Raw genomic sequence first — 57,671 nt, 5'->3', positions numbered from 1 at the left:
CGCGTTTCGGACATGCTTGCCGTTCATCCGGACGACGAACAGCTGCTGCGGCAGCAGCTGCTTTTGGGACGCGCGCAGATTGGGACGGTCCATTCCTTCTGTATCAGCCTCATCCGCGAAAACTTCCAGCTGCTCGGTATCTCGCCCAATTTGCGGGTAGCGGACGAAAAGGAGCTTGAAATCCTGCGGCGCGATTGCGCAAGCGGCACGGTCGAACGGTTCCACAGCGAACGCGGAGCGGCGTTTGCCGAGCTGGTCGAGCTGTTGAGCAGCGGACGCGACGACAGCAGGCTCTTCTCGACTTTATTTTCACTCTACGACTTTGTGCGGGCGCATCCGTTTTACCGCAACTGGCTTGACGAGAAGCTCGGCTATTACAGCCCGTCGGTTCGGGTGGCTGATTCAATCTGGGGTCAGGCGATCCTTTCCTACACGGCGGAGGCGTTCGATTACGCGATACAGCTGACCCGGCAGGCGCTTGGCATCATCACCACAGACGAAGCGATGGCCGCTGCCTATCTGGATGCATTTTCCCACGATCTGCTTCAGCTGGAACAGGCCGCCGCCATCGCGGCAAGGCGCGACTGGGACGGCGTCTGCGAAAAACTCGCCGCCTTTACCTTTGATAAGCTGCGGCCACTCAAAGGGGACAGCCCGCAGAAGGGAAGCGTCCAGGGCCTGCGCAGGGCGGTGAAGGGAATCGTCGACGGGCTTTCGAAGGGGCAGTTCTGCGCAACCGCCGCTGAGTTCGCGGAGGACATCGCATTTCTAAAGCCGATGGTGGAAATGCTGTTCGATCTCGTGAAGGAGTTTGACGACGATTTCACACGGCAAAAGCTCCAGCGCAACCTGATGGACTTTTCAGATATGGAACAGTACGCGATCGCTTTGCTCGTGCGCACGGTCGGAGCGGGATACGCCAAAACACCGCTCGCTGAGAACATTTCGGCGCTTTATGACGAGGTGCTGGTCGATGAGTTTCAGGATACCAACGAGGCGCAGGAAATCATTTTCCGTGCCGTCTCACGTGATGAAACAAACCTTTTCATGGTGGGCGACGTCAAGCAGAGCATTTACCGTTTCCGGCAGGCGATGCCGGAGCTGTTTCTTGAAAAGAAAAAGCGCTATGCGCCTTTTGACGGTGCGCATTTTCCGGCACGGATCACCCTTGGAAAGAATTTCCGCAGCGCGCCGGAGGTCATTGGCGGGATCAACTTCTTTTTCCGGCTGCTGATGAGCGAAAAAATCGGTGAACTTGATTATACTGATGAAGAAGCGCTTGTCCCGGGTGCGGTATTTCCGCCGGGCGTCCAGGAAGGCGTGTCACTCGAGCTGCTCGATGTCGGCGAATATGCTGGGGAGCGCGATAAATCGGCGGTAGAGGCGGGCTACGTGGCCGAACGGATCGCAGGGCTTTTGGAGGCCGGGACGCTTGTCTCGGACGGCAGCGGGCTGCGGAAAGTCCGGCCCGGAGACATCTGTATCCTGATGCGGTCGCCGTCCGGCAAGGCGCAGACCTATTTTGACGCGCTTACGAAGCTTGGTGTTCCGGTCTGGTCGGAACCAAAGAGCGGTTACCTGACCACAAAGGAAATCGCACCGGTGATTTCGCTTTTGCGGGTGATTGACAATCCGCTTTTGGATATTGACCTGGCCGCTGTAATGATGTCGGCGCTGTTCGGTTTTACAGCGGACGAAATGGCCGCTCTGCGCCTTGCGAAAAGGCGCGGGCCGCTCTATCTGGCGCTTGCCGCGCGCGCCGGCGAAGGAGACCTGCACTGCGTGGCGTTTCTTGAAACGCTTGCCCGCCTGCGGCAATTTGCCGCTGGCGCGACCGCCGACCAGGTGATCCGCAAGATTTATGAGCTGACCGATTACCTTGGCAAGGTACAGGTGATGCGTTTGGGCGAAACCCGCCGCGCGAACCTGCTGCTGCTTGTGCAGTACGCCTGCGATTACCACGCGAGCGGCTATAAGGGCCTTCCGGGCTTTGTGCGGTTCCTTGACCAGCTGCTCGAGCGGAAAAGTGACCTTGCTCCGGCCGCGAGCCTTTCCGAGCAGGCGGATGTGGTGCGGATTATGAGCATCCATCGTTCGAAAGGGCTGGAATTTCCGGTGGTATTCCTCTGCGACAGTGCAAAACGTTTTAATAAGGAGGATCTCTATGGGAATACCCTGCTGCATTCGCGGCTGGGTTTTGCCTGTGTACGCCGTGACTTCGAGCTGATGAAGCAGTTTACCACGGTACCGATGCAGGCGCTGCGGCTTGAGATTGAACGTTCATCCCTTTCGGAGGAGCTTCGGGTGCTCTATGTGGCGCTCACCCGGGCGAAGGAACGGCTGTACATCACCGGGACGGTTACGAAGGCAGAGGAAAAGCTTGCGGGGTACTGCGCGCCGCTCGAAGCGGACGGCAGGCTTTCGCCTTATCAGGTGCGGGCCGCGTCGAGCTATCTCGACTGGCTCCTGATGGCGGCGATACACCATCAGGACCTTTTGCCCGCGCTTGCTGAAATCGGCGTGGACGTGCAGACAGCGCCGGATGAAAGCCAGCTGAACCTGCGGATCGTGCCGGTGCTGGACGACCCGGATCAGGAAGCAAAAGCGGATGAGGCGGGGCAGGCCGCCCCTGACCCGCGGCTGCTTACCCTGCTGAAGGAGCGGATTGCGTACCGGTATCCGTTTGAGGCGCAGACGAGAATCCCGACCAAGATGGCGGTTTCACAGATTTCCAAAGGCGAAATGGCCAAAGCTTACCGCTTCGCCCGGCGCCCGGCCTTTTTGTCGGCGTCGGGACTTACCGGCGCGCAGATGGGAAATGCGCTGCATAAGTTTATGCAGTTCGCCGATTACGCCGCAGCTGCGAAGGACGCGCCTGCGGAGATTGAACGGATGGTGGAGAATGGATATCTCACCCGGCAGGAAGCCGATGCGGTCGATGCGGGCAAGCTGAACCGGTTCTTTTCCGGGACGCTGGCCGGGCGGATTTTCACGGCGGAGAAGGTCTACCGTGAGCTGCGCTTTCTGGCGGAAGTCGGCGAGGAGACACTTGGGGACTACACCGGCCTTTTCGACGGTGACAGCAGGACCGCCATCCAGGGCGTGGCCGACTGTGTTTTTATTGAGGGCGGGCAGGCGGTGATCGTCGACTATAAGAGCGATTATGTGAAGGAGCCACAGGAACTCATCGACCGGTATTATGGGCAGCTGGACCTTTACCGCAGGGTGCTCGGGGAAAGCCTGGGCGTGCCGGTGAAGGAATGCGTGCTCTATTCGTTCGCGCTCGGGCGGGAGATCCGGCTCGATTTCAAAAAACAGGGTGTTGACAGCGAAGAAATTCTATGATACAATCCTTTAGTAAACAAAGCAGAGCAGATTCTGTTCTCACCTCGCCGGTGATGTGCCGGCTGGTCAATACGGTTTTCCCGATGAGGGTAATTGTGTGACAATGAGCGTGGGTGGATTTTGCCTGCGCTCAGTTTTATTTTGTAAGAAAGGCTTTGGAGGTGTTTCGCATTAGCACTAAGGATTTGCTCATCAATGAGGAGATTAGGGACAAAGAAGTTCGTCTGGTCGGCACGGAGGGCGAGCAGCTGGGAATCGTTTCCCTGGCGGTGGCGCAGAACATGGCGATTGAAAAGAACCTTGACCTGGTGAAAATTGCTCCTCAGGCGGCCCCGCCGGTCTGCAAGATCATGGACTACGGCAAGTATAAATTCGAGCAGGCCAAACGCGAAAAAGAAGCAAGAAAAAATCAGAAGGTCATTGAAATCAAGGAGATCAGGCTCTCGTTGAACATCGATACCAACGATTTTAACACAAAAGTCAACCGTGCCATCAAGTTCCTTGAGGGCGGGGACAAGGTGAAAGCTGCTTTGCGTTTCAGAGGCCGTGAGATGGCGCATCCCGAGCTGGGCACGAACATTATGCAGCGGTTTACCGACGCCGTGGCTGCCGTGGGCAACGTGGAAAAACAGCCCAAGATGGAAGGCCGCAGCATGGTTATGTTTATTTCGCCAAAGCCGGCCACCAATATTAAGGGAGGAAACAAAAATGCCTAAGCTGAAGACTCATACCGGCGCAAAAAAGCGCTTCGGACTCACCAAAAATGGTAAAGTAAAGCGCGCCCGTGCTTACAAGTCCCATATCCTGACCAAGAAGGACACCAAGAGAGGCCGCCGTCTGCGCCAGGGCACCTACGCGGACAAGACCAATGCTCCGACCATTAAACTGCTCATTCCTTACAAATAATCGGAAAAATAACGGAGGTAAATAGATATGGCTCGTGTTAAGGGCGCAATGATGACGCGCAAAAGAAGAAAAAAGACTCTGAAGCTTGCCAAAGGTTATTTTGGCGCTAAGAGCAAGCTCTTTAAAATGGCCAAACAGCAGGTCATGAAATCCGGAAACTACGCTTTCATCGGCAGAAAACAGAAAAAGCGTGATTTCCGCCGCCTGTGGATCACCCGCATTTCCGCCGCCGCTCGCATCAACGGCATGAACTACAGCACGCTGATGAACGGCCTTAACAAGGCCGGTGTCGATCTCAACAGAAAGATGCTCTCCGAGATCGCCATCAACGATGCGGCCGCGTTCACTGCCCTGTGCGAAAAGGCGAAAGCAGCCCTTTAATAATCTTGCAGTATACGCCCGCGTCATTGACTGCGGGCGTATTTGTAATTTTATCCCTTTCTGATAAAAGGAGGATTTTGCCACATGGTGCTGCGGGAAATCACTTCGCGGGAGAATCCCGCGGTCAAGGAATATGTGCGGCTGGCCGGTTCGCGCAAGGCGCGCCGGGAAACCGGGCGTTTCGTCACCGAAGGGGTCAAGCTCACAGCGGAGGCGTTCAATGCGGGCTGTACGCCGCGGGCGGCGTATGTCACCGAAGAGGCGTTCAAGCGATATGATGTGTTGACGAAGCTTGCGGAAAAAGGCCTGGAGCTGGTTGGAATTTCATCTTCGGTGGCTGCGAAGCTGGCTCAGTCACCGAGCCCGCAGGGGGTATTCGGCGTATTTTCGATGCTTGACAACCAAACGCAACCTGTTAAAATAGGCAGTAACGGTAAATTTCTCCTGCTTTCATCCCTGCAGGATCCCGGAAACCTCGGCACGATCCTGCGTACCGCCGCCGCCTTTGGGGTGGACGGGGTATTTCTTTCGGACGACTGCCCGGATCTGTACAGCCTCAAGGTGCTGCGCGCGTCGATGGGCGGCGTGTTCAAGGTACCGTCTGCGGTGTGCGGCGATCTTGACGGTATTATCGCGGCGCTGCGGCAGGAGAAGGTGCCGGTTTGGGCCGCCGCGCTGTGTGAAGGGGCGGCGCCGGTTTCAAAGGCAAAGCTAGCCGGCGGCTGTGCCGTCGTCATCGGAAATGAGGGCAATGGACTGGCCAAAGAGATGATCGATCAGTGCGACGGGGCGGTGATCATTCCGATGCGGCCGGACAGCGAATCGCTCAATGCGGCAATGGCCGCGGGAATTCTGGTCTGGGAGATGACCCGGGACCGGCTTTGATCTAGCGATCAGGACAACAGGGAAAAGATATGACAGGAGGGGCCGAGCATGGCTGACCGCATTTACTGGATCTGGCTGCAGGAAGCGCTGGGGATCGGCAATGTCAAAGCGGATCGTGTGATCCGCGAAATCGGTTCGCCCGAAGCCCTATACCGCATGAGCGCGCGCGAGCTTTCCGCGACTGGAATTTTCGCGCCAAAGGAGATCGAAAAGATCAAAGCGACTACGCTGGAGCATGCGAAAGAGAACCTGCTGCGGGCGAAAAAGCACCAGTGTGCCGTCATTACACCGGATCATCCGGACTATCCCTCCAATCTGACAAATATCGACTGCATGCCGTGTGTATTATATGTACGCGGCGACCTTTCGGGAATCGACGGGGAACTTGTCATTACGATGGTCGGTACACGGGAAAGCGACCAATACGGCGAAACCTGTGCCGCAAAGCTTTCCTACGACCTTGCGGTCGCCGGATGCACGATCGCAAGCGGTCTGGCGGTCGGAATCGACTGTGCATGCCATGAAGGGGCGCTTCGCGCACAGGGCAGGACGATCGGGCTGCTTGCCTGCGGGATGGATATCGATTATCCGCAGGCGAGCCACGGACTGAAACGAAGCATCCTAGAGAATGGCGGTGTATTGATCTCCGAATTCCCGTTTGGGGAAGCGCCGCGCAGATATAATTTCCACATCCGCAACCGCCTGCTCTCCGGGATCGCATCCGGTGTGGTGGTTGTGCAGGCACCCGAACAGAGCGGAGCGCTCATCACCGCGAATCATGCGCTGCGGCAGAACCGGGACGTGTTCGCCGTGCCGGGCGGGATCTTCGATGCGAAGATGACCGGCTGTAACCGGCTGATCAAGGATGGCGCGAAGATTGTCGTGAATGTTTACAGCATTTTAGAGGAATATATAAACAAATTCCCTGAGAAGATGGACCCCAAATCGATTGTGCGGCGGCTGCGCGCTGTTTCAGCGCCGATGCAGACCCAGCAGGTAAATTTTCCACGCAAAATTGCGCGTCCGGCCGGGAGCGGCCGGGAGGAATTCCTGATGGTGGCGCAGGAAGCTGCCGCGCCGGTAAAACGGATTGTAAAAGCGGAGCTCGACGCGCGTGCGGTGTCCATGCCGGCGCAGCGGATCTATGAGCTGCTTGGGCGGGAGCCGGCGGATGGCGACTGGATCGTCGGCCGGACGGGATTTTCCGCGATGGAGTGCATGGTGGCGCTCACCGAGCTTGAACTGCAGGATCTTGTAAAAGTCCTGCCCGGCAAACGGTATGTGATCCGGGAGCCGGAATCAGATTGAAAGCAACTGCGAATTAACGCATGCGGATAAAGAGAATGATTCTCCAGAAAGGAATGGTTTTGTTTGTCAAACCTCGTAATTGTCGAGTCGCCTGCAAAGGCCAAGACAATCAAAAAATATCTGGGCAAGGATTTCGATGTCGTTGCCTCAATGGGACATGTGCGCGACCTGCCCAAAAGCAAGCTCGGCGTGGATGTCGAGCATGAGTTCTCGCCGATCTATGTCGATATCAAAGGCAAGGAGGACCTCATCAAGGATCTCAAAAAGAAAGCTAAAAAGAGCGAAACCATCTACCTCGCGACCGACCCTGACCGCGAAGGGGAGGCGATTTCCTGGCACCTGGCGCAGATGCTCGGCGTGGATCTGCACGAGCCGAACCGCGTGACCTTTAACGAGATCACCAAAACCGGCGTGAGATACGGCATGGATCATCCGCGCGAGATCGATGAAAAACTGGTCGATGCGCAGCAGGCCCGCCGTATCCTGGACCGGATCGTTGGCTATAAGCTCAGCCCGTTCCTTTGGCGCAAAGTGCGAAAGGGGCTTTCGGCTGGACGCGTTCAGTCGGTGGCGGTACGCATTATCGTCGACCGAGAAGAGGAGATCCGCGCTTTCAAACAGCAGGAATACTGGAGTATCGACGCGAAGCTTGCCGCGAAGGGTTATGCAAAGAAGCCGTTTCCATCGAAGCTCTACTCAATCGGGGGCAAAAAACTCGATCTGACCGCCATCCCTGATGAAGAAGCCGCGAGGAAAATCGTAGCGGCGCTCGAAGGCGCGGAATATACTGTCGCCGGCGTCAAAAAAGGTGTGCGCAAGAAATCCCCGTCGCCGCCGTTTATCACTTCGACCCTTCAGCAGGAGGCTTCCCGCCGCCTTGGTTACCAGTCCCGCCGCACGATGAAGATCGCGCAGGAACTTTACGAAGGCGTTGAAATTGAAGATCTCGGCCCGGTTGGCCTCATTACCTACATGCGTACCGACAGCCTGCGCATCTCGAACGAGGCCGCCGAGGCCGCTGAAAACTATATCGTCGGCAAATACGGCAAGGAATACCTGCCGGGTACCCGCCGCGTATTCAAGACCAAGAAGAACGCGCAGGACGCGCATGAGGCGATCCGCCCGTCCGATCCCGCGATCACCCCGGACAGCATCAAAAAGAGCCTGACCGCCGAGCAGTATAAACTCTACAAGCTCATCTGGGAGCGCTTCATCGCAAGTCAGATGGCAAATTCCCTGCTTGACACGGTAGCGGTCGACATTAGCGCGGGCGAATACCTCTTCAAGGCTTCCGGCTTCACTGTGAAATTCGACGGCTTTACCGTCCTTTACGAGGACAGCAAGGACGACGATGAGGAAGGTTCCGCGGCGCTCCCGCCGCTCGCGGTTGGGGATATTCTGAATCTCAAGGAGCTCTCCCCGAATCAGCACTTCACCCAGCCTCCCGCCCGCTACACCGAGGCGTCGCTTATCAAGGCGCTTGAGGAAAATGGGATCGGCCGTCCGAGTACCTATGCCCCGACCATCACAACCATCCTGGCGCGCAACTATGTTGAACGGGAAGGAAAAGCGCTTAAGCCGACCGCACTGGGCGAGGTGACGACCAAGTTGATGGAGGAGCAGTTTTCCAATATCGTCGACGTGACCTTCACCGCAAATATGGAGAAGGAGCTTGACGAGGTGGAGGAAGGCAAGGCCGACTATGTCGGGATGCTTTCCAAGTTTTACGGGCCTTTTATTGAAACGCTGGAAACGGCTGAAAAGAATATGGATGGAACCCGCGTCAAGGTGCCGGACGAGGAAACCGACGTGGTTTGTGAGCTTTGCGGCCGCAAAATGGTCATTAAGATCGGCCGCTTTGGAAAATTTTTGGCATGTCCGGGCTTCCCGGAATGCCGCAACACCAAGAAAATTGTCAAGGAAACCGGGGGGCTCTGCCCGGTCTGTGGAGGAAAGGTGCTTGCGAAGAAATCCAAAAACGGCAAGGGCTATTACGGCTGTGAACACAATCCCCAATGTCAGTTCATGACCTGGGATAAGCCGCTCGAGGAGAAATGCCCGAAATGCGGCGCGACCCTGTTCCAAAAAACCGGACGCGGCGCAATGATCCACTGCCTGAAGGAAGACTGCGATTATGCGCGGCCTGTCAAGGGCAAAGGTGAAGGTGAAGAAAAAACCGCAAAGGACGCGGAAGAATGACCGTCCGGGTGGTCGGCGCGGGGCTCGCGGGATGTGAAGCGGCGTGGGCGCTCGCAAATGAAGGCATCGAGGTGCGGCTTTATGAGATGAAGCCGCAGAAATATTCCCCGGCGCACCATAATCCCAGCTTCGCTGAACTGGTCTGCTCGAACTCACTCAAGGCGCAGCGGATCGGTTCTGCCGCCGGGATGCTGAAAGAGGAAATGCGTTTATTAGGCTCGCTGGTCGTCGACTGCGCTCTGAAAACAAGCGTGGCGGCGGGCGGCGCGCTTGCCGTTGACAGGGATGCGTTTTCGGCCTTGGTGACCGAAAAAATCCTGGCGCACGAAAAGATTGAGGTCGTGCATGGGGAAGTGACCGAAATCCCGGACGACGGTTATACAATTGTCGCGACCGGCCCGCTTACCTCCGACACGCTCGCAAAACAGATTGAGGCACTCTGCGGCGGTTCGCTCAGCTTCTTCGATGCCGCCGCTCCGATTGTGACCTTTCAGTCGGTCGATATGGAGAAGGCGTTTTTTGCCGCGCGCTATGAGCGCGGGGACGACGACTATATCAATTGTCCGTTCAGCAAAGAGGAATATGAAACTTTTTATGAGGCGCTGCGTACGGCTGAAAGCGCCGAGCTGCATGCCTTTGACCGGCCGGAAAAACATGTCTATGAAGGCTGCATGCCGATCGAAATCATGGCGAAGCGCGGCGCGGACACCATCCGTTACGGCCCGCTCAAGCCGGTGGGGCTGCGCGACCCGCGCACCGGCCACCGTCCATGGGCGGTGGTGCAGCTGCGGCGGGAAAACCGTGACGGGACGCTCTACAATCTGGTAGGCTTCCAGACAAATCTCAAATTTGGGGAGCAGAAGCGGGTCTTTTCGATGATCCCGGGGCTTGAGAACGCTGAATTTGTGCGGTATGGGGTGATGCACCGCAACACCTTCATCGATTCGCCGCGTCTGCTCGACAGGACGTTCCGGCTGCGGAGAAATGGGAAAATCTATTTTGCCGGGCAGATAACCGGCGTGGAAGGGTATATTGAGTCCGCAATGTCGGGCATACTTGCAGGGAAGCACCTTGCCAGGATACTTCTGGGGAAACCAGAGCTTATTTTGCCGCGCGACTGCATGTGCGGTGCGCTTTCGCACTACATCAGCGACGAAAGCGTCGTGGATTTCCAGCCGATGGGCTGCAATATGGGAATCCTGCCGCCCGCGGAAACACGCATCAAGGACAAGCAGCAGCGGTACCTGACCGTGGCTGAACGGGGGCTTTTACATCTGAAAACGGTATTGGAATCGGAATAAGGGAGGAAAATGACATGCGGATTATTGTGGATGTGTTTGGAGGCGACCATGCGCCGATCGAAATTCTCAAAGGCTGCGCCATGGCGGTGCAGGAATACGGCGTGGATATCCTTGCTGTCGGCAATGAGCGGGTGATCCGGGACGAAGCGGCTAAGAACGGCATTTCGCTTGACCGGATTTCGATCACGAACGTCGAGAAGGTCATCCCGGTCGAGGTGGACCCGGCCGAGGTGGTCAAGTCTTACGACGACTGCACGATGGCGGTCGGGCTCAAGATGCTTGCGAGCGGAGAAGGAGACGCATTTGTGAGTGCCGGAAGCACCGGTGCGGTTGTCGTGGGCGCCTCGGTGCTTGTCAAGCGGATCAAAGGGATCAAACGCGCGGCGCTCGCGACAGTCATCCCAAACGCAAACGGCTGTTACATGCTGATCGACATTGGCGCAAACAAAGAATGCCGCCCGGAAATGCTCACCCAGTTCGGCATCATGGGCAGCATCTACATGGAAAACATCATCGGGGTGAAACACCCAAGGGTCGGCACCGTGAACATCGGTTCGGAGGATTCCAAAGGCCTTGACCTGCAGAAGGAGGCGAATGAGCAGCTCCAGCATGCGCCGATTAACTTCATCGGCAACGTTGAACCGCGCTACCTGCCGCAGGGCTGCTGCGACGTGGCAATCTGCGACGGCTTCACCGGAAATGTCATCCTGAAACTGACAGAAGGGCTTGCGAAGTGGTTCTCGAACGAACTCAAGGGGATCTTCATGGCCAGCGGAAAGACCAAGATGGGATATCTGCTTGTGAAGGACGGTGTAAACGGCTTCAAAAACAAAATGGATTACAAAGAATACGGCGGCGCGCCGCTCATGGGTATCACAAAGCCGGTGATCAAGGCGCACGGCAGTTCGGATGCGCGCGCGTTCAAAAACGCGATCCACCAGGCGATGAACTACACCGAACGCGGCGTGGTTACGCAGATCGAGCATTCACTGGCCGAGCTGAAAAACCGGATGCCGCGGGATGGGCAGTGAGAGGGGATACAGATGGAAAACAACTTGAAGATTGCCGCGCTCGAGGAGCGGATCGGCTACACCTTCCAGGCGAAAAAATATTTGGACATCGCGCTGACCCATTCCTCCTACGCGAACGAGGTCAAGAAGAATCTTTCGAGCAATGAGCGGCAGGAGTTTTTGGGGGATGCGGTGCTTTCAATCATCGTGTCAGAATACCTTTTCAATACCTTCCATCTTGCGGAAGGCGATCTCACCAAACTGCGCGCGGCGATGGTCTGCGAAAAATCCCTCTGCGAATTCGCGGAGGAGATCCAGCTTGGAGATTACCTCAAACTCGGCCGCGGCGAGGAGATGATGGGCGGACGCACCCGGCCATCGATTCTGGCCGACGCGTTTGAGGCGCTGCTTGCCGCGGTTTACCTCGATGGAGGAATCGAGCCCGCCCGCAAGTTCGTGCTTGGGTTTGTGGTCGATTTGCTTGAGAACAAAAATCAGTTCGCCTTCAACGACTACAAGACGATGCTGCAGGAGATCATCCAGAAGAATCCGGAAGAAAAGCTTTCCTATATGCTGGTGGAGGAGTCCGGCCCGGATCACAACAAGAAGTTTGTGGTCGAAGTGCACCTCAACAGCAACGTGATCGGCAAAGGCTCCGGCGGCAGTAAAAAGAGCGCTGAACAGGCGGCTGCGAAGGAAGCGCTCAAACTGATGGGCCAATGAAGCATGCGAACCTTTCAATTTTTGTGCCGCATGCGGGCTGTCCGCACCGGTGCAGCTTCTGCAACCAGAAAAGCATCTCCGGCGCTGCGGATTGTCCATCCGGCGGCGATGTAATCGCGCTTTGTGAAGCCCAGGCGGCGCGGATGCAGAACCGCGAAGGCGAGATCGCTTTTTTCGGCGGGAGCTTCACTGCGATCGATCGGGAATACAGGACGGAGCTGCTTGAAGCGGCGGCTCCGTTTGTACATAACGGGATGTTCCGGGGAATCCGTATTTCGACCCGGCCGGACTGCATCGATCCGGAAACCCTCGCAGTTTTGAAGTCCTATGGCGTGACCGCCATTGAGCTTGGCGCGCAGAGTATGGACGACAAGGTACTGCGTGAAAACGGGCGCGGGCACACCGCGTGGGATGTGGAACATGCCGCGCGGCTTATTTTGGAAGGCGGATTTGCGCTTGGGCTGCAGATGATGACCGGCCTTTGGGGCGCGGACGATGAGAGCGATCTCACGACGGCGCAGCGGCTCGCGGCGCTTGGTCCGCAGACGGTGCGGGTATATCCGACGCTTGTGATGGAGGGGACGCGGCTCGCGCGTCTTTACCGGAACGGATATTATCGCCCGCAGACGTTTGAAGGAGCGGTTGTGCTCGGAGCGCGTCTGCTGGAATATTTTACGGAACGGGGAATCCGTGTGATCCGCATGGGCCTGCATGCGGAAGGTACGCTTGAAGCGGGGCTGCTCGCCGGGCCGTATCATCCGGCCTTCCGCGAACTTTGCGAGGGAAGGCTTCTCCAGAATCGGATCAGAGGTCTGCTTGAGGGAAAAGCGCCGGGAAATTTCATTTTGCGCACCGCGCCGCGGAACGTTTCAAAAATTATGGGACATGGCGCGTGCGGCATTGTGCAACTGCGGGAATTGGGGTATAATATAAGACTAAGACAAGACGCGGCAATGACAGGTTTAACGTTAGAGATAGAGGATGTGTGAATTTGCGTTTTCGCTCATTGGAAATTCAGGGCTTCAAGTCCTTTCCCGATAAAACAAAGCTTACCTTCAACGATGGGATCACCGCTGTTGTTGGGCCGAATGGAAGCGGAAAAAGCAATATTGCCGACGCGGTCCGCTGGGTTCTGGGCGAACAGTCCTCAAAGACGCTGCGCGGCGGCAAAATGGAGGATGTGATCTTCGGGGGTACCCAGGCACGCAAGCCACAGGGCTACGCGCATGTGCAGATCACCATCGACAACTCCGACCGGGCGCTTCCCTATGAAAACGATCTGGTTACGATTTCACGGAAACTCTACCGTTCGGGCGAGAGCGAATACCGCATCAACCAGAACAGCGTTCGTCTCAAGGACATTTACGAACTTTTTATGGATACCGGCCTTGGCCGGGACGGCTATTCGATCATCGGGCAGGGCAAGATTGCCGAAATCGTCTCTGCCAAAAGCACCCAGCGCCGGGAAATTTTTGAGGAGGCCGCGGGCATCTCAAAATACCGTTATCGCAAGGCGGAGGCGCAGCGCAGACTCGAAGGTGCGGAAGAAAATCTTTTGCGCCTTCGGGATATTCTTTTGGAACTCGAAAGCCGGGTCGAACCGCTGCGCGTCCAGTCGGAGAAGGCTGCGCAGTTTCTTGAATATGCTGCTGAGAAAAAGACGCTTGAAATTTCGCTGTGGGTGCTCACGCTGGAGCGCTCGAAGCAGGTTCTGCGCGAGCAGGAGGACAAAATTCTGCTCTGCAAAACTGAACACGATGAAATCCAGGCGGAGATCGATGGGATTGAGAAATCGATCAACCACCTTTTTGCGCAGATGCAGGAGCTCGCCGTACAGATTGATGAACGCCGCCAGAAAACCCGCGAAATCGAAGATCTGTCCGCGAAAAACGGCGCCGATATCGCGGTCATGCGTAATGACATCGCCCATAACGAGTCCTCGATCCAGCGCATTGAAGCGGAGCTCACGCAGTCGGGTGCGTCGGACAGTGACCTCGATGAAAAAATTCGTACATATGAGGACGGGATCGCGCAGAAAGAGGACGCGTTGAACGACCTTCACGCCGGGCAGCAAAAGACACAGGAGGAGATCGACGCGTTTAGCGCCCGCCGCACCGAATGCGCGGGGCGGATCGATGCGCTCAAAGAGCGGCGATACGCGCTTTCCCAGAGCATCAACGAGGTGAAGCTCTCTTCCGCGTCGAGCGGTTCGCTTATCGACGAAACGATTGAGCGGCTTGCCTCAATTAAAGATAATGCGCTGGTGCGCGACGAAAATCTCATCCGCGTTCAGAAAGAACAGGCGGACTGTACCGAGCTGCTCGCGGAGATAGCGGACAATATCCAGTCGCTGCAAAACGCCCAGAAAGGTTACCAGCTCAAGCTGGAAAGTCGGCAGAAAAAGATGGATTCTCTTGCGGCCAACCGCCGTGAGTACGAGGACAAAGCGCGGGAGCGCCTGCAAAAAGCACAGCTGCTGTTCAACATGGAAAACAGTATGGAAGGTTTTTCGCAGAGCGTCAAATACATCATGGCGCAGGCCGGAAAAGGGGCGCTGCACGACATCTACGGACCGGTTTCCCGGCTCATCACGGTGGCGGACGAGCATGCGCTCGCCATTGAGATCGCGCTCGGCGCCGCGATGCAGAATATTGCCGTTAAGGACGAAGCGGTTGCCAAACGTGCAATCGGCATGTTGAAGGAATCCCGTTCCGGACGGGCCACTTTCCTGCCCGTTTCCACTGTAAAGGGAAACAGACTTACAGAGGGCTGGCTTGACACGGCGGACGGTTTTGTCGGTGTGGCCGCCGGACTGGTCCGGTATGAAGAACGTTTCGCAGGCATTATCAACCAGCTTTTGGGAAGAATTGTAATTGTGCGGGATCTCGACTGCGCGACCGCGATTGCCAAACGCGCGGGCTACAAGTTCCGCATTGTCACGCTTGACGGGCAGGTTGTCAACGCGGGCGGTTCGATGACCGGCGGTTACGCGGCAAAAAGCGCGGGCATCCTGAGCCGTGCGAAGGAGATCGACGCGCTGAAAGCCGAGGCGAAGGGCCTGCAGGAACAGATGGCCAGGCTCGACGGGGAACTCAAGGCGCTGCAGGCGGAAGCCGCTGAACTGCGCGCGGTCGCGGCTGGTATTGACGGTGAGCTGAAAACCGCGCAGGAGGACAAAATCCGGTACGAGTCAGAGAAAAAGCGGCTCGACCTTGCCTATGAGGAAGCGGTCCGGGTCAAAGAACAGGCCGCGCTCGAATATGACCAGCTGACCGCGCGGCTCGAGGAGCTCAAAGGCCAGAATGTCTCGAACTCCGAATTGCTCGGCGACCTCACCCGCCAGATGGAGGAGGTCGTGGGCAATCTCGCGCGGCTGGGAAGCCAGCGCGACGACTGCCAGTCCCGCGTGGAGGAAGCCGCGAACCGCTTTTCCGAAGGGAAGGTGCGGGAGGCCGCGCTTGAAAATGAAATCGCCGGCATCCGGCAGATGATCGCGCAGCTTGTCAGCCAGAAAGAAAATCAGGCGGCGCACACCGCCGAACTCGAACGCCAGAAAGCGGAACATGCCGCCGAAATCGAGGCGATTGGCGAAAGGATCGCCGGGGCCGAGGCGCAGCGGGAGACCTACGCGCGGCAGGCCGAGGCGCTGAACGCCGAAATCCGAGAGATGGCCGCGCGGCGAAACGAGAGCGAAGCGCAGTCCTCCCGGCTGCGCGCGGGTGAGAAGGAAATCCTTGCCAGGCGCGAAACGGCAGCGCGGGAATTGGCGCGGCTCGAAGAGAAAAAGACCGCCCTGCAGAGCGAGTATGACGGGATCATATCACGGCTGTGGGACGAATACGAAATCACCCGTTCGCAGGCCTCCGAGGCCGCGCAGCCGGTGGAGGACCCAGCGAAGGCGCAGCGCCGGCTTGGGGAGCTCAAAAGTAAAATCAAGGCGCTCGGCAGCGTCAACATTGCGGCGGTCGAGGAATATAAAGAGGTGTCCGAGCGGTATACTTTCCTAAAGGCCCAGGTCGAGGACGTGGAAAAATCCCGCGCCGAGCTTGGAAAGCTCATCAACGATCTCACCCGGGATATGCAGAATATCTTTGCGGAAAACTTCCAGAAGATCGCAGGGCATTTCGCAAAGATCTTCACCGAGCTGTTCGGCGGCGGCAGGGCGGAGCTCGCGCTCACCGACCCCGCGAACATTCTCGATTCCGGTATTGAAATCTATGTGCAGCCGCCGGGCAAGATCATCAAAAACCTCGCGGCGCTTTCGGGCGGCGAGCAGGCGTTCGTCGCGATCGCAATCTACTTTGCGATCCTCAAGGTTCGCCCGTCGCCGTTCTGCCTGCTCGATGAGATCGAAGCGGCGCTCGATGACGTCAACGTCGTCAAATATGCGCAGTATCTGCGAACGATGTGCCATAAAACCCAGTTCATCACCATCACACACCGCCGCGGCACCATGGAGGAAGCGGATGTCCTTTACGGCGTGACCATGCAGGAGGAGGGCGTTTCGAAGCTTCTGGAACTCAATGTCAGCGAGGTTGAGCAGAAACTGGGCATCAAGTAAACCAATACTACTGGAGGAACACAATGGGATTTTTCGGGAAACTGGCCGAAGGCTTAAAAAAAACGCGGGACTCGATGACCAAAGCGATGGACGACCTGCTCAGTTCGTTTGGCAAGATCGATGAGGAGCTCTATGAGGAGCTGGAGGAAACGCTGATCATGTCGGACGTTGGAATCCGCACCGCGCAGGCGATCGTCGGGCAGCTGCGTGAAGAGGTGAAAAAGCGCGGCGTTTCGGACGCCTCCGAAGTGAAGGGGCTTATCAAGGAGATTGTGACCGGCATGCTCGAAGGCGGGCAGGAGCTTCGGATCTCAACCCGGCCGTCGGTCATCCTGGTGATCGGCGTGAACGGCGTGGGCAAGACCACCACCATCGGAAAGCTCGCGGCGAACCTCAAGGCGGACGGAAAGAAGGTGCTGCTCGGCGCGGCGGATACCTTCCGCGCGGCGGCGATCGAACAGCTTGAAATCTGGGCCGAACGTTCCGGCGTTGATCTGGTCAAACAGGCGGAGGGCTCCGACCCAGCGGCGGTCGTGTTCGACGCGATCACGGCGGGCAAGGCGCGCGGCGCGGACGTGGTTATCTGCGACACGGCCGGAAGGCTTCATAACAAAAAAAACCTCATGGATGAGCTCTCGAAAATCTCCCGCGTGATCCAGCGTGAAGCACCCGGCTGCGACACCGAGGTGCTGCTCGTGCTCGATGCGACCACCGGGCAAAACGCGCTCAACCAGGCGCGCCAGTTCAAGGAAGCTGCCGGGATCACCGGTATCATCCTCACCAAGCTTGACGGTACCGCGCGCGGAGGCGTGGTCATCGGCATTAAACAGGAATTGCAGGTTCCGATCAAATATATCGGCGTGGGCGAACAGATCGACGATCTGCGCCCGTTTGACGCAAAGGATTTTGTCGACGCCCTCTTTTCGGGCGAACAGGATGAACCGGAGGAGGAAAGCTGATGCAGGTGATCGTTGCGACCGGCAACAAAGGCAAATTGTGTGAATTCGAGCGGATCTTCGCGCCGCTTGGGATTTCTGTGGTTGCACAGGGGGAGGTCTGTCCGGGCCTTCAGGTGGAGGAAACCGGGACAACCTTTGCGGAAAACGCCTTTCTTAAGGCGCAGGCGGTGCATGAGCGCACCGGGAAGGCCGCCGTGGCGGATGATTCCGGACTCTGTGTCGATGCGCTCGACGGGCGCCCAGGCGTTTATTCGGCGCGATATGGGGGCGAAGAGATGCCTTATCCTGAAAAAATGGAGAAACTGGTCGAAGAACTCGGCTGCCTGCCGGTCGATTACCGCACCGCGAAGTTTGTGGCGCACATCTGTTTTATCGATGCTGACGGGACCCGCATCGATGTGGAGGGGGTTTGCCCGGGCTACATCGGCGCGGAACCGAAAGGGGAGAACGGCTTCGGATTTGATCCGATCTTTATGGTGGGGGACCGTAGCTTCGCAGAACTTTCCGACAGTGAAAAGGATCGGATTTCCCATCGCGGCAAAGCATTGCGGGAGCTGGCGGAAAGACTGAAAGAACATCTGAAATGACCAAATGACAATATTAGGAGAATGAATCTATGTTAAGCAGTAAACAGCGCGCGAAGCTGCGCGGCCTCGCAAACCCGATCGATACCATCTTGCAGGTGGGAAAAGGCGGCGTGGCCGACGCGCTCGTAAAACAGGTGGACGACGCGCTCACCGCGCGGGAACTCATCAAGATGCGGGTGCTCGAAACTTCTCCCGAACCGGTGCGGGAGATTGCAACACGGCTTGCGGAGGCGACCAGCTCCGAAGTGGTACAGGTGATCGGCACAAAATTCGTGCTCTTTCGCAGGAACCAGAAGAAACCGGTCATCGAGCTTGACTGATGCGCACCGGGATCTTCGGCGGGACCTTCAACCCGGTGCACAGCGGGCACGTCCTTTTGGCGCAGACCTACATTGCCGCGCTTTCGCTTGAACGGATGCTCGTCATCCCAACACGCATCCCGCCGCACAAAACCGGCGAAAGCCTTATTCCCGGGGAAAACCGGCTCGAAATGTGCAGGCTTGCCTTTATGCAAAACCCGGTCTGCGAGGTGAGCGATATCGAGCTGCGGCGGCCGGACAAAAGCTACACGGTCGACACGCTCGAAAAATTGCACCGGGATTTCCCCAACGACGAATTTTACCTCATTATGGGAAGCGATATGTTTCTGACCTTCACCGAATGGCGACGCTGGCAGCGGATTTCCGAACTGGCGGTTGTCTGCGTGGGCGCGCGGGAAAAGAACCTGCGTCCGGCGCTGGAGGGGCAGTCGCGCCTGCTTTGCGGGTACGGCGTGCGGTGCCGGATCATCGATCTTGATCCGATGCCTATCTCCTCCACCGAGGTGCGCGCGATGGCAAAGCGCGGCGAGCCGCTCGATGCGGTGGTGCCGCCCGCTGTCGCCGGTTATATTGCGGAAAACCGGCTGTACCAGGGCTGAGCAATAACAGGACAAAGAAATATGACAAAATGGGGTGGCAGTTTTGGAATATGATTTGGAAAAGTTGGAAAGCCTAGCAAGAAAGAACCTCTCGGCGAAACGGTTTTATCATACCCAGTGCGTCGTCCGGCGGGCGGAAGAGCTTGCGGAGCGGTACGGCTGCGACATTGGGAAAGCGCGTGTTGCGGGCTGGCTGCACGATATCTGCAAGGAGCTCCCGCGCGGCGAGCAGTTGCAATGGCTTACAAAGTTTGGTATAATCCTAGACAGTGTGCAGCTGGGACAGCCAAAGACCTGGCACGGGATGGCCGCGTGCGGCTATATGAAACTGGAGCTTGGGATCGACGACCCGGAGATTCTTCACGCCGTGCGCTACCACACGACCGCATGCGGAGAAATGACCGTCTTCGACGAGGTGATCTATCTGGCCGACCTCACCAGCGCGGAACGGGATTATCCTGACATCGACACGATGCGCAAGCTTGCCGACACCGCCACCGGTCCGGCAATGAAATATGCGATGTGCTATGCGCTGGGCGATCTGGTCATCCGGGAACAGGGGATCAGCCGCGACAGCTTTGAAGCGTATAATTATTATCTCAGGTATTGAGAAATCCTGTAAAATATGGAGGTGAAGTGAATGACGTCGATCGGGATGGTCGAAAAAATTGCAGAAATCCTGAACAGCAAAAAGGCAAAGGATATCACAGCGATAGAAATCAGGGAACTTACCACGATCGGGGACTACTTTGTCATTGCGTCGGGCGGATCGAATGCCCAGGTCAAGGCGCTTTCCGACGCGGTGGAGGAAGGGCTGAGCGCGCTTGGGTTCGAGCCGCGCAAGATCGAAGGCTACCAGTCCGCGATGTGGATCGTACTGGATTACTACGACGTGATTGTTCATATATTCTATGAAAAGACCCGTGAGTTCTATGCGCTGGAGCGCCTGTGGGCGGATGCGCCGAAAGTCGCGCTCGAACTGAAAGACTGACTAATTTTGCACGCCGCGAGGCGTTTGCATCAGGGAGTGTACAAATTGAAGTACGATTTTGCAGCAATTGAAAAGAAATGGCAGGACAAATGGGACGAGCTCGATACCTTTGCGGCCACCGACGACTACTCCAAGCCGAAGTATTACGCGCTTGTCGAGTTCCCGTATCCGTCGGGCCAGGGCCTGCATGTCGGCCATCCCCGTTCTTATACGGCGCTGGACATCGTCGCGCGTAAACGCCGTTTTGAAGGCTACAACGTCCTTTACCCAATGGGCTGGGACGCGTTTGGCCTGCCCACCGAGAACTACGCCATCAAAAACCACATCCATCCGGAAAAGGTCACCCATGATAATGTCCAGCGGTTCAAAAGCCAGCTTAAAAGCCTGGGTCTTTCGTTCGACTGGAACCGGGAGATCAATACCACCGACCCAAATTACTACAAGTGGACCCAGTGGATCTTCCTGCAGCTTTTTAAACATGGGCTTGCGTATAAAAAGGAGATGTCGGTCAACTGGTGCACCGGCTGCAAGGTCGTTCTCGCAAACGAAGAGGTGGTCGGCGGCGTCTGCGAACGCTGCGGCAGCGAAGTCGTCCATAAAGTAAAGAGCCAGTGGATGCTCAAAATCACCGAATACGCCCAGCGGCTGATCGACGATCTTGACACGGTCGATTATATCGACCGTGTCAAGATCTCCCAGAAAAACTGGATCGGCCGGTCAACCGGCGCGCAGGTCGACTTCGGCACCACCGCTGGGGATCTGCTCACCGTCTTTACCACCCGCCCGGATACCTTGTTCGGCGCGACCTACATGGTCATCTCCCCGGAGCACCCGTACATTGAAAAGTGGGCGGACAGGATCAAAAATATGGACGCGGTGCGCGCTTACCAGCAGGAAGCCGCCCGCAAATCCGATTTTGAACGCACCGAGCTTGCAAAGGACAAGACCGGCGTCAAGCTAGAGGGAGTAAATGGGATCAATCCGGTAAATAATACTGAAATCCCGATCTTTATTTCGGACTATGTCCTGATGAGCTATGGCACCGGAGCCATCATGGCGGTCCCGGCGCACGACACCCGCGACTGGGATTTCGCCAAGAAATTTGACCTGCCGATCATCGAAGTCGTCAAAGGCGGAAATGTACAGGAAGAAGCCTTTACAGATTGTGAAACCGGTGTGATGGTCAATTCCGGCATGCTGGACGGCCTTTCCGTGGAAGACGCGAAGAAAAAAATTACCGAATGGCTTGCGGAAAACGGCAAAGGCGAACCGAAGGTCAACTACAAACTGCGCGACTGGGTGTTCTCCCGTCAGCGTTACTGGGGCGAGCCGATCCCGATTATCCACTGCAATCACTGCGGCTATGTCCCGCTCGACGAGAGCGAGCTGCCGCTGCGGCTGCCGGAGGTAGAAAGCTACGAGCCGACCGGCGACGGTGATTCTCCGCTTGCCGCGATGGACAGCTGGGTCAATGTGAAATGCCCGAAGTGCGGCGCTCCAGCCAAGCGCGAGACCGATACCATGCCCCAGTGGGCGGGTTCCTCCTGGTATTTCCTGCGCTACTGCGACCCGCATAACGACAAGGCGATCGCTTCAAAGGAAGCGCTCGATTACTGGATGCCCGTTGATTGGTATAACGGCGGCATGGAGCATACAACCCTGCACCTGCTGTATTCCCGCTTCTGGCACAAGTTCCTCTATGATATCGGCGTAGTCAGCACGCCGGAACCCTATCAGAAGCGCACCAGCCATGGTATGATCCTTGGTGAAAACGGGGAGAAAATGAGTAAATCCCGCGGCAACGTGGTGAACCCGGACGACATCATTAAGGAGTTTGGCGCGGACACCCTGCGACTTTACGAGATGTTCATCGGCGATTTTGAGAAAAGCGCGCCGTGGTCCCAGAATTCGATCAAGGGCTGCAAGCGTTTCCTGGAGCGCATCTACGGGCTGCTTGAGATCCTGAAGGGCGGCGACAGCTATTCGCCGGAGCTCGAAAGCAGCTTCCATAAGACGATCAAGAAGGTCTCGGAGGACATTGAAGCGCTCAAATTCAACACGGCAATCGCCGCGATGATGAGCCTGCTCAACGAAATCTGCGATCATGGCTCGGTCAATCACGCGGAGCTGAAAACGCTGCTGCTGCTCTTAAATCCGTTCGCACCGCACCTCACTGAGGAAATGTGGGAAGAAGCGGGCTTTGGCGGCATGCTGAACGGGCAGAGATGGCCGGCCTATGACCCGGCAAAATGCAGGGACGCGCAGGTGGAGATCGTGGTGCAGGTCTGCGGCAAGATCAAAGCGCGCATCATGGTGGACGCTGACGCGGATGAATCCGCGCTTCTTGCGGCGGCGAAAGCCTGCCCGGAAATCCAGGCTGCAATCGAAGGAAAAAATATCGTGAAAGAGATTGTGGTCAAGGGAAAATTAGTTAACATTGTGGCGAAATAGTTACATTTCGGTATCCTTCCAGTAAATGGCTTGACAAGTTGCTGATCCGCATTGTATAATGAATGCTGTTATCCATTTACTTTGGATATAACTCCGGCCTAGCGGCGTGGGGAGGGAATAGGTAAATGTCAGAAATCAGAATCAAGGACAACGAGTCTTTGGACAGCGCTCTGCGTAGGTTTAAACGTTCTTGCGCACGCTCCGGCGTTCTCGCTGAGGTTCGCAAAAGAGAACACTATGAGAAGCCTTCTGTCAAGCGCAAAAAGAAGTCTGAGGCTGCTCGGAAACGCAAATTCAAATAATAATTGAATGACGTATGTGGAACAGGCGGGGCAGCGATGCTCCGCCTGTTTTGTAGAGAAAAAGGGAGGACGTATGTCTGTTTTTCATCCCATTTTCAGGTTTCACAGGATTTATGAGATCCAGCCGGAGTGGCTGCGGGAATACGGTATTTCGGTGCTGCTGCTTGATGTGGACAATACGCTGACCACGCACGATAACCCGGATGTCCCGAATGAAGTGCGCAGCTGGATTGAAAGGATGCGGGCCGCGAAAATCCGGCTGATGATCCTCTCAAACAACAATCAAGAACGGGTGGAGCCGTTCGCCCAAAAGCTGGGGATCGGCTGCATCGCCAACGCCAAAAAGCCGCTTGGGGACGGCGTGCGTAGGACGCGCGAAGCGCTCGGCGTATCCAATGGGGAGATCGCCATCGTTGGCGACCAGATCTTCACCGACGTGCTCTGTGCGAATCTGGCGGGCGTGTGGTCGGTTCTGGTGGAACCGATGGAATTGGAATCCTTCCCGTTTTTCAAAGTAAAGCGTGCGTTGGAACGGGTCGTGCTGAAAGATTATCATGGTGATGACGCAGGGGCAAAAGCGGCCCGCGTCAGGAGGTTTTATGAAAAAAATAAGGTTCGGCCCGGCCGGGACGTCTGACAGCTTTACGGCGCAGGGCTTTAAAAAGAATATACAGGTGCCGGATTATCTCGTGGGTATGGGGCTTTCGGCGTTCGAATACCAGTGCGGCCGCGGTGTGCGCATCTCGCAGGAGGCGGCGCGGGAGTTTGGCGTGGTGGCGGCCGAAAAGGATATCCAGCTTTCGGTGCACGCGCCGTATTATATTTCGATGTCGAGTGTTGAGCCGGAAAAACGGGAGAAGAGTATCGACTACGTCCTGCAGTCGGCGCGCGCGGTGAACGCGCTGGGCGGTGACCGGATCGTGATTCACACCGGTTCCTGCGGCAAAATCAGCCGGGAGGAAGCGCTCGCGCTCGCCTCTGACACCTTTCGCAAATGTATCGCGGCGCTCGACGCGGAGGGGCTTTCGCACATCCATATGTGCCCGGAGACGATGGGCAAGGCAAACCAGCTCGGTACGCTCGAAGAGGTGCTCACGCTCTGCCGGCTCGACGACCGGATGCTGCCCTGCATCGATTTCGGGCACCTGAACGCCCGCACCTTCGGCGGGATGAACTCCCCGGAGGCGTTTTCTGCGGTCTTTGAAAAGATGGAAAACGCGATCGGAGCTGACCGGATGCGGACCTTTCATGCGCATTTCAGCAAAATCCAATACACCAACCCGGGCGGTGAGAAAATGCACTTGACTTTTGCGGACACGATTTTCGGGCCGGATTTTGAGCCGCTTGCGGAGCTGTTGGTTAAAAAAGACTGCACGCCGACCATCATCTGTGAGTCGGCCGGGACCCAGGCGGAGGATGCCGCAAAAATGAAGGAAATGTATATTTTGGCAGGGGGCAGGAAATTATGAAAAAGGTGCTGGTCATCCATGGGCCAAACCTCAATCTGGTGGGAATCCGTGAACCGGACCATTACGGGACCGAAGGCATCGCCGACATCAATGCGGAAATCCTTGTGCACGCAGAGGAGCTTGGCCTCGACTGCGAAATCTTCCAGTCGAACCACGAGGGCGCGATCATCGATAAGCTCCACGAGGCGCGTACCGCTTTTGACGGGGTGGTGCTCAACGCGGGCGCTTACACCCATTACAGCATTGCTATCCGTGACGCGATCGCCGCGATCAAAATCCCGGTGATCGAGGTTCACCTTTCGAACGTGCACGCGCGGGAGGAATTCCGGCATACTTCGGTTATCGCGCCGGTCTGCGCGGGCGGGATTTTCGGATTCGGGAAACACAGCTACCTGGTGGCGCTCGACGCGCTTGCCCGGATGAAATGAGGCGGGGAGAATGGAACAAAACGTACGGATCGCGTCGCTGGTATCCCGGATGACGGAAGAATTTGACGCGGTCCTCATCACGTCGGACGTCGACCGGCTTTATTTCACCGGTATGCAGTCCTCGGCGGGGACGCTGCTTGTGACGCGGGAGGCGGCCTATCTGGTGATCGATTTCCGGTATGTCGAGAAGGCGCGGCAGGTCGTGAAGGGCTGCGAAGTGATTTTGCAGGAACGGCTCTATGAGCAGCTTTTGGAACTCTGCAAAAAGCACAATGTCAAAAGCCTCGGCATTGAAAGCGAATACCTTACGGTATCCGACTATCTCGGTTATAATGAAAAGCTGCCGGATATCGGCTTTGTTATGAATGACAGCCTGAGCCGGATCATCCGCGAACTGCGGATGACCAAATCGCCGGAGGAAATCAAGCATATCAGGGCGGCGCAGGCGATCACGGACGCGGCGTTTTCCCACATCTGCGAATACATCCAGCCCGGGATGACCGACCGGCAGATCGCGGGCGAGCTGCTCGATTTCTGCTACCGGAATGGTTCCGAACGCCCTGCTTTTGACTTCATAGTTGTGTCAGGCGCGCATTCCTCGATGCCTCACGGCGTGCCGACCGGTAAGGTGGTGGAACCGGGGGATTTTATCACGATGGACTTCGGGTGCGTGGTGAACGGTTATTGCTCGGATATGACCCGGACGGTGGCCGTGGGACAGGTGAGCGATGAGCAGCGCAGGATTTACGAGATCGTTGGGGCTGCGCAGAAGGCCGCGATGTCCGCGGTGAAGCCGGGCGCCTCCTGCGCCGCTGTGGATGCCGCTGCGCGCGACCTGATTGCCGGGGCGGGCTATGGGGCATGCTTCGGACACAGCACCGGTCATTCGCTGGGGCTTGAAATCCACGAGCAGCCTGCCTTTGCGCCGCGTTCGCAGGCGTTTTGCGCGCCTGGTATGGTGATCACCGTCGAACCGGGCATCTATCTGGAAGGGCGGTTCGGCGTGCGCACCGAGAACATGGTGCTGGTCACGGAGGATGGCTATATGGATCTGACTGCGTCCGGAAGCGAACTGGTGGTTCTCTGAAAATGGAAAAACGGCTGGAAACTGCCAATTATCTACGAAAAGGGCTTGCAATATTTGTGGTTTTAATATAGAATTAGAGTGTTAATCTGAACGGTACAATTTTAACCTGCGTAATAACGTTGGAAGCAAAGATGTATCAGAACTTTTGGAGGTAAATATATGATTTCAGCAGGGGATTTCAGAAATGGCGTAACTTTTGAGATGGACGGCAACGTTGTCCAGATTATTGAGTTCCAGCACGTGAAACCCGGCAAAGGCGCTGCATTCGTGCGCACCAAGATCCGCAACGTGATCTCCGGCGCGGTGACTGAGAAAACCTTCAGCCCGACCGACAAATACCCGACCGCTTATGTCGAGCGCAAGGACATGCAGTACCTTTATCAGGACGGCGACCTTTACTATTTCATGGACAACGAGACCTACGAGAACATCCCCATCAATGCAAGCGTGCTCGGGGACAACTTTAAGTTTGTCAAGGAGAACATGGACTGCAAGGTTCTCTCCTACAAGGGAAATGTGTTTGGCGTTGAGCCGCCGTTCTTTGTGGAGCTGGAAGTCACCAAGACCGATCCGGGCTTCAAGGGCGACACCGCGACCAATGCAACCAAGCCCGCGATCCTCGAAACCGGCGCTGAGATCAAGGTTCCGCTGTTTATCGAGGAAGGCGACCGCATCAAGGTCGACACCCGTACCGGCGAATACATGGAGCGCGCATAACCACATTGGATTGAATAGAAATGGAAAGATAAGGGAGGCTATCAGGATGACCATTACCGAAAGAGCAGCATATATCAAAGGACTGGCAGAGGGCCTCGGAATCGACGATTCCACCAAGGAAGGCAAGATCATCAACGCGCTGATCGGCGCGATCGACGATATGGCGCTGACCATCGCGGACCTGGAAGCGGAAGTTGACGAACTTTCGGAGCAGGTCGACACCATCGACGAGGATCTCGGAACCCTGGAAGAGGAGTTCTATGAGCTTTCGGATGACGAGTGTGACTGCGACGAGTGCAGCTGTGACGATGAGGACGACGGGGATTACCTCGACGGGGACATCTATGAAGTCTGCTGCCCGACCTGCGGGGATATTGTCTGCATCGATTCCGATATGCTTGAGGAAGGACAGACCACCTGCCCGAACTGCGGGGAGCTTCTGGAGTTCGATCTCGAAGAAGATGCTGACGAAGAGGGAAACGACAAATGCGAAGAGTAATTGATTCAAAACTGAATCAGTTCTGGGACACCCCGCACTAAGCGGGGTGTTTTCCGTATCGTTAGAATTTTGTCAAAATGTTCAAAAAATACTGTCAATCCCTGTAGGAAAGGAACAATTCGTTGGCTCAAAAAAGAATATTTGTGATCCTTGCCGCTGCTTTGCTGCTTCTGCTTGCGGCGACCGGGGTCTGGAACGGGTACCGCGTCCGGCGGGATACGCCGGTGGTCGGAACCTCGTTCTTGATGGATACCTTTGTGGAATATAAATTATACGGCGAGAAGGCGCAGGAAGCAAAGGACGCGATCGAAGCAGCGTTGCGGGGGATCGAGGACACCATGTCGATGTACATAAAAGATTCCGAAATCAGCCGTCTCAATGAAAATGCCGGGAAAGAACCGGTGGCGGTCTCGGAGGACACCTATGCGCTGCTGGCGCGGTGTAAAGGTTTCGGGGAGCTTTCGGGCGGCCTTTTTGATGTGACGGTCGCCCCGCTTGCGGCCGAATGGGGCATCACTGGCCTGCATCCGAAGGTGCCCTCCGCCGGGAAGATTGAAGAACTGCTGAAGCTGGTCGGCTACAGTGAAATCCAGCTCGGCGCGGATGGAAAGGGCGGCTACACCGCGATGCTTTCCCGCGAAGGGCAGGCGGTTGACGTGGGCGGCGTTGCGAAAGGCTATGCCTGCGACGTAGCGCGCAGGGTCGCGCAGGATTATGGGATTACCTCCGGCTACATCTCGATTGGCGGGAACCTCATGGTCATCGGGGGAAAGCCGGACGGCGAACCGTTCCGGTTTGGCGTGCGCGATCCGCGCGGCCCGGAGAACCAGTTTCTCGCGGTGGTGAGCCTGCCTGACAGCACGATGGCAACCTCTGGCGACTACGAGCGCTTTTTCGAGCAGGACGGCGTTCGTTACCACCACATACTCGACCCGCGCACCGGTTATCCTGCTGAGAGCGACCTCATGTCGGTTTCGGTGGTGTCTCCGGACGGCGCCTACGCCGACTTTATGTCCACATACCTGTTCATCAGTGGACGGGATTTCGTATTGGAAAACCTGGATACGCTTGAATGCGGTATCATCGCGGTTGACCGAGATAAAAACATCTATGTTTCCGAAAGTCTGCGGGCACAATTTCAGCCCGCGGACAGTACCGGCGGATACCACTTTGAGGTGGCGTCATGAAATACCGGGCTTCACGGGTTGCGCTCCTCGGCTTGCTTTTCGCACTTTCGATGGTGCTGAGCTTTGTGGAATCCGGTTTTGCCGGGCTTATCCCGATCCCCGGCATTAAGCCTGGGCTTTCTAACATCGTGACAATGTACTGCTTATTCTGTCTTGGCAGGCGGGAGGCTTACACCCTCGCCCTGCTCAAGTCGTTTTTTGTGTTTTTGACGCGCGGCGCGGTCGGCGCCGCAATGAGTCTTGCCGGCGGACTGCTTTCGGTGTCGGTGATGCTGATTCTCCTGCTGTTTGGGGAGAAAAAGTTCAGCGATACCTTCCTGAGCGTCTGCGGAGGTGTATCCCACAATGTGGGGCAAATTTTGATGGCAATGCTTGTCCTTGGGAGCACGGCTGTGGTATACTATCTGCCGGTGCTGATGATTTCGGGGGTTGCAATGGGTGTGATCACCGGAATGCTGCTGCGGTATCTGATGCCGCATTTAAACAGATTCTTCTTCTGATTCCCGTTTTGGGCGTCGGAATTAGGGTGTCCTGGAAGGTCAATATTCTCAGAGGAGGAAATGGGAAATGAGTTTTTTGCAGAAGACCATGAAGGGTGCGAAAATCGGACACTTCAAGAATACGGAAAACTGCCCGAGCGCCGCGATGCCGATACCGCAGGAAGTCTGCATATCGATGTCGCAGCACATGGGCCCTCCGTGTAAGCCCGTCGTCGCAAAAGGCGATACCGTAAAGGTGGGAACGCTGATTGGGGATTCGGACGCGTTTTTGAGCGCGCCGGTCCATTCGAGCGTATCGGGTACCGTCAAGTCGATTGAGGAGATCGTCACCAATATGGGAGCGCGTACCCAGGTTGTCATCATCGAAAGCGATGGGGAACAGACCGTCGACGAAAATGTAAAGCCCCCAGTCATTGAGAACCATGCGGATTTTGTCAAAGCAATCCGGGCTTCCGGATTGGTGGGGCTTGGCGGCGCGGGATTCCCGTCGCACATCAAGCTGAATCCGAAAAATCTGTCCGAGGTCGATACGCTGGTGGTCAATGCCGCCGAGTGCGAGCCGTACATAACCAGCGACTACCGCACGATCATGGAACGTGCGGATGATGTGATGGCCGGAATCGCGGCTATCAAAAAATATGTGGGCATCACCCAGGTGAAGATCGCGGTGGAGAACAACAAGCCCCAGGCGATCGAGATGCTGCGCCGCATGACCGCGGACGACCCCAGCATCGAAGTGGCGAGCCTGCGGTCGATCTATCCGAAGGGCGCTGAAAAGGTTGCGATCTTTGAGACGACCGGCCGTGTGGTCAAAGAAGGCCAGCTTCCGAGCGACGCGGGCGTCATCGTCCACAACATCACCTCCACCGCTTTCATCGGCCAGTACCTGCGCACCGGCATGCCGCTTGTCACCAAATGCCTGACAGTCGACGGCGGCGCAATTATGGAAGCGAAGAACGTTATCGCTCCCATCGGCGCACATTTCGCCGATGTGGTAGCCTTCTGCGGTGGCTATAAAGGAACGCCTAAGAAGATGCTGATGGGCGGCCCGATGATGGGCATCGCGATCTTTGACGACGCCTATCCCGTCTTAAAAAACAACAATGCCCTGCTGGTTTTCGACGAATCCCAGACGGTCGTCGAACCCGAGCATCCGTGCATCCGCTGCGGCAGATGTGTGCAGGCCTGCCCGTATCATCTGATGCCGCGCCAGATCGAGCTTGCGTATGAGCGGGACGATCTTGACATGCTGAACAAGCTGAAGGTCATGCTTTGCATGGAATGCGGAAGCTGCTCCTATGTTTGCCCTGCGAAGAGAGGGCTTACCTTCTCGAACAAGATGGCAAAACAGAAGCTGCGCGCCGCGGCAAAAAAGTAGGATAGGAGGAAAACCAGTTGGCTACAACAAATGTAACGGAGAAAGAAACCCAGACGGTGGAAAATTCCAAATTGATGGTAACCCCATCGCCTCATATCAAAGATTCAATCAACACCCGTAAAATTATGCTGACTGTAGCGGCGGCTCTGGTGCCCTCGCTCATCGCGGCAATCTATTTCTTCGGTTTCCGGGCGCTCATTATGACGGCGGTTTGTGTGCTTTCCTGCATGCTGTTTGAGCTGCTCTTTACGATGATCACCAAGCGGGAAAGCACCATTGAGGACTGCAGCGCGGTCGTCACCGGCATGATCCTGGCGTTCAATGTCCCGGTGACCCTGCCGCTCTGGATGGCGATGTTCGGGTCGTTCATCGCGATCGTCGTGGTGAAATGCCTGTTCGGCGGCATCGGCTGCAACTTTGCAAACCCGGCCGCGACCGCTCGTATCTTTTTGCTTGTGTCCTTTGCAACGCGGATGACCGATTGGACCGCACCGCGCGGCGTGGATTCGATGGCAACCGCGACCCCGCTCGGCCTGATTGCAAGTGGTGAGACCGACAAACTGCCGAGTATCATGCAGATGCTCATTGGCCAGCGCGGCGGATCGCTTGGCGAGACCTGTGCAATCGCGCTCATCCTGGGCGGCGTGTTCCTCATCTATAAGGGCATCATCAGCTATGAGATTCCGGTTTCGGTCATCGCCAGCGTCTTTGTTTTTGCGCTGCTGTTTGGCGCGGACCCGGTCTATGCGGTCCTCTCGGGCGGCGTGATGATCGGCGCCTTCTTCATGGCGACCGACTATTCCACCAGCCCGGTTACCACCAAGGGCAAGGTCATTTTCGGCATTGGGATCGGTTTCATCACAATGGTGATCCGGACCTTCTGCTCGTATCCGGAAGGCATGTCCTTCGCGATCCTGCTCATGAACATCCTGGTCCCGCATATCGACCGGCTCACAATCACCAAACCGTTCGGCGCGATCTTTGCACCGAAGGCGAAGTAAGGGGAGGGTGAAAGCATGAAAGATTTACTGAAACCAATTATCGTGCTGACTGTCATCTGCATTGTAACGGCAGGGCTGCTCGGCGCGACCTACAATGTTACAAAACCGCTGATTGACAAGGCGGAGCTCGACGCAACCAACGCGGCGATGCGTGAGGTTATGCCGAGCGCGACCAATTTCACCGCGATCACTGATCTGCCGGATGTCACGGGCCTGGTGCAGGCCTCGAAGGACGACGGCGGCGCCGGATATGTCTTTAAAGTCGAATCGAAGGGCTTCGGCGGCGCGTATCCGGTCATGGTCGGCATCGGCGCCGATGGCAAAATCACCGGCGCAAAGCTGCTCGAAGGCAACTCGGAAACGCCGGGACTCGGTTCCAAAACAGGGAACGAGTCCTTCACCGGCCAATTTATCGGCAAAGACAGTTCGCTTTCCGGCGTCGAGACAATCACCGGCGCCACAATTTCCTCAAAGGCGTTTATCTCCGCGGTCGGCATCGCCTATGAAGCCTATGCGGCAGTTGGGGAGGGTGCATAATGAATAAGAAAAGCAATCTGGCCGTTCTCTTAAACGGCATCATCAAGGAAAACCCGGTTCTGGTCCTGATTCTCGGAACCTGCCCGACGCTGGCGGTCACCACGATGGCGATCAACGGCATCGGCATGGGCGTTGCGGCCACCGTGGTGCTGGTCGGTTCGAACATCGTCATTTCGCTGCTCAAGAACATCATCCCGGATAAGGTCCGCATTCCGTGCTACATCGTGGTCATTGCGACCTTCGTCACCATCGTGCAGTTTTTGGTCAAGGCCTATGCGCCCGCGCTCGACAGCGCGCTCGGCGTATTCCTGCCATTGATTGTGGTAAACTGCATCATCCTCGGCCGCGCCGAGATGTTCGCGAACAAAAACACCGTGCTCGCCTCCGCCTGCGACGGTATCGGCATGGGCATTGGCTTCACGCTGGCCCTGTTCGTCATGGGTTCGGTCCGTGAGATCCTCGGCAGTGGCACCTGGATGTCCGGCGCCGCGTGGCTCGGCATCCAGAACGGGATCACCCTCAACTGGAGCGACCCGATCATCGTATTTTTGCTTGCGCCTGGCGGTTTCCTGGTCTTTGGTTCGCTGATTGCGCTGGTCAACTACACGACCAAGGGCAAGGCGATCAAGAAGAAGGACTTCGGCTGTGCCGGCTGCCCGGCTGCCGCCGCATGCGGTGCTGCTCAGAAAGGGGGCTGTGACAAGTGAAAGAGTTTGCTATCATCATTGTCAGCGCAGTCCTGTTGAACAACTATGTTCTGTCACGGTTCCTCGGAATCTGCCCGTTCCTGGGCGTCAGCAAAAAGCTGGATTCCGCATTCGGCATGAGCGTCGCGGTCACCTTTGTCATGGCGATGGCGACCGCCGCCACCTGGCCGATTTACACCTATGTCCTGGTCCCGAATAATCTCGATTATCTGCAGACAATCGTCTTTATCCTGATCATCGCGGCGCTGGTTCAGTTCATCGAGATCGTGCTCAAAAAGTACATCCCGGCTCTGCATCGCGCGCTCGGCATCTATCTGCCGCTGATCACCACCAACTGCGCCGTGCTTGGCGTTACCATCCTGAACCTGGACGAAGGCTACAACTTCTCACAGTCGCTGGTCAACGCGGTGGGTTCCGGTCTTGGCTTCATGCTGGCGATGGTGCTCTTCTCCGGCGTGCGTTCCCGCGTGGATGCTTCCAAGAGCATCCCGAAGGCATTCCAGGGAATTCCGGTCACGCTGGTCGCGGCTTCAATTGTATCGGTCAGCTTCATGGGCTTCAGCGGAATCGTTGACGGCCTGTTCAAATAATGGGGGTGAGAGAGAATGATGCCAATTATTATTGTGGGCGGAATCGGCCTGGCAGCTTCGGTGCTTCTGGTCATCGCGGCTAAAGTCATGGCGGTTCCCGTCGACGAATTGTTTGAAGCGGTCCGTGCGGAACTTCCTGGCGCAAACTGCGGCGGCTGCGGCTATGCCGGTTGTGATGATTATGCGAAAGCGATTGTCCATGACGGCGTGAAAACGAATCTTTGCCCGGTGGGCGGCGAAGAGTGCGCGCAGAAGGTCAGCGCCGCGATGGGCGTTGCCTGCGAAGAGGTTGTTCCACAGTACGCGGTGGTACGTTGCTCCGGTAACTGTTATAAAACCGACAGCATTATGGACTATGAAGGAAAACAGTCCTGTGCGGCCTGCAACTACTTCTACCAGGGCAAGGGAAGCTGCTCGCACGGCTGCCTGGGCTACGGAGATTGTATTGAAGCGTGCAAATACGGCGCGATCTCGATCGTCGACGGCATCGCGGTGGTTGACAAAGCGGTCTGCGTGGGCTGCGGTATGTGCGCAAAAGCCTGCCCGAACCACCTGATTGCGATCATCCCGGCGACAAGCACGGTGTATGTGGGTTGCTCTTCCCACGACAAGGGCGCCTTCACCCGCAAGGTCTGCAAGACCGGCTGCATTGGCTGCAAAAAGTGCGAAAAGACCTGTGAAAGCGGCGCGATCACCGTCACCGACAATCTTGCGTCGATTGATCCGGCAAAGTGCACCAACTGCGGAAACTGCGTTTCCGCCTGCCCGACCGGCGCGATTGTCACCTGTGTTTCCAGGTGTGAAGCGATCGCAAAGGAAGCATAACTCCCAAAGCGTGAATCAAAAACGCCACGGCATTTTGCCGTGGCGTTTTTTGGCGTGTTCGGTCAGGTTTCACGCACTGCCAACTGATCCTCGCAGAATTCCTCCCAGAAGGTAGCATTTTCCCGGAAGAAGGAGGCTTGCAGTTGGCCGCCGAGCCGGATTCCGGCGAGCAGCGCGGTGCGCGCCCGTTGGTCGAGGATCTGGAAATTATTGAAATTTGAAAGTCAACTTAAAAGAGTTAAACTTTTTCATTTGGAAACGATAAGGTTGAATTAACTCAATTGAATTGGTGATGAAGATGGATATTGGAACAGCCGTAAAGGACAGGATTTTGGAGCTTTGCAAAGAGCGGAATATAACCGTAAATAAGCTGGGCACCATTTGTGGGGTTACACAGTCAACCTTGAACAACATCGTAAATGGGAGAAACAAAAGTACGACAGTCTCAACCATCAAGAAGGTTTGCGACGGCCTGGAAATTTCGATCAACGACTTTTTCGACAGCCCGCTTTTTGAGGGGTTGGAACAGGAGATCAAATGAAGGCCGGATGCAAATGCATCCGGCCTCATTCTTTTTTTCTTGAAAAAAGAATCAAAAAAACGCTTTGAGCAGGGCCTGCGGGCCCAAGCCACGGGGGCGCCGCCCCCATGACCCCTGCGATTTTTTGAAAAAAATCTAGTAAAACTTTAAATCCAATTATAAATCTTTTTAAATCAAGAAAAACTATTATTGGATTTTTCCGGCGTCAAAATCGTCCCGGAACCAGACCTGCTGCGCTTCAAAGGTTTTTCCGTCCAGATAGGCGAGAATTCCCGCGTCCGTCTTGAAACGGAAGGTGAGCTTATAGGAATAGAGCGCCTGAAACCGGTAGCCGGTGCCCTTGTTGTCGCGGCTGTGGCCGTATTTCGTGTCGCCCAGCAGCGGATGTCCGATTGACGCCAGATGTGCCCGGATCTGATGGGTGCGCCCGGTCAGTAAATCGACCTCCAGCAGCGAGAAACGACCGCGGTTTTCCAACACCCGGTAACGTGTCAGGATCGTGCGTCCGTCCGGCATGGGGTGGTCGTAGACAGTGACCATGTTGGTCTTTTCGTCCTTGACCAGGAAGCCCTTGAGCGTGTCAGCCGGCTTTTGCATCTGCCCATGCACAATGCAAAGATATTGCTTTTCAATCTCCCGCTCCTTGATCTTCTCATTCAGGATGCGAAGCGCGGCGGCGTTTTTGGCCGCGATCACAATCCCGCCGGTATTGCGGTCAATCCGATTGCACAGGGAAGGAACGAAGCTCTGTTCCAGATCAGGATCGTATTCGCCCTTCTCATAAAGATAATGCAGGATGCGGTTGATCAGCGTATCGATTTGGTGCTGATCGTCCTCATGGACAATCAGACCGGGCTTTTTGTCTGCGAGCAGGATGTTTTCGTCCTCATAGATCACCGTCAAGGAAGTGGGTGCGAACAGGAAGAGCCGATCCTCTTTCTGTGGGACGAAAAACTCATCGTTGATGTAAAGTTGCAATGTATCCCCGGCGGCAAGACGGGTGGAGATTTCACAGCGTTTGCCATTGAGCTTGATTCGCTTCAGGCGGATGTATTTATAGAGCAGCGCCTGCGGGAGCAGGGGGACGGCCTTGGTGAGAAACTTGTCCAAACGCTGCCCAGCGTCATTTTGCTTGATTAGAAATTCTTTCATAATATCCTCCATCGGCATCTTGGCTGAAAATAATTATAACACAGGAGTGGATATTTCAATAGAGACTATTTGCAAATAAGGCGGATTTTGGTATAATAATTTGGAATCCATCGATTATTGCAACAGAGAGGAAGTTGAAAGCGTGATCACACGGGAACGGGTAGAAGCAATTCTGAAGGAATCCGGCGTACTTTTGGAGGGACATTTTTTGCTGACCTCAGGACGGCATTCCAACAAATATATGCAGTGTGCGAAGATTTTCCGACACACAAAATACAGTGAGGAACTCTGTGCGGCGCTGGCTGAACTGTACAAAGATGAAAAGATCGACGTGGTCATTGGGCCTGCAATGGGCGCCGTCCAGATGGCTTATGAAGTCAGCCGCCACGTTGGCTGTGAAAACTTCTTTACCGAGCGTGTTGACGGCAAAATGGAGCTGCGCCGCGGCTTTGCAATCACGCCTGGCATGCGTTGCCTGATTGTGGAGGACGTTGTCACCACGGGCGGTTCGGTCAAAGAGGTGATCGAGCTGGTCAAGGCGGCGGGCGGCGTTGTGGTTGGTGTTGGTTCAATCGTGGACCGCAGCAACGGGCAGGTCGATTTTGGCGTACCGTTCAAAGCGGTCTATCCGACTGAAGTCGTTTCCTGGGAGGCGGACGAATGCCCGCTTTGCAGGGAAGGAAAGCTTCCGGCTGTGAAACCCGGCAGCAGGAAAGCCCCGGGGGCGAAATAAACAGCCTGACAAAATGAACGGACAACGGTGGTGAGCGGATGCCTGGCTTGCATGACGGACACAGACAACGGCTAAAAGACCGGTTCCTGCGGGACAGTTTGGATAATTTTGAGCCGCATAACGTGCTGGAGCTTCTGCTTTTTTATGCGATCCCGCAGCGGGATACAAATGAACTGGCACACCGGTTGATCCGTGAATTCGGTTCGCTTTCCGGTGTGTTCAATGCGGACTTTGGCGATCTTTGCAAAGTGAAGGGGATCAGCGCCAACACCGCGACGCTTCTCAAGTTGATTCCGGATCTTTCCAGAAGATATCTTGACGATTTCGATCAGAAAGGTCTTGTGCTCACCAGTATAGAAGCGATCGGGACGTTTTTACAGCCAAAATTTGTCGGCCGCACGAAGGAGCAGATTTTTTTGCTTTGCCTCGATAGCAAGGGAAGCGTGGTTTATGCCGACTTTGTGATTGAGGGCAGCATCAATTCCGCGCCGATGTATACCCGCAACATTCTGGAGATTGCGATGCGTACCCAGGCGGTTTCGGTGATTCTGGCGCACAACCATCCAAATGGGATTGCTGTTCCGTCAAATGCGGATATGGCCTCGACCAAGGCGGTATATGATGCGCTGGCAGTGGCGAAAATCCGGTTGCTCGACCACTTTATTTTTGCAGGTTCGGATTATGTTTCCCTGCGAGATTCCGGATATTTTTCCTTTGAAGGATGAAGGTCCTCCGCGTTTGACACGCGGAGGATTTTTTCCATCTCTTTTTCCAACCGATTTCGCATTTGCGGATGTGGACATAATGGGGTATAATAGCTGCGAAGCTTGGCGGTGAGAAATGAGCATTTAAAACAAAAGAAGTTATTCAAAAAAGATGTTGTTTCTGTATTCATTTTCCGTTATAATATCAATCAAACAATAAATAGTGGGATGAAGGCGCAAAAATGAACAACAAGAATATCCGGATGCAAAAGATCATCGAGCTGCTCGACGAGAATAAAACAATGTCGGTGAAAGAACTGGCCGAGACCTTTGAGGTTTCGGAGATGACGATTCGGCGCGATCTGGAACAGCTTCGAAAAAACAATGCGGTTGAGCGCAGCTATGGCCGCGCGACGCTGCAAAACTATAAGAAGGTTCAGATTGAAAGCGGCGGATTTTACGACATCGCTTATGAACAGATCCGCAACTTGAAGGAGAAGGAAAGTATCGCGCGGTATGCCGCATCGCTTGTCGATCCGCACGATATTCTGATTGTGGACAGCGGCACAACAAACACACAGCTCGCAAAGCATCTGGTCGACAAGGAAAAGATCACGGTTCTTTGCTATAATTTTAATATTCTTAATGAGCTGCGCCGCGCCAGCGATATAAATTTGATCTTTGCGGGAGGGTATTACCATCCGGAGGACCAGATGTTTACCTCCAAGGAAAATGTCGAGTTCATCCGTAGTATCCGCGCAAATAAGATGTTTTTGTCCGCATCCGGATTTCATGAAACGCTGGGGGTCACCTGTATCCATTCACACGAGGTGGACAACAAGCGCGCCGCAATTGCATCTTCGGCGGTGTGCATCCTGCTGATGGATTCGAGTAAGTTCGGCAAGGTGCAGGCGTCGTTCATTGCATCGCTTGATGAAATCGATGCAATTGTCACCGATGCAGGCATTCCACAGGAATGGCGGCGAATGCTGGAAGAAAAAGGAATTGAATTGCATATCGCACGGTAATTTGTCTTTATATAAATGTTTGATCGAACTATAAACGTGTTGAAAATATAGGGAAGCAATAAAATTAAAGATTGATAATTGTGAAAACGGCCAATTCGGCCGTTTTTTTATTGACCAAAAGCAGTGTTAATGTTATTATTAAATCAAACAATGAACAGTGATTATAAAAATATGTTTATTCGAACATTTTTTCATATTTTTCAGGACACTTGGGGGAAAGACGAATATGGTTTACCTGACAATGATAACCGACGATCTGAGCGGTGCTGCTGACTCCGGCAGTTACTATACGGAACGCGGTCAGGAGCTCACGATCTTCACAAACGCAGAGGAAGAGATTGCGCGGAGGGGTGGGGAAATCGTCGCGGTCAACCTTTCTTCGCGAAACACAGACGGCGCGGTCGCCAAAGAACGGCACTATTCTGTCTGTGAGAAAATCCAGAGGCTTGGTCCACAGATGTTCATGAAAAAGATTGGAACCGGATTCCGCGGGAACGATGCCTACGAGCTGGAAGGGCTTTTGGAGGCGATGCCCGATTACCGCTGCTTCATTGTGGACAATGCCCCGGATCTCGGTACATTCACGCTGTACGGCAACCAGTACTGCGAAGGCGAGATCCTGCACAAATCCCTCTACGCAAAAGATCCTGTGATGCCGCCCACCAAATCCTATATTCCCGAAATCCTCGAAGAGCACACGCGCTTTTCGGTCGGGCTGGTGGATATCGACGCGCTCAAGGGAGGCATGCTCGCGCAAAAGACCGCGGAACAGGTTGCGGCGGATCATCGCATCATTGTTTTTGACGCGGTCACCCGGGAGGATACTTTAAATATCCTGCAAACGCTGGTGCCGCTTTATCCGCAGGTGTTCTGGACCGGCTCACTGGGGCTGGCGGATGGGCTTGCAACCTATCTGTACGGCGCTCCCCAGCCGCATGTTTTTCAAAAACGGCGGGTAAAAAGCCTCTGCTTTTGTGCCTCGGCATACGATATGGCCCAAAAACAGGTGACCAAATCCCACGAGAATGGGCTGCTTATTTCCGAACTGAACATAGATGCCCTGCTCGACGGGGACGAAACGGCTAAGGACCGGGCAGTTGCCGATTGTCTTGCAAAAAACCGGCAGGGCAGCGTCATCTTCATACCGCGTGTGGAACAGTATTCCTACAAACCCGGCGTCAGCAAAAAGATTATGGAATACATGGGCGAATGCGCGGAAAGGATCTGTGCGAACGCTGTGTTTGACCGCGTCGCGGTCATCGGCGGCGAAACCGCGCAGTCGATCTTTGCGCGTCTCAAGGTCGGCCGGATGCGGCTGACTGGAAAGCTGGAACCGGGCGTTGCCGAGGGGGAAATCCTTGATGGGACACTCGCAGGGAAAGAATTTGCAATAAAGGGCGGCAGCGTCGGAAGTATCGATTCACTTGAAAAGATGCTTTGCAATTGGGAGCCGCAGGAATAGGAGAGGTTTGCTTATGTGGGAGTTTGAATTGGACTATCCCAGACAATTGAAAGAAGTGTGCGAATATTCCAGGCTGGTTTATGAGCGCGGACTTGTTTCTGCCGAAGGCGGCAATATCAGCGCCCGGTGCGGCGAAAACTTTTTGATCACCGGCACCAATGTCGCGCTTCGGTCGGCCGATCGGGAAGGGGTGGTGTTTTGTGGGCCGGACGGCAGCCCGCTCGCGGGCCGGGAAGGGCTGCGGCCCTCAAAAGAGACCCCGTTTCACAAAAGTGTCTACCGTTATCGACCGGAGGTCAACTTTATTATCCATGCCCATCCAAGCAGCAGTGTCGCATTTACCCTGCTCAATAAGGAACTGCCGATGCTCACCGATTCGGCACAGATGAAGCTTGTGCGGGTTCCGACCATTCCGGAAGCCTGGCCAGGGACCCCGGAGCTGGCTGCAAACGTCGAAAAAGCGGTTCGCGAAAATCCGGACACCTTTGCCTTTTTGATGAAAGCGCATGGCGTACTGGTTCTGGGCAGGGAAGCGGAAGAATGTTTTTGTCTGCTGGAGCTCTTGGAGGACACGTCAAAAATCGCGCTTTGGGTGGAGGCTGCCCGCCGTAATTAAAGTCTGTATATGTGACGGCGGAAAATCCCGCCGTCTGACATAAAAAAGAAAAGGAGAAAAATTTGATGAACAGTAAGAAAATACTCGCGGTGTTACTTTCAATGACCATGCTGGTTGGTTCTCTGGCTGCCTGTGGAGGTTCGGAAAGCGCATCCTCCGCAGCTCCCGCCCCAGCCGCTTCGGCTGGGGACGCCGCGCCAGCACAGTCCGACCCTGCACCGGCTGATGCGGTGACCTTCACCGTTACCGCTGACGTCACAGGTGCGCGCGCGCCGTATGTCGACCGTTTTGCAGAACTGATTGCAGAAAAAACCGAAGGCCGTTATAAGGCCGACGTGATTGCGGCTGCTTCGCTGGGCAATGCGTCCGATATGGCGCAGATGCTCCAGATGGGAACGCTCGACGTGCTGATGAGTGACGATATGTCGATGGACGGCGTACTCGACGGCGCGCTCGGCTTTGCCTGGCTGCCTGGCCTGGTGAAGGACTATGAAGAGGCTGATAAATATTATAACAACGGCTGGATTGCGGACAAACTGGCTGAGATTATGGAACAGAATAACCTGATCCGTATCTCCTCCTACTGCAATGGATTCCGCCAGGTTGGAAACATCAAACGCCCGATTACTGAGATGAACGACCTCAAAGGCTTGAAAATCCGCACACCATCGGTTGAATCGATCGTCTCGTTCTACGAGAAATGCGGCGCTCTGCCGGTTATGATCGCGGGTTCCGAGGTGCTTTCCGCATTGCAGACCGGCACTGTCGACGGTCTGGATAACGCGGTGTTTAACTACGTCAACCAGGGTATCACCGACGTAATCACCCAGATCTGCACCATCAATTACTGCTATTCCGGCGGCTGTTTCATCGCGGGACCGGACTTCTGGAACAAACTGAGCGACGAGGACAAGGAAATCTTCAGGGAGTGCGCCCAGATCGCATCGGATGAATTCACAGAGTACTTCCGTGCTGAAACCGAAAACATCCAGAACAAGGGTGTTGAGGGCGGCCAGTGGGAAATTACCGAGCCTTCCGCCGAGATGCAAGCCGAGCTCGAGAAGATCTACCAGGAAATCTGGGACGAATCTTACGATAAATACGGCGCGGACATCATGGACCCCATTATCAGCGGCGAATATAAGACGCTTTCTTAAGCCTGCTGAAGCTGTTTTATCCGGTTGGGAATAAAAGTGATGCGAATGAAAAAGACCGGGGGCGGACGGATCGTCCGTCCTTGGTCTCCTTCTTTCCGCACGCCGGCCGGACACGGAAGGCAGACTGATTTGGAGGGGATAACGATTATGAAATCAAACCAGAAATTTTTTGCGGCGCTCACAGGGACAAACGACCTGATGAAACGGGCTGAAACGTTTCTGATGGCCTCCTGTACCTTGACGCTCGTGGCGGTCATCTTTATCGAGGTGGTGTGCCGATATGTGCTCTTTATATCAACCGCCTGGGCGGAGGAGCTTTCCCGTTACCTGTTTATCTGGCTGACCTATATCGGATCGGCATATGCGATTGATGAAGGCGGACATATCGAGATCGATGTCTGCAAGCAGGTGCTCGAAAAGCTTAAGAATAAAAAATTCCGGGAAAAAGCGCTGTCCGCGCTTGAGGTTGCAGCCCTGCTGACGACCTGCGCCTTTTTGATCGTCTTTGGAAAGATCTTTTGGGCATATATGATGAAAATCTGGACGACCACACAGACCTCCCCGACCATGCGCATCCCGATGGGCTACGTCTATCTGCCGGTATTCATCGGAACTGTTATGGGGATTTACCACTGCCTGTATCATCTCTACCGCCATGCACGCAAAATCCCCGCGGCCCGCTGAACCGCGACGCCCGTATCCGATAGAAATGGAGTGATTATATGTCAGCGTTGACAGCGCTTGTGCTGTTCATTGTTTCGTTTATGGTCGTCGCAATGCTGTTTAAAATGCCGGTTTCCTACGCGCTGGGTTTTTCGTCCCTGCTTGTACTGGCGTTTAGCGGCAAAAATACCGTGACCATTGCGCAGTATGCATTCTCGGGGCTCGACAGTTTCGCCCTGCTTGCGATTCCGTTTTACATTTTCGCGGGTGTTCTGATGGAATACAGCGGCATCTCCAAAATGCTGATCGACTGGATCAAATCTTTTGTAGGACGCATCCGCGGCGCGACGGGCATCATTACGATTGTGGCCTGCATGGCATTCGGCGTGCTCACCGGCTCGGCGATGGCAACCATCAGCGCGATCGGCAAGATCATGGTGCCTGAGCTCGAAAAGGATCACTATCCAGCCGCATATACCTCGGCGCTCCTGGCGGCGACCTGCTTCCTCGGCATCCTGATTCCGCCGAGTGTCCCGGGGATCATGTACGCGCTGGTTTCCGGCACGAAGATTTCCGAGGTCTGGATGGCGACCATCGGACCCGCGTTTATCTTTGCGATCGGCTATATCATCATCAACTATTTCCGTGTCGGTAAGTTTGAAGTCAAACAGGCGTCCGAAAAGACCGCAATGGGACAGAAACTCATCGATATCGGCAAAAACACCGTTTACGCCTTTCCGGCCCTGCTCATGCCGATCATCATTTACGGCTGCATCTACGGCGGCATCTGCACAGTCACCGAAGCTGGTGCGCTCAGCGCGGTTTACGGCATCGTCTATTTTGTGATGATCAAGCGGATGAAGAAAAATCAGATCCCGATTTCGCTCTGGAAATGCTGTGCGGTGGCGGGGGTGTCCACCGCCACAATCGGGCTGCTGAACGCCTTCTCAACTGTCGCAGGAAAAGCGATGACCTTGACCGGCATCTCAAACTTCCTTTCCGATGCGATTACCAGCAATATCACCTCCAAGCTCTGGTTTCTCATCATGATCAATATCCTGTTCCTCTTTATGGGAACCTTTATGGATATCAATGCCACCATCCTGATCATGACCCCGCTGCTTCTCCCGGTTGCGCAGACCTATGGCATCACACCGGTGCATTTCGGCACCATCCTGATTGTCAACATGTGCGTCGGGTTCCTGACACCTCCCTTTGCGGTTGGGATCTTTGTTTCCTCAAAAATTGCAAACGCGAGTTTTGGCGGCACAGTGCGGGAAGCCTTGCCTTTTATGGCCGTCGGTCTGGTCGCAATCATTGTGACCACAGCTTGTCCGGGCTTTGTCGACTTCTTCGTTCACCTGTTCACCTGATGGGGGGATGATTCTGTGGATATAAAAAAGAACGCGCGGCTGCGCGAACTTCTTAAAAAGCCCGGAATCCTTGCGATTCCGGGGTGCCACGATGCGCTCGGCGCGAGGTTGATCCAGCAGACGGGTTTTTCGGCCTGCTACATGGGTGGGAACGGTTCGATGGCCAGCCTGCTCGGAATGCCGGATATTGGGCTGGCGACAGCCAGTGAGATGATTGGCCGGGCGCATTTGATCGCGGAATGCATCGATTTGCCGCTCATCTGCGATTCGGATACCGGATATGGTGGGCTGAATAATGTCTGGCGCACGGTACGTGATTATGAGGCTGCCGGCGTCAGCGGCATCCATATCGAGGATCAGGTCACGCCTAAAAAATGCGGCGCCATGGACGGTGTCGAACTCATCCCCGCGGAAGAGATGTGCAAAAAGATCAAAACAGCCGTCAAAGCGCGCCGTGATCCCAATTTTGTGATTATTGCACGCACCGACAGCTACCTGCAGGTGGGGCTCGAGGAAGCCATCCGCCGCTGCAGACTCTTTGCAGAAGCGGGCGCTGATCTTTTGATGCCGACCTGTGTAGCTTCTGCGGAGGATATGCGCGCCTTTACGCAAGCGATTCCAGATACGCCGTTCTTTATTGATGTCAACGAGTTCTCCCAAGAGATGCACAATTTCAGCGACAGGGAACTCGAAACCCTGGGAGTCAAGGTGGTGGTTCACCCAATGATGTCGATACTGCATGAGGCGGCTGCGCTCGGCGCGCTTTACCGCTGCTATAAGGAGTGCGGTTCGACTGACGAATACTTGAAAAATGGCCGCTTTATGCCGCAGAGGGAATACCAGGCGCTGATCGGTTATGAATTCACCAACAACATCGAAAAGATCATCTCCGAATGATGCGGCGCGTAAAAAGATTATTTAGCGATATCATATGATAAAGGAGTAACATACTATGGCCTTTCTAGGAAAAAGCGTGCGGCTCAACCGCCTGATGCCACAGGGAGACGGACTCTATCTCGGGCTCACTGTGGACCATGCGATGGCGCGCGGCGTGCTGCCCGGGCTTGATACGATTGCAGATACCCTTGAGAAGCTCCTGGCGGGAGACCCCAATGCGATCACGATGCACAAAGGGATTGCCGAACACTGTTTTGAGCAATATGCCGGCAGAGTTCCGCTGGTGCTCAAATGCAGCACATTCTCGCCTTATCAGCCGGGCGCCGATGTGATCGTTGCGGATATAGAAGAAGCGGTGCGCATGGGCGCGGACGCTGTGTCGGTTGGCTGTATCGTTGGCGGTGACAACCAGCCCGAACAGATTCGCACGCTCAGCGAGTTCAGCAAGGCGGCAGCTTCGGCCGGTATGCCGCTGGTCACCCATATTTATCCGCGCGGCAACCTGATTGCCCAAGAGGACCGTATGGCGTGGCAGAATGTGCTCTATGCAGCCCGCGTCGCGGCAGAGCTCGGCGTGGATCTCATCAAGACCAACTATCCGGGCAGTCCGGAAGACTTTGAAAAAGTGGTGCGCGGGACGCCTACCCGGGTCCTGGTCGCGGGCGGCGCTCCGGGCGGTACGATCGACAGCTATCTGCAGATGACCCGTGACGTGATCGACGCGGGCGGAAAGGGAGTTACCTACGGGCGGTTTGTATTCCAGTATCAGAATCCGACCGCGCTGGTGAAAACCCTGCGCAAGATTGTGCATGAGGGCTATTCGGTCAGGCAGGCCAAAGAATATCTCGCAGAGCTGGAAAGCAAATAAGGAGGAACCGCATGATCCAGTTTGACAGCACAAAACCGCGCGATGTCGTTGCCTTTGGACGCGCGACGGTGGATTTATACGCAAACGGCTTTGGGCCAATTGAAGAGATCGCGACCTTCTCCAAATTTGTCGGCGGATCTCCTGCAAACACGGCGGTCGCAATGGCAAATCTCGGCCTCAGGACCGGTTATATCGGCAAGGTTTCGGACGATGGCCTCGGCCGGTTTGTCATCCGATATCTAGAAGGCAAGGGAATTGACATTTCCCACATCGCGTTCGCCGCGCCAGGTGTGCGTTCCGGACTGACAATCGGGGAATTTATCGCACCGCGTAAAAGCAACTATTATGTTTACCGCAACGACTGCGCGGATTTGCAGATCGACTGCGCGCAGCTTGACGAGAAGTACATTGCTTCCCACAAAATGATCCTGATTTCCGGCACCTCGCTTTCTCATTCTCCGGCACGTGAAGCAGTTTTCCTCGCCATGGAGTTCGCGCGCAGGAACGGTACAAAAATTGCACTCGACCTTGACTACCGTGAGGGAACCTGGGATAGTGTGCAGGAGGCGAGCATCTATTATATGATGGCCTGTGAAAAGGCCGATATGGTGCTTGGCACCCGAGAGGAATTCGATGTGATGGAATACTGTTATATGCCGGACAGCCATGACAACCGTGCTTCGGCCAACCGTCTGCTGAAAGCGGGCGTTTCGATCGTCTCGATTAAGAAAGGGAAAAAAGGTTCGGACGTTTATACGTCGGATGGACAGGTATATGAAGGAAGCACCTATCCCGCCAAAATCGAAAACACCTTTGGCGCGGGCGATTCTTATTCCGGGGCCTTCAACTATTGCATGATCCACGGGATTTCGGTTCCGGAAGCACTCAAATACGCGGCGGCTTCCTCTTCGATCACCATTTCCGGACAGAGCTGTTCGGAAGCGATGCCAAATCTCGTACAGGTCGAAGAATATATGCGCACCCATGAATATGGCGCGCAGGATTGAGAATTGAGGGGTTTTTCTTAAAATAGTCGAATCACTTGAGAAAGCGCGGCGGCAAAACTTTCGTTTTGCCGCCGCGCTTTCTCGGGCTATAGGTTGCGATCCGAAAGAAACGATATCCCTATTCTTCCAGCTCACCTATAATGAGATCTTATTCGGTACGCAACCTTATAGTATAAATCATCCTGGAAAAAATAGATACTGCTCACCAGAAGATTTGTTTTGAACACCATGTACAAGGTGAACAAATGTTCTGTATCTAAAATTGGATTATGAGGCTAGAGAATTTAAACAATTTTGCTCTATTTTCAGAATTTACATAAAAAATTCGGTGTTTTGCACAAATTTAAGGGGTTTTTGGGAGATAAATAAATTGGCTCTAAATATCCGTTTTCTGTTACAATATGCATAGTGAAGTTGCGCTTTATTTATGATATGATAAAAACGTTGAAATATCAGCGTTCAATTAAATGCAGGTAATAGATTAACGAATAGATCCGATTGTCGAGGATGAACAAATAATGTCAAATGAATTTATACTGAATGCACCCTATAAGCCGACCGGAGACCAGCCGCAGGCAATCGAAAAACTGACGCAGGGCGTGCTCGCGGGATATAAAGAGCAGGCCCTTTTGGGCGTGACCGGCTCCGGAAAGACCTTTACAATGGCAAACGTTATCGCGCGTCTCAACCGGCCCACGCTGGTGCTCGCGCATAACAAGACGCTGGCCGCGCAGCTTTGCAGCGAGTTCAAGGAGTTTTTTCCCAACAACGCTGTCGAGTATTTTGTAAGTTACTACGACTACTACCAGCCGGAAGCGTATATCGCGAACACCGATACCTACATCGAAAAGGACTCGGCCATCAACGATGAGATCGAAAAGCTGCGCCATTCGGCGACGGCGGCCCTTGGCGAACGCCGGGATGTCGTTATTGTTGCGAGCGTTTCCTGCATCTATACGCTGGGTGACCCAATCGACTATAAAAACATGGTGATCTCCCTGCGTACCGGCCAGCAGCGGGACCGGGACGAGCTTCTTAAAAAGCTCGTAGAGCTGCAGTACGAACGCAATGACATCAATTTTGTGCGCAATAAATTCCGGGTCCGTGGGGATGTTGTGGAAATATTTCCAGCCTACTGGAGCGATACGGCTATCCGTGTGGAGTTCTTTGGGGACGAGATCGACCGCATCACAGAAATCAATACGGTGACCGGAGAGGTCAAAAATATCGTGAACCACGCCGCAATTTATCCGGCCTCCCATTACATCGTTCCACGCGAAAAGATGCTGACAGCGATCGATGAGATCCGCCGCGAATGTGACGAACGGGTGTCCTGCTTTAAGAGTCAGGGTAAACTCATCGAGGCACAGCGAATTATGGAACGCACCAACTATGACATCGAAATGCTTCAGGAGGTCGGATTCTGTAAGGGCATTGAAAACTATTCCCGTGTGATTTCCGGCCGTGCGCCGGGTTCCACGCCATATACGCTGCTCGACTATTTCCCGGATGATTTTCTGCTGTTTGTAGACGAAAGCCATGTGACCCTGCCGCAGGTGCGGGGGATGTATGGAGGCGACCAGTCGCGTAAACGCAGCCTGATTGATTACGGTTTCCGGCTGCCGTCCGCGCTTGACAACAGGCCGCTCAATTTCGACGAGTTTTACCAGAAGCTCAATCAAATCATTTTCGTCAGCGCGACGCCGGGCAGCCTGGAGCGTGAAAAAAGTGCTCAGATTGTCGAGCAGGTGATCCGTCCGACTGGACTTGTCGATCCGGAGATCGAGGTGCGCCCGGTCGAAGGGCAGATCGACGACCTGCTTTCCGAAATTAACCTGCGCGCGGAAAAAGGGGAACGGGTGCTTGTCACAACGCTCACCAAGAAGATGGCGGAGGATCTCACCGCATATATGGAGAATATGGGGGTTAAAATCCGGTATATGCACCATGACATCGATACGATCGAACGCATGGAGATCATCCGTGACCTGCGTCTTGGGGAGTTCGACGTGCTGGTTGGCATCAACCTGCTGCGCGAAGGCCTCGATATCCCGGAGGTTTCGCTTGTGGCGATCCTCGATGCGGATAAGGAAGGGTTCCTGCGCAGCGAAACGTCGCTGGTGCAGACAGTCGGCCGCGCCGCCCGAAACGCCGGGGGAAAGGTTATCATGTACGCCGACTCGGTCACCGAATCGATGGAGAACGCGATTCGGGAGACCTACCGTCGCCGCGAGATTCAGATCGCCTACAATAAGGAACACGGCATCACGCCGCAGACGATCAAAAAGGATGTCCGCGACATCATCGAAATCTCTGCGAAGGAGGAGCCCTCCTCTGGGAAAAAGCGCGGCAAGAAGATGGGCCACAGGGAGCGCGAAGCGATGATTGCGAAACTGACCGCTGAGATGAAGAATGCGGCAAAAATTTTGGAATTTGAGCATGCCGCCTACCTGCGTGACAAAATCCAGAAGCTCAAAGCGGAAGATGAGAAACCGAATAGGCTGCCTTCGATGAAAGGCAGGAAATAAGTGCGCGGCAAATCCGCGCATCTCGCCGCGTAAATGCCGCGGCAGGCTGGAGGAACAAAATTAGATGGCACTTGATAAAATTGTAATTAAAGGCGCGCGGGAGCACAATTTGAAGGACGTAGATCTGGAAATCCCGCGCGACAAGCTAATTGTCTTTACAGGGCTTTCCGGCTCGGGAAAGAGCTCCCTGGCATTCGATACAATCTATGCCGACGGGCAGCGGCGGTATGTCGAAAGCCTGTCGAGCTATGCCCGGCAGTTTTTGGGACAGATGGAAAAACCGGACGTCGATTCGATCGAGGGGCTTTCGCCCGCGATTTCAATCGATCAGAAGACCACTTCCAAAAACCCGCGTTCCACGGTCGGCACCGTGACAGAAATCTACGATTATCTGCGTCTGCTTTACGCGCGCATTGGCATTCCGCACTGCCCGGTCTGCGGCCGGCCGATCGAACAGCAGACGGTCGACCAGATGGTGGACAAGGTGATGTCTCTGCCGCAGGGGACCCGTGTGCAGATCCTTGCGCCGACCGTGCGCGGCAGGAAGGGCGAACATATCAAGGAGTTTGACGCCGCGCGCCGGTCGGGTTATGTCCGCGTGCGTGTCGACGGGAATCTGTACGATCTCTCGGAGGAGATCCGGCTTGAAAAAAATAAGAAGCACACAATCGAAATCATTGTGGACCGGCTCGTGGTCAAAGAGGAGATCCGTTCCCGCTTGGCGGATTCGCTTGAAACAGCGCTTGCGCTTTCAGGTGGTCTGGCGGTCGTCGACGCAGATGGGGAAGAACTGACCTTCTCCCAGAACTACTCCTGCCCGGACCACGACATCAGCATTGAGGAACTGACCCCGCGCATGTTCTCTTTCAATGCGCCGTACGGCGCATGCGAAAAGTGTACAGGGCTCGGCACTTTCCTGAAGGTCGACCCGGACCTTGTGATCCCCAACAAACGCCTGACCATCCGGGAGGGCGCGATCCGCGCCTCCGGCTGGTACTACGCCGAAGGCGGAATCGCGCAGATGTACTACGAAGGGCTGGCGGCGCATTACGGCTTTTCGCTTGATGTGCCGGTGGGGAAGCTTTCGCAGAAGGTCATTGACATCCTGCTTTACGGCACCAACGGCGAAAAGATCCAGATGCACCGTGAAAACGGGACTACCAAAGGCACCTACTACACCGATTTTGAGGGGATTGTCAACAACCTGGAACGCCGGTTCCGGGAGACCAATTCGAGCTGGATGCGTGAAGAGATCACCAACTGGATGAACAGCGTCGAGTGTCCGGTCTGCCACGGCGCTCGGCTCAATAAGACCGTGTTGGCGGTGACGGTCGGCGGGCTTAACATCAGCGAATTCTGCAAGTTGTCGGTGACGGCCGCGCTCGAATTTCTCGATGGACTTACGCTCACCGCACGCGAGCAGATGATCTCCGAGCTGATCATCAAGGAAATCCGCGAACGGCTCGGTTTTCTGCGCAGCGTCGGGCTCGAATACCTCACGCTGGCGCGATCGGCCGGGACTCTTTCAGGCGGTGAAAGCCAGCGCATTCGGCTGGCCACCCAGATCGGCTCATCGCTGATGGGGGTGCTTTATATTCTGGATGAGCCGTCGATCGGGCTTCATCAGCGGGACAATGACAAGCTGATCGCGACGCTCAAGCGGCTGCGCGACCTTGGCAACACGCTGATCGTGGTAGAGCACGACGAGGACACGATGTACGCGGCCGATTATATCGTCGATGTCGGTCCGGGCGCGGGTGTGCACGGCGGTCAAATCGTCTGCGCGGGCACGGTGGACGAAATCAAGGCGTGCAAAGGATCGATCACCGGACAGTATCTGTCCGGTGCGAAGCATATCCCGCTGCCTGTCGAACGCCGGAAAGGGAATGGCAACTTCCTCAAAATCGTCGGCGCTGCGGAAAACAACCTCAAAGAGGTGAATGTGGACATCCCGCTTGGCGTGTTCACCTGTGTGACCGGCGTCTCCGGCTCTGGAAAGAGCTCTTTAATCAATGAAGTGCTTTATAAACGGCTGACGCGAGAACTCACCAACCCACGGGTCAAGCCCGGAAAGCATATTGACATTGAAGGGATCGAACAGGTTGACAAGGTGATCGACATCAACCAGTCTCCGATCGGACGCACGCCGCGCTCCAATCCGGCGACCTACACCGGCGTTTTCACCGACATCCGTGAGCTTTTCGCACAGACTGCCGATGCCAAGATGCGCGGGTACAAATCGAGCCGCTTTTCCTTCAACGTCAAGGGCGGGCGCTGCGAGGCCTGCGAGGGCGACGGCATCATCAAGATTGAGATGCACTTTTTGCCGGATATCTTCGTCCCGTGCGAGGTCTGCAAGGGCAAACGCTACAACCGCGAGACGCTTGAGGTGAAATACAAGGGCAAATCGATCCATGATGTGCTCGAAATGACGGTGGAGGAGGGGCTTGCGTTCTTTGCAAGCGTGCCGAAGATCGCCCGTAAGCTGCAAACCCTCTATGATGTAGGGCTCGGTTACATCAAGGTCGGTCAGCCAGCGACCACGCTGTCGGGAGGAGAGGCCCAGCGGGTCAAGCTCGCGACCGAGCTTTCACGGCGTCCGACCGGAAAGACCGTCTACATCCTGGACGAGCCGACCACCGGGCTTCATACCGCCGATGTGCACAAATTGATCGAAGTCCTGCAGACAATCGTGGATTCGGGGAATACTGTCATCACAATTGAGCATAATTTAGAGGTAATTAAAACCGCCGATTACATCATCGACCTCGGTCCGGAAGGCGGAGACAAAGGAGGTATGGTGGTTGCGACCGGCACGCCGGAGGATATTTGCAGGGTAAAAGCCTCCTATACCGGACAGTATCTCAAAAAAATGCTTAAATAGAGGAAATTTTTTCATTTAGGGTCTTTACAGTAATACACGAATATGGTATAGTTTTTGGTATGGAAACATTGCAGATGTTTTAACAATAATGTAAAGGAGATTCTGAATATGGCGAAGTATGTTTGCACTATTTGCGGTTATGTTTACGATGAAGCGGAAGGATATCCGGAAGGCGGCATCGCGCCCGGCACCAAATGGGAGGATGTCCCGGAGGATTTTGTCTGCCCGACCTGCGGCGTTGGCAAAGATCTCTTCGAACAGGAGTAATGATCATGTGGCCATCCGCCGGGATGGTCACATCTTTTATACGGATTTCTAACAGGGAGGAATTTTCATCATGGCAGCCATTAAAATTACCGACAGCATCTATTCCGTGGGCATCCTCAACCCGAATATGCGGGTGTTTGACATTGTGATGACCACCGAATACGGCACATCCTACAACTCCTATATCCTCAAGGGTTCGGAGAAAACAGTCCTCATCGAATCCTGCCACAAGACCTATTTTAAGCACTATCTCGACAATATCCGCCAGGTGGTGGACCCCGCCGAGATTGACTATATTATCCTTAACCACAACGAGCCCGACCATTCCGGTTGTTTGGCCCAGTTGCTGGACTTCACGCCGAACGCCACGCTCATTGCTTCTCAGGCCGGTTCGATCTATCTGAAAAACATTACCAACCGCGCCGATCTGAAACTCCAGGTGGCAAAAAACGGGGAGGTACTCGATATCGGCGGCAAAACGCTGCGCTTTATTTCGGCGCCGTTTCTGCATTGGCCGGATTCGATGTTCACCTGGTGCGAGGAGGAGAAAACGCTCTTTTCTTGCGATTTTCTCGGCGCGCACTACTGTGAGCCGTATACTTTTGACTATAACATGGCCTATCCAAAGAAATACCAGGCGGCTTTCCGCGGCTATTATGACGCCATCTTTGGGCCGTTTAAGCCCTATGTGCTGGCTGGGCTCGATAAGATCAAGGATTTGCCGGTCGAATACTGCTGCAACAGCCACGGCCCGGTCCTGACCAGGGACGGCTGCCTGCAGGCGGCGATGGATCTTTACCGCGCTTGGAGCCAGCCCGTTAAGAATGAGCGGCTGACCATCCCGGTCTTCTACACTTCAGCCTATGGCAACACCCGGCTGGTCGCAAAGGCGATCCAGTCCGGCATCCTGTCGGTAAAACCGGACGCAGATGTCGTGACCTATGACATCATCAAGCATGATATGGGCGAGCTGTCCGCGATCCTGAACGGATCGGATGCTTTCGCGCTCGGCAGCCCCACCATCAACGGTGACGCGGTCCCGCCCACATGGATTCTGCTGTCCCATGTGGACGCGGTCAACAACCGCAAAAAACCGGCGTTGGTATTTGGCTCTTACGGCTGGAGCGGGGAAGCGGTTCCCAACCTGACCGCCCGTCTGCAGGGGCTCAAGATGTCGGTATTCGGAGATGGGTACAAGGTCTGCTTCGTCCCCTCAGAGGAGGATCTGCGCAAAGCGGAAGAACTTGGCCGCGCTTTTGCGGAAAGCCTGAAATAATCAAAATGCAGCTTGCAAGCCGGACGGGGATTCCGTCCGGCTTTTTGCGGCCCTGCTCTTGAAAATATGGTGCTCCAATGGTATAATAAACTGATATATTGTGGTTTTGGAGGACTGATTTTGTCTGTGATAGAGAGAATCCGCCTGAGCGATGAAGCGATGCTGCGGCAGAAGGAATTTTCTTTCCGTGCCGGCGAGCTGCTCGCGAAGCGGTACGACCATCCGCCGCTCTGCTATGTGCATTCGTTCGGCTGCCAGCAGAATTCGAGCGACGGGGAAAAGATTAAAGGGATGCTTGCCGAAATTGGATATGGTTTTGCGGATTCGCCCGAAAATGCGGATCTGGTGATCTACAACACCTGCGCGATCCGCGAAAATGCGGAGGAGCGGGTTTATGGAAATGTGGGGGCCTTAAAGCCGGTGAAGAAGCGCCGGCCGGATATGCTGATCGGGCTTTGCGGCTGCATGATGCAGCAGCATCGGGTCGCGGAAAAGATCCGCCAGAGCTACCCATACGTTGACTTGGTTTTCGGTACCCATGCGCTTTACACACTGCCGGAGCTGCTCTATAACCGGTTGTCCGGCAGGGCAAGGCAATTTTCAAACGCGGATATGGACGGAGAGATCGTCGAAGGAATCCCGCTTGCCCGCGATGGTAAGATCAAGGCAAACCTGCCGATTATGTACGGATGCGACAATTTCTGCACCTATTGTATCGTGCCGTATGTGCGCGGCCGGGAGCGCAGCCGCGAACCGCGCGACGTGCTGCACGAGGCGCGGGAACTGGCGGCGGCGGGCTACCGGGAAATCACTCTGCTCGGGCAGAATGTGAACTCCTACGGCAAGGGGCTTGCCGATCCGGTCGATTTTTCCGATCTCCTGCGTGAGGTAAATGCGGTGGAGGGCGATTTCTGGGTTCGGTTCATGACCAGCCATCCGAAGGACTGCACCCAAAAACTGATCGATACGATCGCCCAGTGTCCGAAGGTCTGCAACCACATCCATCTGCCGGTGCAGAGCGGCAGCAACCGGGTTCTGGCGGCAATGAACCGCCGTTATACGGTTGAAAGCTATCTCGGGCTTGTCGATTACGCGCGTGAGCGGATCCCCGGCGTGACTTTTTCAAGCGATATCATCGTTGGATTTCCGGGAGAAACTTACGAGGACTTTCAACAGACGCTTGAACTGGTGAAGCGGGTGCGCTACACGACGCTTTTTACCTTTATCTTCTCGCCGCGTTCCGGCACCAGAGCTGCTCAAATGGAGGACCCTATCCCGGCGGCGGAGAAGTCGAGATGGTTTCAGGAATTGCTTGACTTGCAGTCGCGGATACGCGGGGAACAGCAGGAGGCCTGCGTCGGAAAAACGCTGCGGGTACTTGTGGAAGGTCCCGGAAGAACCGGAGAAGGCTACCTTTCCGGACGGACGGTATCGAACGACATTGTCGAATTTACCGGACCCGAAGAGGCGGTTGGAAATTTTGCCGATGTAAAGATTGCGCGTGCGTTAAACTGGGCGCTCTTCGGCAAAATAGAATTGTGATCAAAACCAAGAAAATAAAAGGAGAAACAAAAAATGGACGTTATTGCAATCGCACGGGAACTGGGAAAGGCCATCCAGCAGGATGAAAACTATCTGCGCATGATGACCGCGCAGCAGCAGAATGATGAGGATGCCGCATTGCAGCAGCTCATCGGAGAATTCAACCTCAAACGCATCGCGCTCAACAACGAGATCAATAAGGCCGACAAAGATCAGGAAGCGATCAACAAGGTGAATGATGAGATCAAGGAGATCTACGGCAAAATCATGACGAATGAGAACATGCTTGCCTACAACGAAGCGAAAGCCGGGCTTGACAGCATGGTGGACTTCGTGCTCCAGATCCTGCGCGGCAGCGTGAATGGGCAGGACCCTGACCTGATCGAACAGCAGGCGAGCTGCGGCGGGAGCTGCGATTCCTGTTCCGGCTGCCATTAAAAGAAAGACAGATAACAAAAATCATCCCGGAGGTCGCCGCAGATGCAAGTTGACATGACAAAGCTCTCTCCAATGATGCAGCAATATTTTGCCGTCAAGGAAAAACACAAGGATCACATCCTGTTTTTCCGCCTGGGCGACTTTTACGAGATGTTCTTTGACGATGCGATCGTCGCGTCAAAAGAACTGGAACTGACCCTGACCGGGCGCGACTGCGGGCAGGAGGAGCGCGCGCCGATGTGCGGCGTGCCATACCATGCCTGCGACGCGTATATCAACCGGCTGATCAAAAAAGGGTTCAAGGTGGCCATCTGTGAGCAGATGGAAAACCCTGCCGAGGCAAAGGGCGTGGTCAAGCGGGAGGTCATCCGTGTGGTCACGCCCGGCACCCTCATCGAACAGAATATGCTTTCGGAGGATGCGAATAACTATATTGCCTGCGTGATGTTCACGGAGGCGGGCTTCGGCCTTGCCTGTGCTGACATCTCGACCGGGCAGCTGTTTGTCTCCCAGTTCGCGGCCGACGCCGAAGGCGAGCTCATCAACGAGCTGGGAAGGTATTCCCCCAGCGAGATCATCTTTAACGACGGCATCCTTGATAAAGACGCTCTCACCGGTTTTATTAAAAATAAGCTGCACTGTGTGGCCGATCTGCTGGACGCAGACCGCTTTGCCACCGGGAATGCGCGCGGGCTGATCGAAAAACATTTCTCAAAGAGCCCGGAGGAGCTCGGGATTGAAGGCAAGGCGCTTGCGGTTTCGGTGCTCGGCGCGCTGCTTTCCTATCTGTATGAGACCCAGCAGAAGGGTCTTGAGCGAATCACCAGCGTGAGCTATGTCAACGCGGAACAGTATATGGTGCTCGGGCTCACCGCGCGGCGCAACCTCGAGCTTACCCAGACGATGCGTTCCGGTGAAAAGAAAGGGACGCTGCTCTGGGTACTCGACAAGACAAAGACCGCGATGGGAAAGCGCCTGCTGCGCAGTTTCCTCGAAAAGCCGCTCGTGAACCCAGCGGTGATCAACAAGAGGCTCAACGCGGTGGAGGAACTCTATAACGACACGATGCTGCGCTGCGACCTTATCGAATCGCTCGCGGGCGTTTACGACCTTGAACGGCTGATGACCCGCATAATCTACGGCAATGCCTCCCCGCGGGAGTTCAAATCGCTTGAATGTACCTGCCGGGTACTGCCTCCGATCAAAGCGCGGTTGGAAGATTGCAAAAGCGCTTATCTGTCCGATATTTACCGCCAGACCGACCCGCTCGCCGACCTGTGCGGGCTTATCTCCCGTGCAATTGTGGACGAGCCGCCGGTGGCGCTCAAGGATGGCGGCGTGATCAAGGAGGGCTTCGACGAGGAGCTTGACGGCCTGCGGACGCTGGTGCACAACACCAAGCAGATCCTTGTTGGGATCGAGACGCAGGAAAAGGAAAAGACTGGCATCAAAAATTTGAAAATTGGCTATAACCGTATATTCGGATATTACATAGAAGTGACCAAGTCGAATCTTGGCTTGGTTCCGGACACCTATATCCGCAAGCAGACGCTTGCAAACTGTGAACGCTACATCACCCAGGAGCTCAAGGACCTGGAGGACAAAATCCTCTCGGCGGGCGAGCGGATCACGTTATTGGAGGCAAAGCTCTTTGAGTCGGTGCGCCAGCAGGTTTCCTCCGAACTGCACCGGGTGCAGGCGACCGCTTCGGCACTCGCGCATCTCGACGTATATTGTTCGCTCGCGGCGGTCGCGGTTGCAAACGGCTACTGCCGCCCGGAGGTCAATTTTTCGGACGAAATCAGCATCAAAGACGGGCGGCACCCGGTGGTGGAGCTTCTGATGAACGGGGCTCCATTTGTGGCCAACGATACGGCGCTGAATAATTCCGACAAGCTGATCGCAATTATCACCGGCCCCAATATGGCCGGAAAATCGACCTATATGCGTCAGACGGCGCTTATTGTGCTGATGGCGCAGATCGGTTCGTTTGTGCCTGCCGCGTCGGCTTCGGTCGGCGTGGTTGATGGGATTTTCACCCGCGTGGGCGCTTCGGACGACCTCGCATCCGGACAGTCAACCTTCATGGTCGAGATGACCGAAGTCGCGGAGATCATGCGTGAAGCGACCGACAAGAGCCTGCTCATCCTCGATGAGATTGGACGCGGCACTTCTACCTTCGACGGCATGAGCATTGCACGCGCGGTGCTTGAATATATCGCAAATAAACGTTATGTCGGCGCAAAGACCCTCTTTGCGACCCATTACCACGAACTGACCGCGCTCGAGGACGAGCTGCCAAGCGTCAAAAATTACAATATCGCCTGCAAAAAGCGCGGGGACGACATCACTTTCCTGCGCCGGATCGTGCCGGGCGGCGCGGACGACAGCTATGGCATCGAGGTCAGTAAGCTCGCGGGCGTGCCCGACTGGATCATCAAGCGCGCCCGGCAGGTGCTCGGCAAGCTTGAGGAAGGCGAAGAAGTGAAACCTGCCGGAAAGAAGAAAGCGCACGCCGAAGCGCCGGGCGATCAGATGTCCTTCACAGCGGTGATTCCTTCCGAAGTGGAGGAAAAGCTCAAACAGATCGACGTCAACACCCTCACGCCGATTGAGGCGCTCAATAAACTGTACGAGCTGAAAACACTGCTTAAAGATTGACGAATGGAGGTGGGCGCATGGCAAGGATTAATGTACTTGATAAGCAGATCGCCGAACTGATCGCGGCGGGTGAGGTGGTCGAACGGCCGGCGTCCATCGTGAAGGAGCTCGTGGAAAACTC

55 protein-coding genes (2 of these 55 running past the window's edge) are annotated in these 57,671 nt (G+C 55.2%); 54 read left to right on the top strand and 1 reads right to left on the bottom strand.

All coding sequences use genetic code 11. From position 1 onward, the window contains the following. The 35 genes from addA to BN4275_RS14650 all read left to right on the top strand — a co-directional run. Positions 1-3,345: the 3' portion of a helicase-exonuclease AddAB subunit AddA gene (gene addA, locus BN4275_RS14820; RefSeq protein ID WP_066459675.1), read on the top strand. It extends 222 nt beyond the left edge of the window; only the last 3,345 of its 3,567 coding nucleotides appear in the window; its start codon lies beyond the left edge, outside the window; it ends in the stop codon at positions 3,343-3,345. A gap of 113 nt (positions 3,346-3,458) precedes the next feature. Continuing rightward, entirely contained in the window at positions 3,459-4,061 is a 603-nt protein-coding gene (infC, locus tag BN4275_RS14815; RefSeq protein WP_242863684.1) for a translation initiation factor IF-3, read from the top strand. Then, the gene (gene rpmI / locus BN4275_RS14810) at positions 4,054-4,251 is read left to right on the top strand and encodes a 50S ribosomal protein L35 (RefSeq protein WP_066459672.1); all 198 of its coding nucleotides are present in this window, start codon (positions 4,054-4,056) and stop codon (positions 4,249-4,251) included. The genes infC and rpmI overlap by 8 nt, the downstream gene beginning before the upstream one ends. 27 nt (positions 4,252-4,278) lie before the next feature. Beyond that, complete coding sequence (gene rplT, locus BN4275_RS14805) at positions 4,279-4,632, top strand: 50S ribosomal protein L20 (protein WP_066459668.1); 354 nt, start codon at positions 4,279-4,281, stop codon at positions 4,630-4,632. An 84-nt stretch (positions 4,633-4,716) separates the two neighbouring features. Then, a complete protein-coding gene (locus BN4275_RS14800; protein WP_066459666.1) occupies positions 4,717-5,517 on the top strand; it encodes a TrmH family RNA methyltransferase in 801 nt (266 codons plus the stop codon). A gap of 48 nt (positions 5,518-5,565) precedes the next feature. Next, a complete protein-coding gene (gene dprA / locus BN4275_RS14795) occupies positions 5,566-6,825 on the top strand; it encodes a DNA-processing protein DprA (RefSeq protein ID WP_066459664.1) in 1,260 nt (419 codons plus the stop codon). 63 nt (positions 6,826-6,888) lie between these two features. Further along, the gene (gene topA / locus BN4275_RS14790; RefSeq protein ID WP_066459662.1) at positions 6,889-9,024 is read left to right on the top strand and encodes a type I DNA topoisomerase; all 2,136 of its coding nucleotides are present in this window, start codon (positions 6,889-6,891) and stop codon (positions 9,022-9,024) included. Beyond that, positions 9,021-10,325 carry a methylenetetrahydrofolate--tRNA-(uracil(54)-C(5))-methyltransferase (FADH(2)-oxidizing) TrmFO gene (trmFO, locus tag BN4275_RS14785; RefSeq protein ID WP_066459660.1) on the top strand — a complete coding sequence of 435 codons (1,305 nt, stop codon included), beginning with the start codon at positions 9,021-9,023 and terminating at the stop codon, positions 10,323-10,325. The genes topA and trmFO overlap by 4 nt, the downstream gene beginning before the upstream one ends. Positions 10,326-10,339: 14 nt before the next feature. Then, positions 10,340-11,356 carry a phosphate acyltransferase PlsX gene (plsX, locus tag BN4275_RS14780; RefSeq protein ID WP_066459659.1) on the top strand — a complete coding sequence of 339 codons (1,017 nt, stop codon included), beginning with the start codon at positions 10,340-10,342 and terminating at the stop codon, positions 11,354-11,356. Positions 11,357-11,368: 12 nt separating this feature from the next. Further along, complete coding sequence (gene rnc, locus BN4275_RS14775; protein WP_066459658.1) at positions 11,369-12,058, top strand: ribonuclease III; 690 nt, start codon at positions 11,369-11,371, stop codon at positions 12,056-12,058. Further along, positions 12,055-13,047 carry an elongator complex protein 3 gene (locus BN4275_RS14770; RefSeq protein ID WP_066459657.1) on the top strand — a complete coding sequence of 331 codons (993 nt, stop codon included), beginning with the start codon at positions 12,055-12,057 and terminating at the stop codon, positions 13,045-13,047. Before rnc ends, BN4275_RS14770 begins: the two co-directional genes overlap by 4 nt. After that, complete coding sequence (gene smc, locus BN4275_RS14765) at positions 13,044-16,619, top strand: chromosome segregation protein SMC (protein WP_423230145.1); 3,576 nt, start codon at positions 13,044-13,046, stop codon at positions 16,617-16,619. Before BN4275_RS14770 ends, smc begins: the two co-directional genes overlap by 4 nt. Positions 16,620-16,642: 23 nt before the next feature. Then, positions 16,643-17,578 carry a signal recognition particle-docking protein FtsY gene (gene ftsY, locus BN4275_RS14760; RefSeq protein WP_066459653.1) on the top strand — a complete coding sequence of 312 codons (936 nt, stop codon included), beginning with the start codon at positions 16,643-16,645 and terminating at the stop codon, positions 17,576-17,578. Next, entirely contained in the window at positions 17,578-18,165 is a 588-nt protein-coding gene (rdgB, locus tag BN4275_RS14755) for an RdgB/HAM1 family non-canonical purine NTP pyrophosphatase (RefSeq protein ID WP_066459651.1), read from the top strand. Before ftsY ends, rdgB begins: the two co-directional genes overlap by 1 nt. Before the next feature lie 29 nt (positions 18,166-18,194). Beyond that, positions 18,195-18,485: a ribosome assembly RNA-binding protein YhbY gene (yhbY, locus tag BN4275_RS14750; protein WP_066459649.1), complete on the top strand. Its 291-nt coding sequence runs from the start codon at positions 18,195-18,197 to the stop codon at positions 18,483-18,485. Beyond that, positions 18,485-19,084, top strand: a complete 600-nt coding sequence (nadD, locus tag BN4275_RS14745; protein ID WP_066459647.1) for a nicotinate (nicotinamide) nucleotide adenylyltransferase — start codon at positions 18,485-18,487, stop codon at positions 19,082-19,084. The genes yhbY and nadD overlap by 1 nt, the downstream gene beginning before the upstream one ends. Positions 19,085-19,127: 43 nt before the next feature. Next, positions 19,128-19,694: a bis(5'-nucleosyl)-tetraphosphatase (symmetrical) YqeK gene (yqeK, locus tag BN4275_RS14740; RefSeq protein WP_066459645.1), complete on the top strand. Its 567-nt coding sequence runs from the start codon at positions 19,128-19,130 to the stop codon at positions 19,692-19,694. A 30-nt stretch (positions 19,695-19,724) separates the two neighbouring features. Continuing rightward, the gene (rsfS, locus tag BN4275_RS14735) at positions 19,725-20,075 is read left to right on the top strand and encodes a ribosome silencing factor (protein ID WP_066459642.1); all 351 of its coding nucleotides are present in this window, start codon (positions 19,725-19,727) and stop codon (positions 20,073-20,075) included. Between the two features lie 45 nt (positions 20,076-20,120). Continuing rightward, positions 20,121-22,526: a leucine--tRNA ligase gene (leuS, locus tag BN4275_RS14730; RefSeq protein ID WP_066459640.1), complete on the top strand. Its 2,406-nt coding sequence runs from the start codon at positions 20,121-20,123 to the stop codon at positions 22,524-22,526. Between the two features lie 125 nt (positions 22,527-22,651). Continuing rightward, positions 22,652-22,828, top strand: coding sequence for a 30S ribosomal protein S21 (gene rpsU / locus BN4275_RS14725; RefSeq protein ID WP_006875892.1), 177 nt, complete (start codon positions 22,652-22,654; stop codon positions 22,826-22,828). 73 nt (positions 22,829-22,901) lie between these two features. Beyond that, positions 22,902-23,465 carry a YqeG family HAD IIIA-type phosphatase gene (locus BN4275_RS14720; RefSeq protein WP_066459639.1) on the top strand — a complete coding sequence of 188 codons (564 nt, stop codon included), beginning with the start codon at positions 22,902-22,904 and terminating at the stop codon, positions 23,463-23,465. Beyond that, the gene (locus tag BN4275_RS14715) at positions 23,428-24,297 is read left to right on the top strand and encodes a TIM barrel protein (protein ID WP_066459638.1); all 870 of its coding nucleotides are present in this window, start codon (positions 23,428-23,430) and stop codon (positions 24,295-24,297) included. Before BN4275_RS14720 ends, BN4275_RS14715 begins: the two co-directional genes overlap by 38 nt. Next, complete coding sequence (gene aroQ / locus BN4275_RS14710; protein ID WP_066459635.1) at positions 24,294-24,725, top strand: type II 3-dehydroquinate dehydratase; 432 nt, start codon at positions 24,294-24,296, stop codon at positions 24,723-24,725. The genes BN4275_RS14715 and aroQ overlap by 4 nt, the downstream gene beginning before the upstream one ends. A 10-nt stretch (positions 24,726-24,735) precedes the next feature. Then, complete coding sequence (locus tag BN4275_RS14705) at positions 24,736-25,812, top strand: M24 family metallopeptidase (RefSeq protein WP_066459633.1); 1,077 nt, start codon at positions 24,736-24,738, stop codon at positions 25,810-25,812. Positions 25,813-25,971: 159 nt separating this feature from the next. Further along, the gene (gene efp, locus BN4275_RS14700) at positions 25,972-26,529 is read left to right on the top strand and encodes an elongation factor P (RefSeq protein ID WP_066459631.1); all 558 of its coding nucleotides are present in this window, start codon (positions 25,972-25,974) and stop codon (positions 26,527-26,529) included. A 46-nt stretch (positions 26,530-26,575) separates the two neighbouring features. Further along, complete coding sequence (locus BN4275_RS14695; protein ID WP_066459629.1) at positions 26,576-27,028, top strand: CD1247 N-terminal domain-containing protein; 453 nt, start codon at positions 26,576-26,578, stop codon at positions 27,026-27,028. Between the two features lie 122 nt (positions 27,029-27,150). Further along, positions 27,151-28,215 (top strand): FAD:protein FMN transferase, encoded by a 1,065-nt coding sequence (locus BN4275_RS14690; protein WP_066459628.1) that lies wholly within the window; start codon positions 27,151-27,153, stop codon positions 28,213-28,215. Beyond that, on the top strand, positions 28,212-28,715 hold the full coding sequence (locus BN4275_RS14685; RefSeq protein ID WP_066459627.1) for a Gx transporter family protein: 504 nt from the start codon (positions 28,212-28,214) through the stop codon (positions 28,713-28,715). Before BN4275_RS14690 ends, BN4275_RS14685 begins: the two co-directional genes overlap by 4 nt. Positions 28,716-28,782: 67 nt before the next feature. After that, positions 28,783-30,093, top strand: coding sequence for an electron transport complex subunit RsxC (rsxC, locus tag BN4275_RS14680; RefSeq protein ID WP_066459626.1), 1,311 nt, complete (start codon positions 28,783-28,785; stop codon positions 30,091-30,093). A 74-nt stretch (positions 30,094-30,167) separates the two neighbouring features. After that, the gene (locus BN4275_RS14675; RefSeq protein WP_066460493.1) at positions 30,168-31,094 is read left to right on the top strand and encodes an RnfABCDGE type electron transport complex subunit D; all 927 of its coding nucleotides are present in this window, start codon (positions 30,168-30,170) and stop codon (positions 31,092-31,094) included. 15 nt (positions 31,095-31,109) lie between these two features. Next, positions 31,110-31,631: an RnfABCDGE type electron transport complex subunit G gene (locus BN4275_RS14670; protein ID WP_066459624.1), complete on the top strand. Its 522-nt coding sequence runs from the start codon at positions 31,110-31,112 to the stop codon at positions 31,629-31,631. Then, positions 31,631-32,338 (top strand): electron transport complex subunit RsxE, encoded by a 708-nt coding sequence (rsxE, locus tag BN4275_RS14665; RefSeq protein WP_066459620.1) that lies wholly within the window; start codon positions 31,631-31,633, stop codon positions 32,336-32,338. The genes BN4275_RS14670 and rsxE overlap by 1 nt, the downstream gene beginning before the upstream one ends. Then, positions 32,335-32,928 carry an electron transport complex subunit RsxA gene (gene rsxA / locus BN4275_RS14660; RefSeq protein WP_066459616.1) on the top strand — a complete coding sequence of 198 codons (594 nt, stop codon included), beginning with the start codon at positions 32,335-32,337 and terminating at the stop codon, positions 32,926-32,928. Before rsxE ends, rsxA begins: the two co-directional genes overlap by 4 nt. Before the next feature lie 15 nt (positions 32,929-32,943). Next, on the top strand, positions 32,944-33,753 hold the full coding sequence (locus BN4275_RS14655; protein ID WP_066459615.1) for an RnfABCDGE type electron transport complex subunit B: 810 nt from the start codon (positions 32,944-32,946) through the stop codon (positions 33,751-33,753). Between the two features lie 298 nt (positions 33,754-34,051). Further along, positions 34,052-34,294 (top strand): helix-turn-helix domain-containing protein, encoded by a 243-nt coding sequence (locus tag BN4275_RS14650; protein ID WP_066460490.1) that lies wholly within the window; start codon positions 34,052-34,054, stop codon positions 34,292-34,294. Positions 34,295-34,480: 186 nt separating this feature from the next. On the opposite strand, the gene BN4275_RS14645 is transcribed toward BN4275_RS14650, so the two are convergent. Continuing rightward, positions 34,481-35,446, bottom strand: coding sequence for an RluA family pseudouridine synthase (locus tag BN4275_RS14645; RefSeq protein ID WP_066459613.1), 966 nt, complete (start codon positions 35,444-35,446; stop codon positions 34,481-34,483). A 142-nt stretch (positions 35,447-35,588) separates the two neighbouring features. Here BN4275_RS14645 and pyrE point away from each other — a divergent pair, with 142 nt between their 5' ends. The 19 genes from pyrE to mutL all read left to right on the top strand — a co-directional run. Then, complete coding sequence (pyrE, locus tag BN4275_RS14640; RefSeq protein ID WP_066459610.1) at positions 35,589-36,179, top strand: orotate phosphoribosyltransferase; 591 nt, start codon at positions 35,589-35,591, stop codon at positions 36,177-36,179. 38 nt (positions 36,180-36,217) lie between these two features. Then, a complete protein-coding gene (locus BN4275_RS14635) occupies positions 36,218-36,904 on the top strand; it encodes a JAB domain-containing protein (protein WP_066459609.1) in 687 nt (228 codons plus the stop codon). A gap of 221 nt (positions 36,905-37,125) precedes the next feature. Continuing rightward, a complete protein-coding gene (locus tag BN4275_RS14630) occupies positions 37,126-37,911 on the top strand; it encodes a DeoR/GlpR family DNA-binding transcription regulator (protein WP_066459607.1) in 786 nt (261 codons plus the stop codon). Between the two features lie 226 nt (positions 37,912-38,137). Continuing rightward, positions 38,138-39,373: a four-carbon acid sugar kinase family protein gene (locus tag BN4275_RS14625; RefSeq protein WP_066459605.1), complete on the top strand. Its 1,236-nt coding sequence runs from the start codon at positions 38,138-38,140 to the stop codon at positions 39,371-39,373. A gap of 13 nt (positions 39,374-39,386) precedes the next feature. Continuing rightward, entirely contained in the window at positions 39,387-39,989 is a 603-nt protein-coding gene (locus tag BN4275_RS14620; RefSeq protein WP_066459603.1) for a class II aldolase/adducin family protein, read from the top strand. Positions 39,990-40,054: 65 nt separating this feature from the next. Next, the gene (locus BN4275_RS14615) at positions 40,055-41,146 is read left to right on the top strand and encodes a TRAP transporter substrate-binding protein (protein WP_066459601.1); all 1,092 of its coding nucleotides are present in this window, start codon (positions 40,055-40,057) and stop codon (positions 41,144-41,146) included. Between the two features lie 147 nt (positions 41,147-41,293). Beyond that, the gene (locus BN4275_RS14610) at positions 41,294-41,830 is read left to right on the top strand and encodes a TRAP transporter small permease (RefSeq protein ID WP_161940209.1); all 537 of its coding nucleotides are present in this window, start codon (positions 41,294-41,296) and stop codon (positions 41,828-41,830) included. A gap of 38 nt (positions 41,831-41,868) precedes the next feature. Continuing rightward, positions 41,869-43,182, top strand: coding sequence for a TRAP transporter large permease (locus BN4275_RS14605; RefSeq protein WP_066459598.1), 1,314 nt, complete (start codon positions 41,869-41,871; stop codon positions 43,180-43,182). Positions 43,183-43,197: 15 nt separating this feature from the next. Beyond that, positions 43,198-44,079 (top strand): isocitrate lyase/PEP mutase family protein, encoded by an 882-nt coding sequence (locus tag BN4275_RS14600; RefSeq protein ID WP_079988299.1) that lies wholly within the window; start codon positions 43,198-43,200, stop codon positions 44,077-44,079. Between the two features lie 55 nt (positions 44,080-44,134). Beyond that, positions 44,135-44,947 carry a class I fructose-bisphosphate aldolase gene (locus tag BN4275_RS14595; RefSeq protein WP_066459596.1) on the top strand — a complete coding sequence of 271 codons (813 nt, stop codon included), beginning with the start codon at positions 44,135-44,137 and terminating at the stop codon, positions 44,945-44,947. A gap of 11 nt (positions 44,948-44,958) precedes the next feature. Beyond that, positions 44,959-45,954, top strand: coding sequence for a 5-dehydro-2-deoxygluconokinase (gene iolC / locus BN4275_RS14590; protein WP_066459594.1), 996 nt, complete (start codon positions 44,959-44,961; stop codon positions 45,952-45,954). A gap of 518 nt (positions 45,955-46,472) precedes the next feature. Then, positions 46,473-48,482 carry an excinuclease ABC subunit UvrB gene (gene uvrB / locus BN4275_RS14585; RefSeq protein WP_066459591.1) on the top strand — a complete coding sequence of 670 codons (2,010 nt, stop codon included), beginning with the start codon at positions 46,473-46,475 and terminating at the stop codon, positions 48,480-48,482. Positions 48,483-48,546: 64 nt separating this feature from the next. Then, positions 48,547-51,366, top strand: coding sequence for an excinuclease ABC subunit UvrA (gene uvrA / locus BN4275_RS14580; protein WP_066459588.1), 2,820 nt, complete (start codon positions 48,547-48,549; stop codon positions 51,364-51,366). A gap of 108 nt (positions 51,367-51,474) precedes the next feature. Continuing rightward, positions 51,475-51,633: a rubredoxin gene (locus tag BN4275_RS14575; RefSeq protein WP_066459586.1), complete on the top strand. Its 159-nt coding sequence runs from the start codon at positions 51,475-51,477 to the stop codon at positions 51,631-51,633. Between the two features lie 70 nt (positions 51,634-51,703). Continuing rightward, the gene (locus tag BN4275_RS14570; protein WP_066459584.1) at positions 51,704-52,909 is read left to right on the top strand and encodes an FprA family A-type flavoprotein; all 1,206 of its coding nucleotides are present in this window, start codon (positions 51,704-51,706) and stop codon (positions 52,907-52,909) included. A gap of 126 nt (positions 52,910-53,035) precedes the next feature. Beyond that, complete coding sequence (miaB, locus tag BN4275_RS14565; protein ID WP_341423470.1) at positions 53,036-54,451, top strand: tRNA (N6-isopentenyl adenosine(37)-C2)-methylthiotransferase MiaB; 1,416 nt, start codon at positions 53,036-53,038, stop codon at positions 54,449-54,451. Positions 54,452-54,484: 33 nt separating this feature from the next. After that, a complete protein-coding gene (locus BN4275_RS14560; RefSeq protein ID WP_066459580.1) occupies positions 54,485-54,889 on the top strand; it encodes a YlbF/YmcA family competence regulator in 405 nt (134 codons plus the stop codon). 54 nt (positions 54,890-54,943) lie between these two features. Next, complete coding sequence (gene mutS, locus BN4275_RS14555; RefSeq protein ID WP_066460481.1) at positions 54,944-57,550, top strand: DNA mismatch repair protein MutS; 2,607 nt, start codon at positions 54,944-54,946, stop codon at positions 57,548-57,550. 17 nt (positions 57,551-57,567) lie between these two features. Further along, positions 57,568-57,671, top strand: the start of a protein-coding gene (gene mutL / locus BN4275_RS14550; protein ID WP_066459578.1) for a DNA mismatch repair endonuclease MutL. The gene runs 1,876 nt beyond the window's last position; only the first 104 of its 1,980 coding nucleotides appear in the window; its start codon is at positions 57,568-57,570; its stop codon lies beyond the right edge, outside the window.

Source organism: Anaerotruncus rubiinfantis (assembly GCF_900078395.1).
Classification (GTDB): Bacteria; Bacillota; Clostridia; order Oscillospirales; family Ruminococcaceae; genus Anaerotruncus; species Anaerotruncus rubiinfantis.
The sequence above is the reverse complement of the archived record's forward strand: the minus strand, read 5'-3'. Positions and strand labels throughout refer to the sequence as shown.

Coding starts and splice junctions, on each gene's coding strand:
- rpmI (WP_066459672.1), top strand. CDS start 4,054: ATGCCTAAGCTGAAGACTCATACCGGCGCAAAAAAGCGCTTCGGACTC.
- rplT (WP_066459668.1), top strand. CDS start 4,279: ATGGCTCGTGTTAAGGGCGCAATGATGACGCGCAAAAGAAGAAAAAAG.
- BN4275_RS14800 (WP_066459666.1), top strand. CDS start 4,717: ATGGTGCTGCGGGAAATCACTTCGCGGGAGAATCCCGCGGTCAAGGAA.
- dprA (WP_066459664.1), top strand. CDS start 5,566: ATGGCTGACCGCATTTACTGGATCTGGCTGCAGGAAGCGCTGGGGATC.
- trmFO (WP_066459660.1), top strand. CDS start 9,021: ATGACCGTCCGGGTGGTCGGCGCGGGGCTCGCGGGATGTGAAGCGGCG.
- plsX (WP_066459659.1), top strand. CDS start 10,340: ATGCGGATTATTGTGGATGTGTTTGGAGGCGACCATGCGCCGATCGAA.
- rnc (WP_066459658.1), top strand. CDS start 11,369: ATGGAAAACAACTTGAAGATTGCCGCGCTCGAGGAGCGGATCGGCTAC.
- BN4275_RS14770 (WP_066459657.1), top strand. CDS start 12,055: ATGAAGCATGCGAACCTTTCAATTTTTGTGCCGCATGCGGGCTGTCCG.
- ftsY (WP_066459653.1), top strand. CDS start 16,643: ATGGGATTTTTCGGGAAACTGGCCGAAGGCTTAAAAAAAACGCGGGAC.
- rdgB (WP_066459651.1), top strand. CDS start 17,578: ATGCAGGTGATCGTTGCGACCGGCAACAAAGGCAAATTGTGTGAATTC.
- yhbY (WP_066459649.1), top strand. CDS start 18,195: ATGTTAAGCAGTAAACAGCGCGCGAAGCTGCGCGGCCTCGCAAACCCG.
- nadD (WP_066459647.1), top strand. CDS start 18,485: ATGCGCACCGGGATCTTCGGCGGGACCTTCAACCCGGTGCACAGCGGG.
- rsfS (WP_066459642.1), top strand. CDS start 19,725: ATGACGTCGATCGGGATGGTCGAAAAAATTGCAGAAATCCTGAACAGC.
- rpsU (WP_006875892.1), top strand. CDS start 22,652: ATGTCAGAAATCAGAATCAAGGACAACGAGTCTTTGGACAGCGCTCTG.
- BN4275_RS14720 (WP_066459639.1), top strand. CDS start 22,902: ATGTCTGTTTTTCATCCCATTTTCAGGTTTCACAGGATTTATGAGATC.
- BN4275_RS14715 (WP_066459638.1), top strand. CDS start 23,428: ATGAAAAAAATAAGGTTCGGCCCGGCCGGGACGTCTGACAGCTTTACG.
- aroQ (WP_066459635.1), top strand. CDS start 24,294: ATGAAAAAGGTGCTGGTCATCCATGGGCCAAACCTCAATCTGGTGGGA.
- BN4275_RS14705 (WP_066459633.1), top strand. CDS start 24,736: ATGGAACAAAACGTACGGATCGCGTCGCTGGTATCCCGGATGACGGAA.
- efp (WP_066459631.1), top strand. CDS start 25,972: ATGATTTCAGCAGGGGATTTCAGAAATGGCGTAACTTTTGAGATGGAC.
- BN4275_RS14695 (WP_066459629.1), top strand. CDS start 26,576: ATGACCATTACCGAAAGAGCAGCATATATCAAAGGACTGGCAGAGGGC.
- BN4275_RS14685 (WP_066459627.1), top strand. CDS start 28,212: ATGAAATACCGGGCTTCACGGGTTGCGCTCCTCGGCTTGCTTTTCGCA.
- rsxC (WP_066459626.1), top strand. CDS start 28,783: ATGAGTTTTTTGCAGAAGACCATGAAGGGTGCGAAAATCGGACACTTC.
- BN4275_RS14675 (WP_066460493.1), top strand. CDS start 30,168: ATGGTAACCCCATCGCCTCATATCAAAGATTCAATCAACACCCGTAAA.
- BN4275_RS14670 (WP_066459624.1), top strand. CDS start 31,110: ATGAAAGATTTACTGAAACCAATTATCGTGCTGACTGTCATCTGCATT.
- rsxE (WP_066459620.1), top strand. CDS start 31,631: ATGAATAAGAAAAGCAATCTGGCCGTTCTCTTAAACGGCATCATCAAG.
- BN4275_RS14655 (WP_066459615.1), top strand. CDS start 32,944: ATGATGCCAATTATTATTGTGGGCGGAATCGGCCTGGCAGCTTCGGTG.
- BN4275_RS14650 (WP_066460490.1), top strand. CDS start 34,052: ATGGATATTGGAACAGCCGTAAAGGACAGGATTTTGGAGCTTTGCAAA.
- BN4275_RS14645 (WP_066459613.1), bottom strand. CDS start 35,446: ATGAAAGAATTTCTAATCAAGCAAAATGACGCTGGGCAGCGTTTGGAC.
- BN4275_RS14635 (WP_066459609.1), top strand. CDS start 36,218: ATGCCTGGCTTGCATGACGGACACAGACAACGGCTAAAAGACCGGTTC.
- BN4275_RS14630 (WP_066459607.1), top strand. CDS start 37,126: ATGAACAACAAGAATATCCGGATGCAAAAGATCATCGAGCTGCTCGAC.
- BN4275_RS14625 (WP_066459605.1), top strand. CDS start 38,138: ATGGTTTACCTGACAATGATAACCGACGATCTGAGCGGTGCTGCTGAC.
- BN4275_RS14620 (WP_066459603.1), top strand. CDS start 39,387: ATGTGGGAGTTTGAATTGGACTATCCCAGACAATTGAAAGAAGTGTGC.
- BN4275_RS14615 (WP_066459601.1), top strand. CDS start 40,055: ATGAACAGTAAGAAAATACTCGCGGTGTTACTTTCAATGACCATGCTG.
- BN4275_RS14610 (WP_161940209.1), top strand. CDS start 41,294: ATGAAATCAAACCAGAAATTTTTTGCGGCGCTCACAGGGACAAACGAC.
- BN4275_RS14605 (WP_066459598.1), top strand. CDS start 41,869: ATGTCAGCGTTGACAGCGCTTGTGCTGTTCATTGTTTCGTTTATGGTC.
- BN4275_RS14595 (WP_066459596.1), top strand. CDS start 44,135: ATGGCCTTTCTAGGAAAAAGCGTGCGGCTCAACCGCCTGATGCCACAG.
- iolC (WP_066459594.1), top strand. CDS start 44,959: ATGATCCAGTTTGACAGCACAAAACCGCGCGATGTCGTTGCCTTTGGA.
- uvrB (WP_066459591.1), top strand. CDS start 46,473: ATGTCAAATGAATTTATACTGAATGCACCCTATAAGCCGACCGGAGAC.
- uvrA (WP_066459588.1), top strand. CDS start 48,547: ATGGCACTTGATAAAATTGTAATTAAAGGCGCGCGGGAGCACAATTTG.
- BN4275_RS14575 (WP_066459586.1), top strand. CDS start 51,475: ATGGCGAAGTATGTTTGCACTATTTGCGGTTATGTTTACGATGAAGCG.
- BN4275_RS14570 (WP_066459584.1), top strand. CDS start 51,704: ATGGCAGCCATTAAAATTACCGACAGCATCTATTCCGTGGGCATCCTC.
- BN4275_RS14560 (WP_066459580.1), top strand. CDS start 54,485: ATGGACGTTATTGCAATCGCACGGGAACTGGGAAAGGCCATCCAGCAG.
- mutS (WP_066460481.1), top strand. CDS start 54,944: ATGACAAAGCTCTCTCCAATGATGCAGCAATATTTTGCCGTCAAGGAA.